Annotated in this window: 43 protein-coding genes and 2 pseudogenes; 29 read left to right on the top strand and 16 right to left on the bottom strand. The window is 35.4% G+C overall.

Features of this window, described 5'->3' with window-relative positions; translation table 11 throughout:
• Positions 1 to 132: 132 nt before the first annotated feature.
• Positions 133 to 1038 (bottom strand): ABC transporter ATP-binding protein, encoded by a 906-nt coding sequence (locus AC3OCB_RS01610; protein WP_498340434.1) that lies wholly within the window; start codon positions 1036 to 1038, stop codon positions 133 to 135.
• A gap of 79 nt (positions 1039 to 1117) precedes the next feature.
• On the opposite strand from AC3OCB_RS01610, the gene AC3OCB_RS01605 reads away from it, so the two are divergent.
• Together AC3OCB_RS01605 and AC3OCB_RS01600 are read left to right on the top strand one after the other, a co-directional pair.
• The gene (locus tag AC3OCB_RS01605; protein ID WP_498340433.1) at positions 1118 to 2176 is read left to right on the top strand and encodes a hypothetical protein; all 1059 of its coding nucleotides are present in this window, start codon (positions 1118 to 1120) and stop codon (positions 2174 to 2176) included.
• 81 nt (positions 2177 to 2257) lie between these two features.
• Positions 2258 to 2422 (top strand): hypothetical protein, encoded by a 165-nt coding sequence (locus tag AC3OCB_RS01600; protein WP_498340432.1) that lies wholly within the window; start codon positions 2258 to 2260, stop codon positions 2420 to 2422.
• A 41-nt stretch (positions 2423 to 2463) separates the two neighbouring features.
• Here the strand turns inward: AC3OCB_RS01600 and AC3OCB_RS01595 are convergent, their stop codons facing one another.
• The 3 genes from AC3OCB_RS01595 to AC3OCB_RS01585 form a co-directional block, all read right to left on the bottom strand.
• Entirely contained in the window at positions 2464 to 3738 is a 1275-nt protein-coding gene (locus AC3OCB_RS01595; protein WP_498340431.1) for an ABC transporter permease subunit, read from the bottom strand.
• A gap of 452 nt (positions 3739 to 4190) precedes the next feature.
• Positions 4191 to 4499, bottom strand: coding sequence for a PIN domain-containing protein (locus tag AC3OCB_RS01590; protein WP_498340430.1), 309 nt, complete (start codon positions 4497 to 4499; stop codon positions 4191 to 4193).
• An 87-nt stretch (positions 4500 to 4586) separates the two neighbouring features.
• Complete coding sequence (locus AC3OCB_RS01585) at positions 4587 to 4748, bottom strand: AbrB/MazE/SpoVT family DNA-binding domain-containing protein (protein WP_498340429.1); 162 nt, start codon at positions 4746 to 4748, stop codon at positions 4587 to 4589.
• Between the two features lie 561 nt (positions 4749 to 5309).
• On the opposite strand from AC3OCB_RS01585, the gene AC3OCB_RS01580 reads away from it, so the two are divergent.
• From AC3OCB_RS01580 to AC3OCB_RS01550, 7 genes and pseudogenes are all read left to right on the top strand, one after another.
• A complete protein-coding gene (locus AC3OCB_RS01580) occupies positions 5310 to 5564 on the top strand; it encodes a hypothetical protein (RefSeq protein ID WP_498340428.1) in 255 nt (84 codons plus the stop codon).
• A 77-nt stretch (positions 5565 to 5641) separates the two neighbouring features.
• Positions 5642 to 6691 (top strand): radical SAM/SPASM domain-containing protein, encoded by a 1050-nt coding sequence (locus tag AC3OCB_RS01575; RefSeq protein WP_498340437.1) that lies wholly within the window; start codon positions 5642 to 5644, stop codon positions 6689 to 6691.
• Positions 6692 to 6853: 162 nt separating this feature from the next.
• Positions 6854 to 7654 (top strand): annotated as a pseudogene (locus AC3OCB_RS01570) (ABC transporter ATP-binding protein); the annotation flags it as partial.
• A complete protein-coding gene (locus AC3OCB_RS01565) occupies positions 7655 to 8461 on the top strand; it encodes a hypothetical protein (protein WP_498340427.1) in 807 nt (268 codons plus the stop codon).
• Positions 8462 to 8463: 2 nt separating this feature from the next.
• Positions 8464 to 8835 (top strand): PH domain-containing protein, encoded by a 372-nt coding sequence (locus AC3OCB_RS01560; RefSeq protein ID WP_498340426.1) that lies wholly within the window; start codon positions 8464 to 8466, stop codon positions 8833 to 8835.
• An 87-nt stretch (positions 8836 to 8922) separates the two neighbouring features.
• On the top strand, positions 8923 to 9273 hold the full coding sequence (locus AC3OCB_RS01555) for a PH domain-containing protein (RefSeq protein ID WP_498340425.1): 351 nt from the start codon (positions 8923 to 8925) through the stop codon (positions 9271 to 9273).
• A 603-nt stretch (positions 9274 to 9876) separates the two neighbouring features.
• Positions 9877 to 10071 carry a hypothetical protein gene (locus AC3OCB_RS01550; RefSeq protein ID WP_498340424.1) on the top strand — a complete coding sequence of 65 codons (195 nt, stop codon included), beginning with the start codon at positions 9877 to 9879 and terminating at the stop codon, positions 10069 to 10071.
• Positions 10072 to 10320: 249 nt separating this feature from the next.
• On the opposite strand, the gene AC3OCB_RS01545 is transcribed toward AC3OCB_RS01550, so the two are convergent.
• The gene (locus AC3OCB_RS01545) at positions 10321 to 11289 is read right to left on the bottom strand and encodes an alkaline phosphatase family protein (RefSeq protein WP_498340423.1); all 969 of its coding nucleotides are present in this window, start codon (positions 11287 to 11289) and stop codon (positions 10321 to 10323) included.
• 145 nt (positions 11290 to 11434) lie between these two features.
• On the opposite strand from AC3OCB_RS01545, the gene AC3OCB_RS01540 reads away from it, so the two are divergent.
• The 4 genes from AC3OCB_RS01540 (at position 11435) to hjc (ending at position 15648) form a co-directional block, all read left to right on the top strand.
• Positions 11435 to 12781 carry an MFS transporter gene (locus tag AC3OCB_RS01540; protein ID WP_498340422.1) on the top strand — a complete coding sequence of 449 codons (1347 nt, stop codon included), beginning with the start codon at positions 11435 to 11437 and terminating at the stop codon, positions 12779 to 12781.
• A gap of 199 nt (positions 12782 to 12980) precedes the next feature.
• Positions 12981 to 13304 carry a hypothetical protein gene (locus AC3OCB_RS01535; protein ID WP_498340421.1) on the top strand — a complete coding sequence of 108 codons (324 nt, stop codon included), beginning with the start codon at positions 12981 to 12983 and terminating at the stop codon, positions 13302 to 13304.
• Positions 13292 to 14671, top strand: coding sequence for an alkaline phosphatase family protein (locus AC3OCB_RS01530; RefSeq protein ID WP_498340420.1), 1380 nt, complete (start codon positions 13292 to 13294; stop codon positions 14669 to 14671). Before AC3OCB_RS01535 ends, AC3OCB_RS01530 begins: the two co-directional genes overlap by 13 nt.
• Positions 14672 to 15234: 563 nt before the next feature.
• Positions 15235 to 15648, top strand: coding sequence for a Holliday junction resolvase Hjc (gene hjc, locus AC3OCB_RS01525; RefSeq protein ID WP_498340418.1), 414 nt, complete (start codon positions 15235 to 15237; stop codon positions 15646 to 15648).
• A gap of 141 nt (positions 15649 to 15789) precedes the next feature.
• On the opposite strand, the pseudogene AC3OCB_RS01520 reads toward hjc, so the two are convergent.
• Positions 15790 to 18478: pseudogene (locus AC3OCB_RS01520) on the bottom strand (glycoside hydrolase family 57 protein).
• 253 nt (positions 18479 to 18731) lie between these two features.
• Between AC3OCB_RS01520 and AC3OCB_RS01515 the strand changes: the two are divergent.
• From AC3OCB_RS01515 to AC3OCB_RS01490, 6 genes are all read left to right on the top strand, one after another.
• Positions 18732 to 20306 (top strand): extracellular solute-binding protein, encoded by a 1575-nt coding sequence (locus AC3OCB_RS01515; protein WP_498340417.1) that lies wholly within the window; start codon positions 18732 to 18734, stop codon positions 20304 to 20306.
• Positions 20307 to 20312: 6 nt separating this feature from the next.
• Positions 20313 to 21191: a carbohydrate ABC transporter permease gene (locus AC3OCB_RS01510; protein ID WP_498340416.1), complete on the top strand. Its 879-nt coding sequence runs from the start codon at positions 20313 to 20315 to the stop codon at positions 21189 to 21191.
• 10 nt (positions 21192 to 21201) lie between these two features.
• Positions 21202 to 22077 carry a sugar ABC transporter permease gene (locus AC3OCB_RS01505; RefSeq protein ID WP_498340415.1) on the top strand — a complete coding sequence of 292 codons (876 nt, stop codon included), beginning with the start codon at positions 21202 to 21204 and terminating at the stop codon, positions 22075 to 22077.
• Positions 22074 to 23177 (top strand): ABC transporter ATP-binding protein, encoded by a 1104-nt coding sequence (locus AC3OCB_RS01500; RefSeq protein ID WP_498340414.1) that lies wholly within the window; start codon positions 22074 to 22076, stop codon positions 23175 to 23177. Before AC3OCB_RS01505 ends, AC3OCB_RS01500 begins: the two co-directional genes overlap by 4 nt.
• A complete protein-coding gene (locus AC3OCB_RS01495; protein ID WP_498340412.1) occupies positions 23174 to 25066 on the top strand; it encodes a glycoside hydrolase family 15 protein in 1893 nt (630 codons plus the stop codon). The genes AC3OCB_RS01500 and AC3OCB_RS01495 overlap by 4 nt, the downstream gene beginning before the upstream one ends.
• A 63-nt stretch (positions 25067 to 25129) precedes the next feature.
• Entirely contained in the window at positions 25130 to 26323 is a 1194-nt protein-coding gene (locus AC3OCB_RS01490) for a DNA double-strand break repair nuclease NurA (protein WP_498340411.1), read from the top strand.
• 105 nt (positions 26324 to 26428) lie between these two features.
• Here the strand turns inward: AC3OCB_RS01490 and AC3OCB_RS01485 are convergent, their stop codons facing one another.
• The gene (locus AC3OCB_RS01485) at positions 26429 to 28336 is read right to left on the bottom strand and encodes a helicase HerA domain-containing protein (protein ID WP_498340410.1); all 1908 of its coding nucleotides are present in this window, start codon (positions 28334 to 28336) and stop codon (positions 26429 to 26431) included.
• 741 nt (positions 28337 to 29077) lie between these two features.
• Here AC3OCB_RS01485 and AC3OCB_RS01480 point away from each other — a divergent pair.
• Positions 29078 to 29203, top strand: a complete 126-nt coding sequence (locus AC3OCB_RS01480; RefSeq protein WP_498340409.1) for a hypothetical protein — start codon at positions 29078 to 29080, stop codon at positions 29201 to 29203.
• Here AC3OCB_RS01480 and AC3OCB_RS01475 read toward each other — a convergent pair.
• The 5 genes from AC3OCB_RS01475 to AC3OCB_RS01455 form a co-directional block, all read right to left on the bottom strand.
• On the bottom strand, positions 29184 to 30905 hold the full coding sequence (locus AC3OCB_RS01475) for a DNA/RNA helicase domain-containing protein (protein ID WP_498340408.1): 1722 nt from the start codon (positions 30903 to 30905) through the stop codon (positions 29184 to 29186). The genes AC3OCB_RS01480 and AC3OCB_RS01475 overlap by 20 nt on opposite strands.
• Before the next feature lie 63 nt (positions 30906 to 30968).
• Positions 30969 to 32402, bottom strand: a complete 1434-nt coding sequence (locus AC3OCB_RS01470; protein WP_498340407.1) for a thermopsin — start codon at positions 32400 to 32402, stop codon at positions 30969 to 30971.
• Between the two features lie 566 nt (positions 32403 to 32968).
• A complete protein-coding gene (locus tag AC3OCB_RS01465) occupies positions 32969 to 33901 on the bottom strand; it encodes a hypothetical protein (protein ID WP_498340406.1) in 933 nt (310 codons plus the stop codon).
• A gap of 162 nt (positions 33902 to 34063) precedes the next feature.
• Positions 34064 to 34525, bottom strand: coding sequence for a hypothetical protein (locus AC3OCB_RS01460; RefSeq protein ID WP_498340405.1), 462 nt, complete (start codon positions 34523 to 34525; stop codon positions 34064 to 34066).
• 405 nt (positions 34526 to 34930) lie between these two features.
• Complete coding sequence (locus AC3OCB_RS01455; RefSeq protein WP_498340436.1) at positions 34931 to 36196, bottom strand: ATP-binding protein; 1266 nt, start codon at positions 36194 to 36196, stop codon at positions 34931 to 34933.
• A 1079-nt stretch (positions 36197 to 37275) separates the two neighbouring features.
• On the opposite strand from AC3OCB_RS01455, the gene AC3OCB_RS01450 reads away from it, so the two are divergent.
• On the top strand, positions 37276 to 37926 hold the full coding sequence (locus AC3OCB_RS01450) for a GNAT family N-acetyltransferase (RefSeq protein ID WP_498340404.1): 651 nt from the start codon (positions 37276 to 37278) through the stop codon (positions 37924 to 37926).
• Between the two features lie 286 nt (positions 37927 to 38212).
• On the opposite strand, the gene AC3OCB_RS01445 is transcribed toward AC3OCB_RS01450, so the two are convergent.
• The gene (locus AC3OCB_RS01445) at positions 38213 to 38953 is read right to left on the bottom strand and encodes a nucleotidyltransferase domain-containing protein (RefSeq protein WP_498340403.1); all 741 of its coding nucleotides are present in this window, start codon (positions 38951 to 38953) and stop codon (positions 38213 to 38215) included.
• A gap of 91 nt (positions 38954 to 39044) precedes the next feature.
• Between AC3OCB_RS01445 and AC3OCB_RS01440 the strand changes: the two genes are divergently transcribed.
• From AC3OCB_RS01440 to AC3OCB_RS01430, 3 genes are all read left to right on the top strand, one after another.
• Positions 39045 to 39344: a hypothetical protein gene (locus tag AC3OCB_RS01440; RefSeq protein ID WP_498340401.1), complete on the top strand. Its 300-nt coding sequence runs from the start codon at positions 39045 to 39047 to the stop codon at positions 39342 to 39344.
• A gap of 84 nt (positions 39345 to 39428) precedes the next feature.
• Positions 39429 to 40601, top strand: a complete 1173-nt coding sequence (locus AC3OCB_RS01435; protein WP_498340400.1) for a hypothetical protein — start codon at positions 39429 to 39431, stop codon at positions 40599 to 40601.
• Positions 40602 to 40792: 191 nt separating this feature from the next.
• Complete coding sequence (locus AC3OCB_RS01430; RefSeq protein WP_498340399.1) at positions 40793 to 41263, top strand: hypothetical protein; 471 nt, start codon at positions 40793 to 40795, stop codon at positions 41261 to 41263.
• A 293-nt stretch (positions 41264 to 41556) separates the two neighbouring features.
• Here the strand turns inward: AC3OCB_RS01430 and AC3OCB_RS01425 are convergent, their stop codons facing one another.
• Complete coding sequence (locus tag AC3OCB_RS01425) at positions 41557 to 42786, bottom strand: RNA-guided endonuclease TnpB family protein (RefSeq protein WP_498340398.1); 1230 nt, start codon at positions 42784 to 42786, stop codon at positions 41557 to 41559.
• Positions 42787 to 42836: 50 nt separating this feature from the next.
• Here AC3OCB_RS01425 and AC3OCB_RS01420 point away from each other — a divergent pair, with 50 nt between their 5' ends.
• On the top strand, positions 42837 to 42980 hold the full coding sequence (locus AC3OCB_RS01420; protein WP_498340397.1) for a hypothetical protein: 144 nt from the start codon (positions 42837 to 42839) through the stop codon (positions 42978 to 42980).
• Positions 42981 to 43067: 87 nt separating this feature from the next.
• The gene (locus tag AC3OCB_RS01415; protein WP_498340435.1) at positions 43068 to 43316 is read left to right on the top strand and encodes a DUF8196 domain-containing protein; all 249 of its coding nucleotides are present in this window, start codon (positions 43068 to 43070) and stop codon (positions 43314 to 43316) included.
• Here AC3OCB_RS01415 and AC3OCB_RS01410 read toward each other — a convergent pair.
• Complete coding sequence (locus AC3OCB_RS01410; protein ID WP_498340396.1) at positions 43296 to 43799, bottom strand: hypothetical protein; 504 nt, start codon at positions 43797 to 43799, stop codon at positions 43296 to 43298. The two genes, AC3OCB_RS01415 and AC3OCB_RS01410, sit on opposite strands and share 21 nt — an antisense overlap.
• A 166-nt stretch (positions 43800 to 43965) precedes the next feature.
• The gene (locus AC3OCB_RS01405) at positions 43966 to 45084 is read right to left on the bottom strand and encodes an IS5 family transposase (RefSeq protein ID WP_498340395.1); all 1119 of its coding nucleotides are present in this window, start codon (positions 45082 to 45084) and stop codon (positions 43966 to 43968) included.
• Positions 45085 to 45357: 273 nt separating this feature from the next.
• Between AC3OCB_RS01405 and AC3OCB_RS01400 the strand changes: the two genes are divergently transcribed.
• From AC3OCB_RS01400 to AC3OCB_RS01390, 3 genes are read left to right on the top strand one after another with little or no spacing between them, the layout of a single operon-like run.
• Positions 45358 to 45522 carry a hypothetical protein gene (locus AC3OCB_RS01400; protein ID WP_498340394.1) on the top strand — a complete coding sequence of 55 codons (165 nt, stop codon included), beginning with the start codon at positions 45358 to 45360 and terminating at the stop codon, positions 45520 to 45522.
• Positions 45510 to 45998, top strand: coding sequence for a hypothetical protein (locus tag AC3OCB_RS01395; protein WP_498340393.1), 489 nt, complete (start codon positions 45510 to 45512; stop codon positions 45996 to 45998). The genes AC3OCB_RS01400 and AC3OCB_RS01395 overlap by 13 nt, the downstream gene beginning before the upstream one ends.
• A 4-nt stretch (positions 45999 to 46002) precedes the next feature.
• Complete coding sequence (locus AC3OCB_RS01390) at positions 46003 to 46770, top strand: hypothetical protein (RefSeq protein WP_498340392.1); 768 nt, start codon at positions 46003 to 46005, stop codon at positions 46768 to 46770.
• Positions 46771 to 46815: the final 45 nt, after the last annotated feature.

The raw sequence follows: 46815 nt of genomic DNA, 5'->3' as shown, positions 1-46815 counted from the left end.
AAGCAAATTGAAGAATTAAAAAGGCAACAAATTCAAGCTAAATAGTTTTCAAATTTTTATCTCATTTATTTTTGCCCTATTCATTTAGTCAGAGAACGAGTAAAACCCGTTCATTAAAAAGAAATGATGTTATCAGCTTTTTCCTTCTGCCTTATTTATAATCTCGAAGAACAAAGCTTCAAGGTTTTTCCTCTCATAACCTATTTCAGTAACCTTGAACTCATGAAGGGAGTTGCTTAACGTTGTTAAGTCAGAGTTAAAGTTTGAGATTATTATTTCACCGTTTGCAATTGACACGTTACCAAACTTTTTAGCAATTTCAATAGCTTGATTATCTAATTTCTCTACTCTGACTTTTACAACATTTGTATTTATCATGTTCTTTAACTCCTCCATTCTTTTTATGTCTACAATTTTACCTTTATGAATGAAAACAACACGATCTGCAATGTTTTCAACTTCAGAGAGAATGTGTGAAGAGAACAAAACAGCTTTTCCCTCATTTTTCAGCTTCAGAGTTAAATCTTTGAACATCTGTATTCCAGCGGGGTCTAAACCATTTAAAACTTCGTCAAACAAGAAGTTTGTTGGATTTGCTGCTAATGACACTGCGAGAGCAAACCTCTTTTTCATACCTTGGGAGAACCTACTCAGTTTTGTGTTTTCCCAGCCTTGAATACCAAGTTGTTGAAATAGGTCTTTCCCTATCTTTCTAGCTTCTGATGACGGTATGCCATAGTACCTTGTGAGGTAAACGAAATAGTCAAGGGCTTTAACGTCCTCAAATTCTGGCAACTCTGGTACCCAACCAACGTTTTTAGAAGCAATTTTCTTTTCCTTAGTTATGCTATGACCGTCAATAATAACATCACCAGAAGTTGGGTTTATCACACCTGCAGAGATCTTTATTGTTGTTGTTTTCCCTGCACCGTTTAAACCTACAAAACCTACAACTTCACCGTTGTTAACGGTGAAAGAAATCCCTTTTAAAGCTTGAAAATTCCCGTAATTTTTAACAAGGTTGCTAATTTCAATCATATGTAGTAATATTAGAGTAGATTTATAAATTTATTCCAATTGGATTAAGTTTTTAGTCTCTGAAAAGACAGATAAAGACATGAAGTCCAACATCCTTTACGATTTTAAGAGAAGCTTCCTAAGAGTTTCTGTTCTATCCTTTTTAGCACTTTTCTTAATTGCTGGTACATTTTTCACTTATAGCTTTTTACATACAATTCCTTTAGCTGAGTTCAATAACGTTAATGTTGTAGTAACTGTTGAAAGAACGGCTTCCGAATACCACTTTCTGGGCTTAGTCTTTGACAATCAAGGAAATCCAATAAGCAACGCCAAAGCGACTGTGGTTTGCTCAAACTCAACCGAGATTTATTACACAAACTCTTCTGGCTATTTCTCCTTTTACGGAAAGCCCATAGAAATAGTCCTTACTCATTACGGTCAACAAAAGTCTATCAAGTTTAGTACAAATTATTCTGCGGCTTCATATTCGCATTATTATATAAATGTTTCAGAGTTTTACAATTCCTATGTACCAAACTCAGCTCTGATTATTGGATATAATGACAATACAGCAAAAATCATTACTTTTAAGCCTAATACGACCCTTCATTTCTATAAAGGGACTACATTTTATTTTTCGCCGGCTATAAACGAATTATTGGACAACATTACTATTGTCCAATCAATGAAGATTAATACAATAAGAATCCCTGCAGGAACTACGTTTGTTTATGCGATATACAAAATGCCTGATGGGTATCAATCGATTGGAGCACCGTTTAACTCAGCACCATTAATAGAGACGGAATTCCTGCAATTTATAGGAACGTTTATGTCTTATTACTTCTCCTTAGCCTTTAGCATCATCTCCATTTACGTTGCTTATCAAATGTTTGGCAAACTCAAGGACAGAGGCTTACCACTGATTTTGGCAAGGCCAATAATACGTAGCGAGCTTTACTTCACTAGATATTTCTCTGGCGTAACAGCAATAATCTTGGCATCACTTATATTTTCATTAGCTACTTCAATAATGTTTACAGCATATACTGGCGTTTTCCCTTCGTATGACATGACAATGCTTTTTGCTTTTGTATTCTCAAATATAATAGTATGGTATTCATTAAGCTACCTATTCTTCTCAAAGTTTTCTTAATCTAAAGGCTTAGGAGTCTCAATAGGCATATTTATTGTCCTAGACTTCTTAGTTCTTATTATTCCATTTATTCCAAGTAAGTTGGTATACTATTTATACCCAGCATCTTTTGCATTCTCTTTGATTAACTATTCGCTTACCTTGAACTATCCAATAAACCCAGTAATAAGTGCTACAGTAGAAACAGTATGGGTTGTAACAACAACAATTTTAGCTTATTTGATATTTGAGAGAATAGATGTATAAGAAAAACTTTTTATATTTTCATATATTCTTCCTTCTTTTTGCTACACATCCATTTTCTTAAATGTCAAGTAACCTAAAATTACAGGCACTGAAATCCATAAAAGCTCAACAACTACGCTTATTGGAATTATAACGCCAGAAGGCATTGAGAAAGTAGCCAAGTAATGCGAGAATATATTGGTAATTGGTGTTGGAGAAACGTAATAGGTTAAGTAATTTGCAATGCTTGGATAAAACAGTGCAGGCAGGGATAAACCAATGTTAAGCAAAAACCATGCGACAATTGAGACTCCTAAGCCTGCAGCTGGAGAAAGCTTTGTGTAAAATAGGAAGCTCAGTGAATACCAAACGATGACATTAAAGAACGAGTAAGCAAGCAATGCTGGTATTATGACTGTGGGTAAGAACTTAAACAGAGTCGTTGCGGTTAATGAAGTTGCTAGTGTGAAAGTTACTATTGAAACGAGTATTGCCAAAACCCCAGAAAAATACCTAGTGAAATAGAGTTCACCACGGGTAATTGGTCTAGCTAAGATTAACGGTAACCCTCTGTCCTTTAGTTTTCCAAACATTTGATAAGCAACATAGATGAAGAGGAAGATAAAGGCTAATGAAATTAAGCCTACATCTCCAACAATGCTTGTACTCAGCAAATACTCAGCTTTAGGCAAAGGAGTGAATTGCTCAAGTTTTGACAATGTTGTGAAGTTAAATAAACTTGTTACTTGGATTTTTTGGTTTACCGTGAGAAATACTGTGCCTTTAGGTATCGGTGCATTAAAGGCTTCAATGGGCGACATTGACTGGGGAGCAGAGAAGTTTCCTATTATTTTTCCGTTTGAATCATAGAAATAGAGGCTGGGGCTAGGAATTATACTAATCACTTTGCCGTAAGTGCCGTTATAACCAGTGACTAAAATCCCTTCGCCAATGAAGTTGTAAAAGTCCGAAATGTTATATGCAACACCTAGAAGGAAAGTTAAGTTTTTCTTTTCACTGTTGTAAGTTACAAGTAAAGAAGGGACTGTCTTGTTTATTACAAAATATCCAGAGGAGTTTGTGTACGTTTTCACCCCATTATACTCAATTTCAGCATTAGGGATCGGATTTCCTTGGTTGTTAAAAACGTATCCTACAGTTTCACCGTTGTAATACAAAGCTATTGCATTTAAGTTATAAGTTGCAGCAGGATAAGGAACTGCAGTTTTATAAGTTGAGTAAGCTAGAAAAACTCCTGCTATAACAAATATTACTAGAATTAAAATGACGGAGAGACGTAAAAAGCTCCTCTTGAAGTCATAAACTATTGGATTCATGATTTACAATTTAAGTAATGAGTTAATAAAACTATTCAGAACAATAGTCAGTGTATGAGAGGCTTATTCTGAGTAATTTCTTCAGCAAAAATTTGAAGATAACATACTACTTTTATAAAAATTAAATGCCATGAAGACCTCTTAAGAAACAACTGTTATAAACAGTTTTAGAAGTATGAATTTAGTCTGTCTGAATTAGCTAAATAAGAGAAAATAAGCACTTTTTTTAACGAAAGTAAGAACAGATAAGTTCAAAAAATCAGAGGCTATATTTGAATTAGTACTAGGTTTTCAGTTTTGTAATAAGTTTATATACTCATTTATCAATTCGGCTAAAGATAAAGTACTCGGAAGTCATAGATCGTTTTAACTCCTTCTTATTAAATGGTATCTTGGTATACATTTGCAATACCAGAATATAATGTGACTGCTTAAGCTTTCTTTATTTCTACTTATGCTATCATATAACAATCAACGAGAGGCAGAGAATCATGTTTCGTTTTCAATTCTCCTGCTCTTAATACGATTCTTTTGTTAAGTGATACAATTCTTATTGGAGAGTTCGCTATGTAATTTATTTCATTTTCTACTTCTTCCCTCTTTTCATGTTTTAAATTAATATAGAAAAATTCAGAGATATTAAGGTACGTAGTATGTACTATAGCTTTTTGCTGGTTTACTTCGTTCATAATATCCACCACATCTTTGACTTCTAAGAAATAAAGAAATAAAAAAGAAGTATCAAACACAAATTTTCTCATATTTATACCTAAGATTTATTTTCAAGTTCTGCCTCTTTTCTTCTTTCCTCCTCTAATGTCTTTAATAGTTTCATTCCTAACTCTGGTTCATCTATACCTGCAGCGTCTGCCAAAGTTCTCACGGGGGTTAGCACAAATTTTTCCGTCAATTATTTCAAGCTTCAGCATCATACCTCTTCTTATTCCTAACTGTTCTCTTACCTCTTTTGGTAGGACAATTCCTCCCTTCTTATTTACTATCACTTTCATAAATAACAATTGGGGGTTAAAGTATAAAACTATTATGCTGGAATTCTGTGTGATTATGCAATAATAAATATTAAATAAAACCTCAATTGGGAGGTTAGAAATTAATTATAGTGAAGCTTAAATAAAGGCTAATAGTTGGTTAGCAAATATCGCATATAAAGCATTATAATAAGAGGAAATGCTGAACGATTCTAAATTCCGAACTTTAGATGCTTGAAGCTTCAAAACTTAGAAGACTTTATAGTACTCTGGTTAACTAATTGAGCTCTACTTAATAATGGAAAGTTTTGTTATTATCTCAAATAAATATAAATTTAACAAGTGCTCTGATTTTAACATAGTTAAATGTTAAAATTATATCCTATTTTTAAAAAAAAAAGTTATATACTTTTAAAATGTCTGATAAAATAGAGGTGATAAAACATAGAAACTATAACCTCTTCAAACCCATTAACTGAAGTCGAATTACCTATAACCATAGACCCTATGAAAATATATGAGATAAACGGAAGAATTATATTCGATGAGAACTTTTTAAGTGAGATAAAAAAAAATCCAAAAATGTTAGCTAAACTTGCTGGAATTCCAGAGGAAGTAATAGAAAACATAGATGTAAAGATACCTTCTCAACCTAGTGTAGAGTTTAAGGAATTAATGCTAAAAATTGCCAAGAAAGCTAGCAAAGAAGGCATCATAGGACAAGAAAAGTTTGAGTATAATACTGACAATGCGGAGAACTACATGAACGCGGTAGTTGCTCTAGCTCTAGCTGTAGCTCTAGCTCTAGTTGTATGGCTAGCCCTTTGGGTAGTCTAATCTTTTTTCTTTTACCTTTTAAAATAAATTTAAAATAAATAAGAAAGAGATTAGTTGGTGGGATATTGATTCCAACTGTGGGCGTAATCGTCATATCTACTACATGTAATTTTTTATGTGATCACTGTAGCGTCAGAAACTCGGCATATGATAGATATAAACTTCCAAGAGAGATAATGATAAAATTTATAGACGAATTATCTAAAATACCGACAGCAAAACTTATTGCCTTTACTGGTGGAGAGCCAACTCTTTTCTTAAATGATCTTCTTTATGGTATAGAATATGCACATAAAAAAGGATTTATAACGAGGCTTGTCACAAATGGATGGTGGGCAAGAACTTATGAGAGTGCATCTAAATACATAAAAATGTTTAAGTCTCACGGTTTAGATGAAATAAATACAAGTTATGATGATTATCATGCAAAGTTTGCAAAAATAGATAATATAGCAAACCTTATAAAAGTAGCATTAGAGGAAGGACTTAGAGTGGCACTAGGGGTAATTACAATTGAGGAGAATTATTATAACGCAGATAGAGTTAAAGAAGAAATAAGTAAAAGGCTTAGTATGACTGTCGAGGAATTAGAGAAAAGAGTATTCTTTATAGAGGATCAACCAGCCCCTGTAGGTGTAGCGTCAACCTTATATAGTAAAGAAAAAGATAGATTCGTAGCAAATCGACCAAAATTAGATGTAGGATGTCCGAATATAGGGAGCATACTTACTCTTTTGCCAAACGGAGACGTAAAAGCTTGTTGCGGACATCCTATATTCCAATCCATGAATGATCCATTCCTGCTTGGAAACATTAATAAAGAAGATTTAGCAACAATGGTAAAATATGCTCAAAGCAGGTTGTTTTATTGGGCTCTTCGCTTCTTGGGGCCTAAAAGACTTTTAGAAAGAATAGGAGTTAAAGGCGAGTATACTCATCTATGCCATGCATGTGAAGTTATAATTAAGAATGAGGAGTACAGCAAGAAGATTGCTAATTATCTGAAGACTCATGCGATAGAAGTATTTATAAATGATATATTATTAAGTGATAATATTGCAAGGTTAGAAGAAGTAGCAATACAAACAGGAGTAATAGATAAGTTAAAGAAAATATATAATATATAAAGTGAAATATTATTTCTTCGAAAACCATATATATTTATCTTTTATCATAGATTATAAATATGGGGAGTTAAATTGAAGATGGAATTGCATAATGTGAATGCTGGCTATTGGGGTAAGACTATATTACATGACATTAACTTGTCATTTCACGAAGGTATTAACATTGTTTTAGGCCCTAACGGTGCAGGTAAAACTACTCTATTTAGAGTTTGCAGTGGTGCACTAAAGCCTTATAAAGGGGAAGTGTTAGTTGATGGGCGAGACATTCATAGTGATGCAGAGACAAGAAAATTAATAGGTTATTTACCTCACAGAGATGGGCTAATAGAAGAGTTAACAGTAAAAGAGAATTTGCTTTTTTACGCTAAAATTTATGGTCTAGATAACATTAATGAAAGAATAGAAGAATTAAATAAAATTGTTAACATAGAGAACTTACTCAGTACTCGTGTAGCTCAATTGAGTCACGGGCAAAGAAGGAGGGTTGCTTTATTGAGAACACTTTTCCACAATCCTAAGGTACTTCTCTTAGATGAGCCTTCGGAGGGTTTATACCCTCTCACAGCTAAGAATTTACGCGAGTTTATAAAGGATCTTGGCCATAAGGGTAATTCCACGGTCATCTATTCTACTCACAATCTTTATGAGGCGTTAGAGTTAGCAGAAAGGATAGCTGTAATTAAAAATGGCGGAGTTGTTCTTCAAGGCACACTAGATGATTTAAAGCGTTTACTAGGTAAAATCAAAGTAGGACTTAGAGTTCGAGGTGATCCTCGCCCTATCCTCAATTCTATGGGATATAACGTAGTCCAGGATGAGAACTTGTGGATTACTGAGGTTGGCTCAGAGGACGAAATAGGAAAAATTGTTGATGAGCTCACAAAGAATAAAATAACTGTTCTGGGGATCAAAGAAATGGGGAATCCTTTGGAAGATATATTAGAAAGGATAGGGGGTGAGTAGATGGTTAAAGGAATTATCGAAGCCTACATATATAGGTTAAGAAAATCTATAAGATCAATAATTATATACTCTGTAGGTTTTGGAGGTGGCATCACTGCGCTTGTTGTACTTCTTGGTGTTCTCTATCCAGAAGCCTATACCCCTCAGACACGTTATGCCCTTGAAATGCTTGCTAGGGAAGTACTTGGTGTTCACACTGTAATTCCTAATAGCGCAATTGGGGCTATAGCGTCTGCAATTTTTTCACCTTACCTTGCCTCACTTATAGCTGCTCTTGTTGCTTCATTTTCTATATCTGGTATGTTTGCAGTAGACCGTAATGAAGGAGTATTTGAAGTGCTCTTTTCAGTTCCAATATCAAGGAGGGAAATTCTTACAGCAGTGTTAATTTATACTTTACTTGCAGCATTTATTGCTGAAGCAGTAATTATGGCAGTAGCTTCAATTATGTCATTGTTGCCATTATACTTATTAGGCTATCTTAGCAGTCTCGGCAGTTATTATATAGAGTTGTCACTTCTTTTAGCCCCAACCCTGCCAATTCCAGCTGCGCTTATTAGTCTATTTCTTAGTGTAGTTGCACCATCACTTGGGAAAGTTAGAACAGGATTGACACCAGGCCAAAACATTTTAAATACTATTTCGATATTGCCGGCACTTATACCTTTCTTGATTCTAAATATAGAGCCTCAAATAGGCCCCGATAAAATTGCAGTTTATACAGCTATAGCTTCAGTTGTCCTAGCTGCAATTCTTTTGTTACTTTTGCCTCATATGTGGAAGGAAGAAAGTCTATTAAGGTCATAACCATGGCACGTGTTTACATAGAAAAAGAAAGTCTGGTAATAGAATTAAGTACGCTTGAGAAAGTGCTTTCGTTAAAAAGTAAGCTGGTAATTCCTCTTAATTGCATAGAGAGCGTTATGCATATTAACGACCTTAATGAGGATGAGATTGAACTTTTACTTCCAAAGATAAGAATGGGTGGTGCGGGATTTGGAAATAGGCTTTATGGCAGATTTCTAAGCAATATTGGTGAAACTTTCTTTGTTACAAAGGATCTATGGAAATCAATAGTAATATATACAAAGGGATGTGTACCATATAAGGCAATAGTTGTAGATGAGCTTGATCCTAAAACGTTAGAGAATATTAAAAAAGCATTAAAAAGTGATGAGTAAAAAGTATGAGTGAGTTTCAGCTATTTCTTCTCAGAGGGTCAAAGGGATAAGTGAAGATTTTTAGTTTCTTATTGCTATTTATATACTATGAAAGTTGAACTAACTGAAGACAAACTTATAATAAAGTTTAGTGCATGGGAAGAGATTGCTGGAATTAAAAGGGAATTGGAAATTCCTATTTCGTCAATAAAAGATATCAAACCTTTTAAAGACGCTGATGTGAAGTTAATTTTGAGATTAGGTGGAACCTCATTGTATAAGATAGATTACGGAAGATTTGAAACTTCAAAAGGATGGGCATTTGTTGCAACTGATCACTTAGACAAGTCTACAGTTCTTTTCCTCAAAGACTTTAACTATGATTTAGTAATATTAGACTTAGACGAGAAAACAGTAAAAGAGCTAAAAAAGAGAATTTTGGATCAAAATGTTTTTTGAACAGTTCCTTTTTGTAACACAATTATAACGGTGAATAGATGAGTATTAGTAATAATATATGTTTTCAGATTAATTAACGTTTCTTGATTTAGAAGATTGCTTATAAAGAAAAGTCTTCAAATAAAACTTTATATAGATTGAAAAAGATTAAGAATTAATCTTTTCTTTACTTATCCATTCATGGGAGCTTTTACTTCTTAATGCTTATTATTTGGGGCGAAATTACACTTTATTTTCGTATCGCATAAACAAAGTCAGAACTTGTCCAGGGCGAGATTCAACAATGCGTTTTCCTAAAAGCTAGTCGACTTTGAGGGGTAGAAGTTACTTCTTGGGATATTAGTTTAATTTTAATCAATTGGCACTTGTAATAAATCAGGCAGGAGCAAAGCAGATTTTCGAGCTATTGATAGACAATTAAGCCTCTCGTTTAGTATGTCAGATTCGGGTATATCAAAAAGCATGACTAGATGATTTCATATAAAGTTTGTTGGGCTAATCCCTCTCCATTAATGCCTAGAATGGTACGTCCCGATCAAAAAAGCTTCTCCTAAGAAGAGTGGATCAAGTTATGTTTATGTACTGGAAAACTAATGATAACTTATGGTTGAACTTGTAGCTGTTAGTGGAGCAATAGGGAAGTTTACTGAGGCATTAATTAAAAAGCTTAAGAGAGGTGAAAACTCTCTTCCGAGGATTTACCTCTTTCTCACTCTTTATTATTTGTCTAAACAAATGGAGATGATAGATAAAAGAATTGATAAAGAGGTTGAAAAGCTAGATACAAAAATTGACTAAAGTAAGGAGTAGATAAAAGATTTAACGATGGGTTTGAAAGTTACAACAAAAGGATTGATAACCTAAAGTCAGATGTTCAAGAAATAAAGAATAAGATTAGGGCAATAAACAAAAGAATAGATAAAATTCTCTAAATTTTAATTGAAAAATGATTTCAGATTAAAAAATCCTAATTCTTTATTTGATAATACTTTGAATTGTCTATATTATCGATATAAACTAACATGAAGAATTTCTCAGCCAATGCAGTTATTGAAAAATGATTAAGGGAATTTCGATCTCCTCTTTACTTATCCCGCCATGCGAACCTTTATGATACTTTTCTTCATCATCCCAGTACATATACAGTCTATTGTCCTCAGGGACTCCTGCATAATCTGGAACGTTCTCACCCCCAGTCAGTTTAATCAGTTTTCCCCTATCGTACGTTAACAAACCGTATTTAGATAGGTGTTCTCTCATATCCTTCTTTGAGATAAACATCAAATTCCTGTGATCACCATAAGGGGGAAGGACGCTAACGTCAAGTATGTCTTTTCCAATATTTACAATACCTTCAACCTCAACATGACCGTGGTCAGCTGTAATTACTGTACTGTATTTATCTGACAAGTCACGTGCAAGGTTTTCAGCCAAAGAGTAAACTTCCCTTGCAACCCTCATCGTGTGTGGTGAGTTTGGACCGAAATGATGGCTTGTTGCATCTACGAAAGGTAGGTAAAGGAAGATGAAGTTCGGCTCCTCTCTTTTAGCAACTTCATAAGTCTGTGTTACAGCATCCCAAGGAGAGAAATATGGGATAATCCTTGAACCAACTGATTTGAAAAGCCTCATTGAGGGTCTTAAAGCTGGGCCTACAATAACGTCTTTCTCGCTTAAGTATGTGTTCATCTTAGGAATCTCAACGTGGTCTTCCAGCAAGTTCAATATTCTTCCATTTTCCCTATCAAAAATCCTCCAGCCCATTATACCATGTACTCCGGGTGGAGCAGCAGTAAATATCGTGGTAAGTACTGTGACTGTGATTGTTGGGAAGACAGAGTGGATTTTCTCAGCCTTTATTCCAACCTTCTCAGCAAGGGAATAGCCAAGACCGTCAATTAGGATGAAGAGGACTTTATCTTTCTCAATTCTCTTTGTAGTTTTACTTTGTAAAGCGTTTTTTACATCTACAGACAAGGAATAAATGCTGTTTTCGAGGTTTGGTTCCACTATCATAGGTTAAGAGATTATACCAAAGATTTAAGCATTTTGTACATAAATTATATAAGTCTATATATTCTATTTATCTATATATATTAATACAAATGGCTAAATGAACTAAATTGAAAATATTTATAAGGGGTTGTTAATATCATAGCATATGAAAAACCCACTTGAAGAGTTTGATAACAAAAAGCTAAATCGGTTTCATATAAAAACAACGCTAATCGCAGGTGCAGGGCAAATAGTTGATGGATATGATTTAACCGCAGGTTCATTAGTCTTTTTTTCAATAGAATCATATTTTGGTTCCTCTCTAACTGCAGTCTCTTTAATGCTTTTTGCTTCAATAATCTCTGGAAATATTGTAGGAGCGGTTTTGTTTGGTTACTTGGCTAGACATGGTAGGAAAAAGTTTTACGGCATTGATGCAATGCTAATGATTTTCGGTGCCCTGCTAACACTTTTTATTACCACTCCTTACGAACTTGTCTTATTGAGGTTTATCTTAGGTATGGGTATCGGTGCTGACTATGTTCTCTCTCCTCTAATAAATGCGGAGTACGCAAATGTAAAGAATAGAGGAACACTTCTTGGCATTTCTGGAGGTGTTATGTGGAACTTAGGAGCTTTAATATCTGCTTTAGTGACGTTATCTTTAGAAAATGTGTTGCCTACTTCGGTTCTTTGGAGGGTTGTCTTAGCATTAGGTAGCATACCCGCCATAGCTGTTGTAGTCTTCAGAAGAATGTTCCCAGAAACACCGCATTATTTGGCATATGTGAAAAAAGACCTTAATGAACTAAAAGAAAAGTACGGTTTGAATGTTTCTTCTCTACCTGACTCAAGGATTATATTGAGAGCTATTCTACCCACGCTAATCTTAGCATCCTTAACTTGGTATTTATATGATATAGTTGCTTACTCTGGGGTCTTTTTTGGTCCTAACGTAATTGCTGAAAAACTCGGACTAAATGGGATAGTATTTATGATTATCATTTTAGGGATATTTTCAACCCCATGGAACTTCCTCGGAGCTGTTCTATCCGATAAAATTGGTAGAAGAGCTACTCAAGCTATAGGATTCATAGGAATGGGCGTAGCTACTTTGGTATTTGCTGTATTGATAGGTAAAGTTGATGCAGTAATCACGTTAATAATATATGGAATTAGCTCGATCTTTAACTCTCTAGGACCCGGAAATATAGTGGGCTATTGGGGTGTTGAGCTGTTTCCAGCAAAAATAAGAGGGATAACAATGTCAATAACAGTATTATTTGGAAGATTGGGAGTTCTAACTACCACTTTCCTATTCCCAATTTTACTTGAAAGCTTAGGCATAACACCTGTTATGGTAATACTAGGGTTTATAGCTATTTTAGCAGCTTTAGTAACTATGAGATTGCCAGAGCCAAGTCAGAAAAGTCTGTCCCAAGTTGAATTTGGTGAACTATCAAAGGCCCCCGTTATAAGGACTGAGGAGGATAAAGGAGAGAAGAAGATTTAAACTGAACTTTTTTACTAAAGCTTACGGTAGCATAAGTCAATTAATCCACTTTTTTATTCACATTTTTGTTATCCTCTTTCTGAAAGAGAATTCTCTTTAACTTTACATTTACATAGTGTTATATAGCTCACTATATTTTTTATACTTTTATAGGAGCTAAATTGAAAATTCTTATAAGCTTCTTTTTTCACTATATCATATGAAAAGAAATAAGTTAGACATAAAAAGATCAAAAAAGGAAATAATATCCGTATTGTTTTTAATTACTTTTCTAGCTTTTTCTTTCTTAACAACCACAACCTATAATGCATCTGTACAAACAAAGACTCCAATAAAGCATATAATAGTTATAATGTTAGAGAACTATGCATTCGACGCAATTTATGGTACATACCCTTTTGGTTATCCACCCATTGTTAACAATATAACTCTCTCGTTGATGAGGCCAGTAAACTATATTTACAATATGTCACTTGTAACTCAGTTGAAAGCTGATGGTGGAAATATTTCATGGATCTCTTAACCTACAAAGGTAAAGTATATCATCCATATTATGCAAACACCACAACGCCAAAGAACCCTGGGGAAGGTTATGATAAGTATCATATAGACTGGAATTATGGCAAAATGGATGGTTTCATCAACGGCTCTGGAGTGCAGTCATTAGTTTATTTATCATATGAACAAGTGCCACTCTTGTGGGACTATGCAGAGGAGTATGTTCTCTTTGACAATTATTTCTCATCAACCCTTTCACTTACAGTACCTAACAGAATAGATTTAATTACTGGTTTCCTTGCTCCAACTAACTCCGATGCTCCTCAATTTGGCATACTCCCATTAAATACCAGCATTCTGTATCAGCTTTCAAAATACAACATTAGCTGGGGGTGGTACGAATATGGTTATTCAAAAGACTATCAGCTCCTCTCTCCAGACCTATACTTAGGTTATAACAATACTGCACCGCTACCGGTAAGCATGTTAAAAGGTGCAAACGCTTGGAACTCCCACTATTACGACTTAACTGATTTCATAAAGCAAGCTAAGAACGGGTCTTTACCAGCGGTATCCTTTGTAATGGCTACTGGGATGATGGGATATGATAATCACATTCCGGGTTATGATATGCATCCACCCTACAACACCACGTTAGCAATGCTCTTCTTAATGGATGCTATAAACAGCGTAATGGAGGGACCAGATTGGAGCTCCTCGGCTATATTTATAACATTTGATGAAGGAGGAGGATTTTATGACCCAGTTCCTCCACCTCTTATGTATGGTAATGGAAGTCAAGTATTTGACCCCGCAATAACTAAGTACTTACCAGGGTATTTCACACTAGGACAAAGGATACCTTTGCTAATAATTTCACCTTATGCTAAAGAGGGATTCATCGACAATTACACAGCATCGACTTACTCCATATTAGCCTTCATAGACTATAACTTCAATATGCCTTATCTTACGCCAATAGTAAAAGAGTTAGGTTATCAGTCAATTCTATACGCCTTTAACTTCTCTCAGCACCCAAGACCTCCATTGATTCTAACCCCGGCAAACTGGACATACCCAGTGCCTCTTCAATACCCAATACATTATGGATATGTGGCAACAATAAACAATAATTACTCCACATATCAAATGCTTTATAAAGCTATGAGGATGAACTCAACTTATACTCCTCCAAAGTACTTCTTAGTAGCTAATGCAAATACTCCTACCACAACGACTACTACAACGAGCATTGCAAAAACAACAACCACTGTGAAAGCAACCAGTAAAACCGGTGATAATATTATGCACTACGTAGGACTAGCATTAACTTGGGTAATCTTAGTTGGCGGAATAGGGTACGTGGTCTGGAATAGGTTCAGGAGAAAGTAAATTTTCTTTTTTATATCTTTCTACACAGACGTAGTCACCTACTATAAATTAAGTTTTGATTGTTCAAGTAGCGTTATTGAGTTAGTGAAATTTTAGTCCTTTTTCCCATTAATTAGATAATCAGTTTTATAACAGTTCGACTTTCAGTTATACCTATATAATTTATCTATCTTTACATTTTCTTAACGAAACGGTTTCGAACTTGTTCTTAGTTAGCTCTAGTCATAAGTAGATAATCATGCAAAACTATAATGATAGAATCTGATTTTACCGTTAGCGTTGGTTATTTCCTTTAAGTAAAAACTTTTTAGGTTGCTTTCAATATTATTCGTTCTCCTTTTTTACGGTAATATAATAACTTTTAAATCATTTTTCATATTGATTGGTAGCTTACAAAGATACCTTGTTGAATATCACATGGAACAGTCACATCATAGAATAATTAACTTAAACCTTTTTATCTTGATCTAGGATATTCTTTTTGTAATTCAAATTGTGAGTTTAACATAGGTCATCTCAAACCCAAAACTCTTAAAAACGTTTTCTCTTAAACCAAATTGTCGATGAATAGAGATATAGGGAAGAACGCGGAAAGAGAGCTAGTTTCAATACTGAGAGAGCAAGGTTTTAATGCTGTAAGGATACCCACATCAAATTCTTCTCCGAATCCATTGCCTGATGTCTTTGCTACAAAAGATAACTTATTGCTAGCAATTGAGTGCAAAAGCACTTGGGAAAACAAAGTTAAAGTGAAAGAAAAGCAAGTTAGAAAGCTGTTTGATTTTCTGTCAATGTTTACAACTATGGAAGGGATTCCTCTAATAGCAGTCAAGTTTAAGAACATCCATGAATGGAGAATATTTATATTGGAAAAAGTGGAAGAAGTCATTGTTACGGCTGAGAATACTAAACCTATCGAGGCTCTTTTCATAAATGAATGGAATGAAGAAAAGGAGAAAAATCCGTTATCAATTTAAGAAATAGCAATTAGCTCAATTTACAGATTCTTTTATCGAGAACTTTACAGTGCATAAAGGTTTATTATATCTACTTTAAATAAAAAAGCATTTTAACTTTTTAAAGGAAAATATTCTAGCTTATATATTTATTTGCTTTATTTATATATGGCCTCTTTTTACTACTATGATTACAGTTGCTAAAAGTATTGCCAGAGCAATTGGAGTCGTTATGAATATTTCCATATTGGATGAGGATGAATTAGCTGTAAACTGAAATTGAGTTATTAGGAATCCAAAGTTGTTTATTGGAATTAATGTAAGGCCAACTTCTGAAGGAGTAACTGGAGAGTAGAGTGATATAGTAAACTGTGTAGTAGTAGAATTGACATTTGATAGTTTAATTTTAATATTATTTTCCCCTTGAGATAGTGTCACTGGTAAAGAGATTTGTTGTTTATCATAGCTTACAACTAACACTAGGTGAACTGTAGTGTTTAACCCGTTGTATATCTTAATTTTTAAGTTATGTCCGTCTAGTTTTGCACTTTCAACTTTGATTAAGTTAAACTGTCCTTTCACGGTAGAAATTATTGTTGATGTATAAAGTAGTGCTTGCTCTTTAAACCATATTGGTCCATTTGCTGGTGGTCCAGTTTGCCAAGTCCAGTCGCTTCCTTCTGCTACATAAAGGTAGTTCCACAAGGTATCAACTAGGTTTGTAGAGTTTGGAGTTTTATTAAATAGAAGCTGGACTAACGGTGAGGCATTTGCACCTATTGCAACGGTATAGGCTACTAAATATTCCCTAGCTAAAGACACATTCTGCCATATCTCAGTCTTTCCAACATAACCATTATTCCAGTAATTTAAGTTAAGATCCCAAGAACTAACTGGCAAGTTAGTTATGATGCTTGTTGGCTTGTGAGTTAGAATTGCTTGGTTTGCGGTCTGTGTAATTAACCATTGTCCTTGATATTCTGATAAAGCTTGATAAATAGCATACAAGTCTTCAGGCCCAGTTGTTGGGTTAAAGATTAATGGATTTTCTCCGTCAAGCGCTACTGTTACTACTCCTCCTGGGTTATTCATGTATATCTGAGCCAATTGCTGTATTAACTCCTGCGCGGTAAGCTGAGGAGGCTGGCTAAAGAACTTAAAACCAAATTCGTTGGACAGCGTAGTATTCCTAAACAAGACTACAATTGTTTGACCTAAGTTGTTCTCTACTATAAATGGTTGATCCGGATTTAGCGTACCATTGACTGAAGTTACGTAAGGGAGAAAAGCTTGTTCATCAAGTATTGTGTAGGATATGTTGCTCTCGTTATATAAACCCACTAAGTCCATATCAAATGCCATTTCTGGAGTCCAAGTACCGTTAGCCCATATTCCAAAGACTTCATGAGTTAAGTTCTCACCCATCCTTATCTGTGCTAGAACATCACCCCAATAACCATCTTGAAGTAGTAAAGGCTGAAGTGGATGATAGAATGGTACTGTTAGCACATCAACTTTACCTTCTTTTGCTAACTCTTTATATAAAGTTAGTGTGAAGTTCACAGCTTTAATGTCATGGGTCACATTAACTCCAAAATTAGAAGTAAAAGTAGCATTAGGTTCGTGCAAAATGGTCTCCCATTGATATAGAAGGACTGGAGTAAAGTCGATCGTTACGCTTACGTTAAATTGCTTTATAAGTAATGCTTGTAATTCGTAAGAACCTACTAAACTTCCGTTCCACATGAAGTCTTGCCCAGTATGCAACCAGACCCAAGGTTGTTCCCAAGTACCGTTGGGAGCTACATAGAGAGGTTGATGCATATTCCAAACAATTACGAGGCTTAATGGCTTCTTTCCCGTGGTGTTTAAAACGTATAAAGCTGGTAATGTTACTTCTCTTTGAAGAGTTCCGTTAGAGTAAATGTTAAGTGTTGGATAGTAAATACCTTGAGGAATGTTTGATGTTGGTATAGTTACGTTAACTTGATTGTAGCCTGAGTATAAAATTGTTGAAAAGTTGAATTGATAATTCAACACTTGTATTGAAAGTGACGAGTTTACCGAATTTGAGTAACCGTTTTTGAGGTAAATCGAAATGATAGCATTTTGTCCTTGAACATAAACAAATCTATTGTATGTCGCATTTATAAACTGTATAGGAGAATATACGTCTTGTATTGCAAAGTTTTGTCCATTATTAGAATACCAATGATTTGTTGTTAAATCATGATAAACCCATTGGATCCATTGCCCTGGAGAGAATGGGCCTAAAAGAATCGAATAGTTCCCCCACAGCGGGTTATAATTCATTAACTGATCAGTTATATTTGTCCATGGTAATCCAGTTTGAGGACCAGTAGTTAGACCATAATGTATATCAAATTCGTCCGGTGCTCTGCCAACAGCAGTAATTAATATTGATCCATTTTGAAGTACTGTAGCGTAAGTTTGTCCAACGTTGGGCGGATTAACTTCTAAGTTCCAGTTCCAGAAGGGATGATTCTCATAATTTATCCATTGCCCTGTTGTATTATCATAAAACACCCATGCTATCCAAGTTCCATTATTAAATGGTCCTATAGTTACACTGAAGTTTTCCCCATTCCATGCCATAGGTGAGTTGAAAACTTGTGACCATGCTTGTTGTGGTCCATTTTCTATTCCATAATGCAAAGTGACGTTATTATTCTCTGGTATACCGGAATATAAAAACTGTTACATATCCGTTGCTTGTAACACTGAAATTAACATTTATTGATTGAGATGATGTCACAGGAGTCGTTAGAGGTAATATTAGACTAAATAGTAGGACAGTTACTATGAAGTACTGAATAAAACGTACTTTCATAACTAATAGAAAAAAATTTATTATTATAAACTTTTCTGTTCAGTACCAAGAATAATTCAGTCACATTGATTATTCTATAATTTCAGTCAAAAATCAGATTTATGCAAATAAGGATTTTGATATTATTTATCATATTAGTAGTAAATACTGAATTATGTATTATTATAAATAGACAGTGATATAAATACTTTTAGTTCAGTATAATCATACATAAGGTTTTTAAATAGCTATATAGAGAATAAAGTATAGGTGAATGGTTTTGGGTAAAAATAGAAAGCTTAAAGGTGTATCCGGTACAGTTATAGCAATAATAGTAGTTATTATAATAATAATAGCTGCTGTTGGAGTGTATGTGGTTATGACATCACATCATCCTACATCCACAACTTCTACAACCAGTTCCACGACAACATCTACAACTACTACATCCACGACAACTGCTCCACCTCCTAATACAAGTAATCCACAGTCTTTAATGCAGTTAGTTGGTTTAACTTCAGCCCCTTCAACTCCAGTTACTATAACTGTATGGAATAGTTATAGTTCATCAGAAAATCAGGCATTTAATCAAACTCTAGCACAATTCGAACAAGAATTCCCGTGGATACATGTACAAGTAACTTATGGCGTTGGTGTTGGTACTTCACAGTTCGAGACGGCAGCAAAAGCTGGTCAAGCCCCTATTGTTTATAGAGACACTAGCGACTCCGGCGGTGCACTATTTGCGGCTGGTCTAGTTCTTAACTTATCACAATACTTACCACCAAGTATAACCTCACTTTACGTACCCACTGCTATCAATGATTGGATATTAAATGGTTCAATTTACGGTTTGCCAGACGATATAAACTATATCGTTATGTTCTATAATAAGCACTTTGTACCTTATGCTCCTAATACTACTGATCAGCTAATACAAATAGCCGAACAAGTTAACACAACATATCATGTATGGGGTATTGCGTATGGTGCAGGTAACGAATATGGTTATAGATTTGCTGCGTGGTTTGCAGGCTTCGGTGGACAAATTTTCACAACTAATGCCAAAGGTCAAATTATACCAGCCTTAAATAGTACTGCAATGATTAATGCTCTGCAATTCTGGTACAACTTAACTTACGTATATCATATTAATTATTTAGCACCAACAACCGGTGCTGGAGGAGTAGAAGGTCAGTTATTCATTACAAATAAGACCGCAATAATATTTGATGGACCTTGGGATCTTGGTGCTTATCTACAAGCATTAGGCCCCAACCTAGGAGCCGCACCATTACCGGTAGTTAGCCAGACTGGTCTAAGAGCTGCACCATTCATAGGATCAACAGGTTGGCTAATTGCTACACCACAGGCAAGTGGAGCTTCTCCAATGCAGATAAAAGCTGCATTAATATTCATCCTTTATGTAACTAACTATCAATCAGACTTAAGATTATGGAATGTTGCACATGATATACCAGCTAATATGCAAGCATACAACGAGGCATTAACCCAGTTGAAAGAAGGCCAATTGCAACCAGCATACTTAAACCAGATAATGGAAGGGATATTAGAACAAGCTCAATATGGCCAGAAATTCCCCAACATTCCACAAATGGCTTACTACTGGAACTCATTCCATCAATATGCTACTGAGTTCTTCGCCCAGAAGATAAGCGCTACTCAAGCAGCCCAAGGAATGGAGCAAGCATTTATTCAAGCACTAATACAAAATGGCTTGCTTTCAGTTATATTACCTCCACCACCAATATTCCTAGTTTTATACACATTATCAATGTTGCTAGTTCCCGCAGTATTAGTTTCTGGAATTAGAATAAGGAAGTGGTAAGACAAAATGAGAAAAGATAAGTTAATTAATTTTTTATACATTCTTCCTATTCTTGCAGTAACTATACTTCTATTCGTCCTACCAGTTATATATTCGGTTTATATTTCATTTACAAACTTAAGTCTTTTACATTTTCTAAAGTACAGTTTTATAGGACTAAAAAACTACATCATTATATTTAAATATGGATATTTCACACAACTGCTAGAAAACACTTTGATATGGACTTTAGGTAGCTTAGTAACAATGATGAGTTTGGGATTTGCTCTAGCATTAATCCTTAATCAGCGAGACCTAAAGGGTAAGACAATATTTTATGCAATCTTAATTCTGCCTTGGGCTTTCCCAGGGTTTATATCAATATTAATATGGCAAGGTTTATGGGTAGATCCTTATGGAATGATGAATAGATTGATTTTACCTATGCTCCATTTGCCTCATATAAACGCTTTAACATCAACTATTGACGCTTGGATCGAGTTAATAGTTACTAACGATTGGCTATCTTTCTCGTATTTTATGACTGTGTTTTATTCTGCGCTTCAAAGCATACCGAGGGAATTATATGATATTGCTGAACTTGATGGGGCAGGAACTTTTACAAAGTTCTTTAGGATTACACTGCCTTTACTGAAAAAGACAATTGCCTTTGTCTTTATATCAAGCTTTGTCTTTACATGGAACAACTTTTACCCAATTTTCGTATTAACTGGTGGAGGACCGGGAATTTCCACGGAAACTTTTATAGTTTATGCATATCAAGAGGCATTTAGTTATAGCAATTTTTCATTAGCAGCAGCATGGTCTGTTATTTCAACTTTATTTACAGCTATTTTAGGCATTATTGTTATAAAATACACACACATTTTAGAGTCTTTTACATGAGGTGAGAAAAATGGCTTTAAAACACAAAATATTCAAAATTTTAAGGTTAGCAATCTCATACGCAGTTTTAATTATAATGGCTTTCGCTTCTATCTTTCCTCTCTATTACGTCTTTATTACCTCTTTCAGCAATGCTCCAAACTTAATATCGTTAGCTGTATCCGACTTGTTACCAAAACACCTATATTTCACAGCCTATAAGGAACTATTTACAGCAAACTTATATGGAGGGACTTTCTTACTTTGGCTAAGGAATAGCCTGATTTTAGCAAGCGCCACTGCAATAATTTCTGTTTTACTAGCTTTAATAACAGGCTATGCATTGTCTAGATTAGATGTGCCTGCAAAGAAGACTTTAGCAATTTTCATTTACATTGTAACTTTCTTCCCATATACAGCCACAGCAGTCCCGCTTTATTTGTTATTTGCAAAACTCCATTTGCTTAACTACATTGGTCTAATTTTAGCTTATACACCCGGAACGTCAATTTTTGCTGCATTTATTGCTAAACTCGCTATCGACTCCATTCCACCGTCTTATGAAGAAATAGCAATGATTGATGGACTATCTAGGTTTCAAGCTTTCTTAAGAATAGTAATGAGGCTTGCTTTGCCAGTTGTTGCCTTAACTGCTATTTTAGGCTTTAGTGGTGCTTATTTGGATTTTGCGTTGGCTTATGCATTTATATTACCTGATGTAAAAGAGTGGACAGCCACAATAGGTTTATATTACATGGCTGGTTTGTTAAATTATGCAAGTGCGCCAGCATATAATTTATTTGCTGCTGGAGCAGTAATAATGGGGGTGCCTTTAATGGCTTTATTCATAGTTTCTCAAAGATTGATGACAAGAGCATATAGCAATTTAGCAGGGGTGAAACAATGACAGTCTATGTTAAACTAGAAGACATATGGAAGACATTCGAAGAGAAGAAAAGAAAGACAGAAGTACTCAAGGGGCTAAACTTAGAGGTGGAAAAAGGGGAATTTGTAGTTATATTAGGTCCTTCTGGTGGAGGAAAAAGCACAATTTTAAGGATAATTGCTGGGCTGTTAAAGCAAGACAAGGGGCATGTATATTTAAGAGGGCAACTAGTAGATGATTTACCATCAAAGGATAGAAATGTTGCAATGGTTCCGCAAAACTATGCACTTTACCCCTTCATGAGTGTATTTGATAATATTGCCTTTCCACTAAAGGTTCAACATAGGCCTAAAGAAGAGATTAGACAAAGGGTAATAGAGGTTGCTAAGATGCTAAGAATTGATAACTTGCTAGAGAGAAAGCCATCTCAGCTAAGTGGAGGGCAAATGCAGAGAGTTGCAATTGCAAGGGCTTTGGTTAAGGGTGCAGATATAATATTAATGGATGAGCCTTTATCAAACCTAGATGCACAAGTTAGGGTTTTAGCTAGAGAAGAGCTAAAAGAGTTGCACCGCAAATTGGGAACAACAACAATTTACGTTACTCACGATCAAGTTGAGGCTTTAAGTTTAGCATCAAAAATAGCAGTGCTTCATGATGGGACAATTCAAGCCTATGGTCCCCCTATGGAAATATATAAAAGGCCAACTAACGCTTGGGTTGGTAGCTTCTTAGGGAATCCCCCTATGAATATAATAAAAGGTGAAGTTGACAGCAATTCAATAATTATAGAAAACTTCAGATTGGGTATACCAAAGGACTACAAGGACGTGGTAAAAAATAAAGAGAAAGTGTTAGTTGGAATAAGGCCAGAAGACATGGAGATAAGTAATAATGGTGTGTTAGAAGGTACAATAGAGATGGTTGAGGATTTGGGGGCTTACAAAATATTACACGTGAAGATTGGAGATAATATAGTTAGGGTATTGGAGAAATCAATTTCTACGAGAGAAAGAGGAGAGAAAGTTAGAATATCTGTGGATGTTGACAATATGGTGCTTTTTGATGCATCAACAGAAAAGAACCTATTACTTCAGCAACAAGGCGTAAAAAAGAATTGAAGAAGTTCTCTTCTTTCATTTTTCTTACTCTACTCTTCATGTCGTTTATTGTTGTTCCAATTTCTTTTTCTTATGTTCCTAAATTCTCTACTTATTCTTCTCCCTCCTATTTACTCTTAAACAACTGGGAAAACCAATCGGTCTGGATCATAACTGGGGTAAAAGTTCCAAACCCTGTACTCAACGGTTTTCCACTTTACAACTCTTCAATTAGAAACCTCTATGTTGCACCTTATGGCATACTTAACTTCACTCTATGCTTTAACGTAAACGTTTCTTCTGCTTTTCTTACGTTGCAGAATGAAGTGATGTTGCTGACTAATCACGGTAACATCTCTTTAATAACGCCACCTAAAACCCCTTACATAATCATGTTAATAAATGCAAACTCAACCTTTTCCATGACCATTTCTACTAACTCAACCTATACGGAAAATGCGACTACATTGAAAATAAATTCAACACCAGTAATCTATGTTTCTACTAACTCAACTATACAAAACGGGAAAATAAATGTCGGAAAGGGCTACTCATATGTTGAAATAAGTGTTAACAGCAAACCTAATATGATGATAAATTCTCTAATCAAACTAAATAATGAACAAGTTGAACGTTGGTTAAACTCATCTAAATCACCTAAAGGTCTACCAACAACCTTGATGAATGAATATTACCTTTCTTTACTTCTTATAAAGGATGACCAAAACCCCTCTCTTGGTATATTTACCGCTTCTCCTTCTCCAATATATTTATACTCTTGGGTTAGGGATTCTTCTTTAACAGCAATGGCTTTACAAGAGGCTGGACATTACAACTCAGCTCTTAAATTCTGGCTTTGGATGAATAAGGCAAAACAGCTTCAACTTGGAGTATGGTACACACGATATAACTTTTACAACGGAGAGCCAGACACAACATTTGGAATCCCCGAACTTGACAGTATAGGACTCTTTGAAATCGGCGTATATGATTACTATAACTTAACCGGGAATATCACATTCCTCAAAGAGGTTCTTCCGACTGTTGAAAAAAGTGTTGAGTTTCAAGTTTCTCAAATAAACCAGTCTAGGTACAGTCTTATTCCTCAAGATCTCAGTGTTTGGGAAGACAGAAATGCTTATCATTTTTGGACTGAAGCATTCAACGACCTTGGTTTGTTGGCAGTCAGCAAAATCTACAAGGCACTTGGCTTCACAAACTATACGTCTCTGATGAAAATTGAGGAAGAGCTAAACCAAAGCATAATGGAAAACTTCTGGAGTGGAAGTTATTTTGCTTCAGCTCTAACTACTTCAGTAGTCTTTGAGAACGGAAAGAGTGAAACAGTTCTCTCTCCAGAACCGCCATCAGTAGACTCAGCTACGCTATTGCCAATGGACTTTGGATATTTGCCTATAAATTCAAATTATTCCTTGAGTAACCTAGAAAGTGTCAATAAAACACTGCATGTTGGAGGAGGTTTAGCTAGGTTTCCCGGCGATCTTTACCATTATTCCCTATCTCTTTATGACGCAACAGCTCCAGATCCTCCTTGGATAATAACCACAATGTTTGAGGCTCTCTACCTTGAAGAAGTTGGAAACTACAGCAAAGCTTTAAGCCTAATGGAGTGGGCTTATGATCACTCCCAGCACGGTCTATTACCAGAAGCTATAAATCCTAAGCCAGAGTACTCATTACCTACAACTTCTCCATTAACTTGGTCATCAGCCATGTTTGTTGTAGTTGCGTTAAATTACAAACCAACGACGAGCAGTAGTGTTACAAGTACAACTTTGCCTTCAACTGTTAGTCAAAGTGCCTCTTTGACTATGCTTGTTATCGTTAGTATCGTTATAATAATTATAGTAGCTGTAGTGCTAATAATTACAAGAAAAAGAGGAAAATAGAAACAAAGGGGTTGCGTCTTTTTATCTATCAAAGTTTATTATTTCTTATGACTAAAGATAAGTATGGAATGGGAGGAACACTTAAAGAACACGATAGACCTAATCGCTGAAGCTAAGAGAAAGTATCAGCTTCCAGTAGATAATGAAGGAAATCCGGAGCACGTATTAGACGAAAGTGATAAGATAATGAGCGTAAAAGCTTTAGGAGACGTCACTCCTCACGTTTTTCCCATAAACTATTTTCATGCAAACAGAAAAATTGCATCATTAGACTCTTCCTCCCGTTACCTCCGCGATTTATCTGTAAACACTTGTATTGTAGGTCTTTCCGTCTACAGTAACGTCAAAGGTTTTATCTTTGGTCCAATAAATGTGAAAACACCTTATATGGGGATAAGCAGTTACACCCAATTTTTGAAAGATATTGAGAAGAACTTACCCTCCCCCTTAATCAGAGTTAAAAACAAGATCGATTACTATTACGTTAATGAGCCTGGTAATGAGTATAAACTAGATGATATTGCAGACGAAATAAGGACTGAATCCGAGACCGCTGGTTTGCAAGAGGCTGTAAAAGATCACGAGTATGTAATAGCTGACGGCCCAATTTATCCAACTCCCCTTGAGCTGACTGAAATAATATCACTAGATACTGAAGCGAGGAAAATGCACAGGGTAGCTTACGGAACGCTGGTTAACGAAAGGATACAGATTCTTAACGAGAAAGTTGTGGGAGTTGTGAAGAGGCTTGAAAACTCCAAGAAACTCTATTCGGTAGAAGAGATAAAGAAGATAGTAGGGAATACAAATTTTAAGGACGTCACAATTCTAGAAATGTTAGAGGAAAAGTATTGTAAATCAGACTTTCCGCATATATGTGTTATAGGTCCTTTTAAAATAGAGTACAACTTGAAGGTAGACCACGATGGAAAAATCATTCTGGGCAATACTCCACCTAAATACTCATACTACGTGATCATAAGAAGAAACAAAATGGTTTATCCAACTTTTCTTAGGTTAGAAAGTATAAGTGAAAAAATGATGAGAGAACCAGAAGATAATGAATATCTTCATGTCGTTTTGTCTAGCATAAGTGAGAAGACGCTATTACCAACTTACATTGAACTTGTAGATAGGATGAGTAAAAAAGTAACTAAAGCTATGTTCGTATACGCTTTTGAGTTAGCTTCAGGGAAATTAAACATTGTACATGATGATAAACTAACTTACATAAGGGACAGCACTGAGGGAACATGAGTAGAGAGATAGTTGTCAAGTGATCCGGGTTTAGATGTATCTAAGAAAGAAAAGGAGAAAAAGAAGTTAATCACGTTAATCGCACTAAGAAAAAAGCTGTTTGTTTTACGTCCCTTCATCTTCTCCATCTAACAAAGTCACTATAGGTACTTCCTTAAACCTCAATGAGTTAACTATGGCCATACCAGGCTGAGCGTATTTGAGAAAGTCCTTGAACTTCTCCATCCCTAAACTGTTCAGCACATGTTCATCATTTCTCATCACTACTTTAGTGTTTGTTAGCTGTACCACAAGTGGATTTAAGTCATCTGGCACATGAGTGGCTAAGATTACTCCAATATTTCTCACTCTTCCTAACCTCATAATTCTATTTATCAACCCTTCAACTACGTCTTTCGCAACGTCCTCCCTATTTGTTTGAGGGAAGTATTCATGAGCCTCATCCATAATTATAAGGGTCAAATCCCCTCCTTTATGTGTCTGCTGATACTGTGAATCTTTCCACCAAAAGAAGTCATCAAGGATCTTATAAGCTACTGTAGCTACAGCTTCAACTGAAGCTGATTTATTCATAACCCATGTAAGGTCAACTATAGCATCATCATAATCTGAGAAAACCTCACCTGGTAAGAAGTCATAAGTACCTGGTACTGAAAATATGCCATATCTCTCATAAGCCTTTAAGACCCTAACTATTACGTCCTTGGTTGTGTGATAAATCTCCAAGTCCTTTATAGCTGACCTAAATGCTGTTCCGGTGTTTATATACATAGTCCTTCTGTTGTTTTTACTATCGATAACTACAATTGGTTCTGTGTTGTTGGTTGAGGGGAAAATCTTTCGAGAAGTACTAGAAATTTTACTTAAGTTTAAGTTTAAGGTGTTGGCTAAATCATCAAGGTTGACATATAAACTGTCAATTAACTTCCCTGGGGTAAGATGATCTCTCATAATGTTGTTGAAGACATAATTCGTTATATCCTCCTTTTTCTTTTGATCACCACCAATAAACTCAGCAGCTTCATCAAGAGCCTTCTCTATTTTCTCAAACGTCTTTTCAATTATTGATCCCCAGTACATTGAAGCTCTTGATGTAAAATACGGAGTTATCTTATCGAATTCCTCTATGTTAGAGTAAAAGTTAATTGAGTAAGGGACCACGAACACCTTGCTATTACCACATAAAACTTCAGCACCTCTTTTAACCACGTCAACACTATTACATCCATACCAATTCGCAAACTCTTCAGCGTGGTCTTTAACAGAAATCTTGTGAGTGTCTTTCTCATAAATAACTGGCATAACAACTGCGAATTTCTCCTTCTTTTTCATTAGGTGATAGACAAAATCTCCTTGTCTGTCGAAAACCAGTGTCTTCTTCCTTGTGGGGTTGGTGATTATATTCTTTAAAAGAGTAGTCTTTCCAGAGCCAGTAGTACCAATAACTAAGATATGGTGAGTTAAGGCTTCTTCGTCTAATTTAACCACTGCGTCAATTGTGTCACCACCAGAGTAGATTTTACCAATCGAAACACCAGATGAAGGGATACTTAGTAGGTTTTTAATCAAAGTGGGATTTGGGATGAACACGGGAGATTGAGGGTCTACTGGAGAAACGGCCGGTCTTATCTTCTTTAAGCTCCACTTTTCGTCCTCAAGGGAATATTCAGCCTCAGCTATAGGTTTAATCTCTACATATGCAGGAGTCATAATAGTTGATGGGTCTTCTTGGTAGCTAACTTCTTGGATACCCATCCTTGCTAGAACATCTGACCTAGAAATAGAATAGACTTGACCTAAAATAATAACTGGGCGGATAATGCTCCTTATTGCTAAGTATTGTCCACGCTTAATGTCTGCATCTACGTAACTGTTGAAATCAACATCGATACCAATGTATTCACTATCATTTATAATTATGTCACGATAACGTGTAACTCTTCCAACAAGTTTTCCGTTTTCGGAAGCGTGCGACTTTGCTTTATTAAGTAAATTTGATAGGTTTTCTCCCATAGGTATTAGTTTAAGTTAAAGAATTTAAATATAACTCCAAGGAGAATAGAAAAATGAAATAGTAATTTTTCGTTATCTGTGAAAAATCTTGTATCAGCATTTACTGTATTCACCGTATTTAACATATTTTTTATATTAAGGTAATACGAATTTTTCACATATGTGGAAAAATAGGTAAGTATATTTCACGTTTGCGTAAAAGTATTAAGAGTTTTTCAAGGAAGAAATGACGTTGAGTGAGACGTTTCTTAGATCGATGTTGAAATTTTATTATTTAATTAGATGGGAATATAGACTGAATTCTTTTTATAACGACGATTGAATTAAGTGAAGTTAGTTTATAAGTCATGGGTTTTAGTAGTGACTGCGTTGAAAAATGTTCAAGCATATTGCCAATAGTTACTTTATGTCAATACACGAGAACTTAAAGAGGCGATCAACAGATTAACTAGCATTTAACATTAAATAAATTGGAAAGAAGTATAAAATCTCAATGGTAAATCGATAAAGAATGATGATAAATACTCCCTCTTAGTTCTAAGAAGTGTACTTTATTACGTCTTAGTAAAAAATGCGTTCAAATGTCTTAAGGAAGAAGGAGGAATGCAAATTGACAGTTTGTAAGGTCTCTAAAGTCGTTCAGCTTTTTAGACGGGAACGTAAGTCAGAATTTGATAAGAGATCGTAACAGTTTCTTTATTCCTCTGTGCACTCTCCCATTTATTAGGATATCCTTCACACATGATTAAAGCCGTATATAAAAACATTGTGTTGTATTTCAAAGACAAGGAAGCTTTGACATTCTTTATGAGGAAATATAACATTTCAGAGGACGAAATAAAAATCGTCAAAGAAGACCCTTTATAAACTCCTTTGTTTTTTCGTCTTCCACGAAAAGGTAAACTCCTTTTATTCCTCTAGTTAGCATAACATAGTATCTGTTCTTTAAGAGTCTAAGTCCTAGCTCTTTATTACGTTTAGCTATGTACTTTAACCCGTACTTAGTTCCACCTACATAGTCAGTAATAACGGATGGGTTTATCTCCCATTTTCCTCTCCAAATCATGTCTCTACCCCAAACCAAACCAACATACTCAGCCTCAAACCCTTGAGCACCATAGACAGAAGAACATTTGGAAAGATCTCTTTTCTTCTCTTTTGCCCAATAAGCTGGATAGTCTTTCTTCTCATCCATTAGCCACTCCACTCTGTCTTTTCCTATAATATTGCGTAGATTAACACCCTTGTACAAGTCAATTTCTGGTCCAATCCTTACGTTTTTCTTTGGGTCTTTTCCTTCTTTATCTCCTTCAGTTTCTGTAAAAGCACAGATAAGGGCTCTGTCACTCTTTTCCTTAAGTGCGCTTAACAAGTCCTCAACTCTTTCAAAGACTTTAAGTTCGATGCCAAGGTCTTCCGCTCTCTTGGGTTCTCTCCACAATAAACTCCTAACCCACTCTAAGTAATTCTCGTTCTCTCTATAAGCTGAGTGGAGAGTGTACTCCAAGGGATCTTCAGCATACTTCAAAAAGTTCTCCCTTGTACCAGATTCTTCACCTATAAGGATCTGAGAGTCGTCGTAGAAAAGAACTCTCACTTTACCTCTCCTCATTGCGATCTCAATATTGCTCTCCTTCATTCTCTGAGCTTCATCAAATATCACTAGGTTGACGTCCTGGTCAAATTTAGGTTCGGCGACTCCAGTACCGAAACCTGTAGAATAGAACATGATTGCTCCACTGACTTCGCGGAGTACATATCTTAATGTGTTCAGCAGTCGGTTGTTTTTGTAAGCTAATACTGTTCTGTACTTTCTCTTTAAACCTTCGAAAAGGAGTGTTAAGGCAACTAAAGTTTTCCCAGAACCGCTCTCTCCTCTAACTAGGAAAGTCTTCCCTTCACCATTTTCTAACGCGGAAAGCACGTTGTCTACAAGCTTAACTTGTTCTTCACCGAGACCATAACCTCTTGACAGCAAAACTTGAGATGCGTTGTTTAACATCTCTTTTCCATTCTTCTTTAGCAACTCAACTAAGGAGTCGCTGATATACAGTTTTCCGTTAATAACTTGTCTAATTCTCTCCTCCTTTGAGGGGGTAAACTTCTCAACCACCTCTTTTAGCTCTTCACGGTCAGTTATTACTTTACAAGGCAATGAGGGAAGCTCAACAGCGTTATAAGCAACGACAACCCCATCAAAATTGATTCTGGAGGAGTGAAAATAGTTTAGCTTATTTACGTAGTTTTGAAGCTGATAACAAGGGTTTATTTCCTTTTTCCCATCAGCCTTAACAAGGTAATCATTTATCACCTCAACCCTTCTCCACCCTTTCATCTCAACAACTAAGCCCTTTGTGTCATTTACAAAGACAAAGTCTGCTCTCTCTCCAAAGATTGGCAGTTCAGCGATGATAGGTAAGTTTATTCCAGCGTGAACAAGAAAGTCCAAACTCGATTTCCAAGCATTAATTTGCTCTTTCTCTGGTTCTTTGCCATAAGTGACTTCAAACTCCCTCACTAAGTCATCAGCAGTAATCTTTTCCGGAAAAGAGACAAGTGGTAATACCATATTATTAAATAAGAGAGACTGTTTATAAGCTTATGACGTCTCTATCGAGGAAAAGATTACTCATCATCTCTTTCTTCTTATCAAAAGTAACATAACAAGTAAGATGAAAATCAACACAGCTACTGCAACAAGAAGATAATTTAGAGAGATAGTCAACTGTCCTTGTTGTTGAGTTGATTCGCTAATTAACATAGATGTCGAAGAAATAAGGGTCTTTGAGTGTTCTTGTGTCGTTGTAGATTGATTTTCAGTTGTTGTCTCTGTAGACTGGAATGTAGTAGTCGAACTAGTGATATTTTGAGTAGATTGAGTTGAAGTGTTAGTCGAACTAGTAGAAGTGCTTGTCTGACTCTGTGTTGATTCACCGTTGATTGTAATTGATACAGATGATCCAGCTAGGTTTACCGTGGTTTTACCTACAATCTCACCCGATGAGTTGTAAAGCAGAACAGTGTAATTTGAGGGTTCTAAGGTTAGATTAACAAGGTTATTAACGAAAGAGACGTTGAGATATTCCCCTTTTTGAATAGCTGAAGGTATACTAGAGTTAAATAACAACACGAACCCACTCTTCACATTTGTATGTATGGTGAGTGTAGAAACGTTCTTCTCAGTCCATAGCCAACCTGCATTCCCAGAACCAGAAGTTATAACAGCTATAGGTTCACCGTCAAAGAAAGTGAATTCGTCAACTACGTTGCCAACTCTTTCTCCAGTGATTGCCCCAAAATTATATGCACTAACTCCTTCTTGCCAATTATGCCCATTCCAATAAAAGAGTTGCATTGTCACGTTTGCTTCATTGACCATAGCAGTAGAAGAGTAAGCATAACCTCCCATAATAAGGCAAGTAGCGTAATAATGACCAGTTGGTGGATATTCACTTCCATTAACAAGGAAGTAAACATTTGAAATGTTTTCAACTTCCACAATTACATTATCATAATTTATCCATCCGCCATGACCATCGTTGTAAAAGAAGTGTAAGACAGTTTGGTTCTGTGTTGAAACGTTTACCATGAGGTAAATAGTAGTTGGTAAAGTTAAGTTAACCTCGTCCCTGGGACAGTAAGAATAAAAATACTGTCCATTCTCATAGCTAACAACCCCACTACCTTCAACGAATAATTGTGCAGGAGGAAGAGAGAAGTTCCAAATTGCGTCTTCAAACCACATTTCATGAGTTTCGGTGTTGTAAAAGGCGACGTTTTGTATCCAAAGAGCGTAAGTTTTCCCTTCTTCCTCATAGTGCAAAACAGTGTTTAGTTGAAAGGATACAGTGTAAGGCTGTGGCTTGAAGCTGTCTGTAGCCGATAAATTGTAGATCGTAATTATACCTAACCAAGCCGTAGTGTTTAGAGAGTATGTAGAATTATCTGAGTTTATCCCATAATAGCCAATGCCCATAGGAGCTGGCTCACTAGGAATGATAATTGAAATTACTATAGCAGGAAGTTGGAAAAGAAGCAATATGAAGAGTAAGGGATAAACTTTCATGTAAGAAAAAATAGTTAAGCAATATTTAAACATATTCATGATGATATAATAGTTAGTGATTTCTTTTTCTTACGTCAAGTACGTGTTATATGATCTTCTTTTAACCAGATAAATGCTATTCGCTGAATTTTACTTTTAGATAGATGTTTAACTTATAACTTTAAATAGTGATAAATAAACTCTTTCTGTAGGGCTTAAACTATTATATTAAAGATTGTGATAATGATAAAATTTCATGCTCTTGTTTCCCTTTGCTTTGAGAGAAAGTTTTGACACTCTACGTTTTTATAAAATTTAAACAAAACTATAGCAAAGTTTCTGTTGCTAGGTATTACAAATTCATTTCTTATACCTTGGTTTATGTGTAAATACTTATCTAAGGTTCATCTATCGATTTGCTCAAATTGTTGCTGTCTAATATTTCTTTTCATCTAAATTGTACGCTCATGAATTAGTAAATCTTAAATATTTCTTGTTCTACAATAAATAGTAAATTATGAAAATAAATATTTTATATTTGATAACGCTAAGTTTGTTGTTTAAGTTTTTCCTTTCTCTAACACAGTTTAAAATGGGAAATGAGGAGAAAGATAGAATAGTCCCACCTTGGAGAGATTATTAAGTAGTATATAAAACAAAATAGTGACGAGGGGAATTACTAGGTTATCATCAACCTTTCTTACTTTATACTCCGTGAAAGGAATAATTATAGCAAATAGAGGGTTTGTCATTGTAACAAGGACAGATACAACCCCTCCAATAATTCCTCCTAGAAAGCCTTTTACACTCTTTCCCTTAGATTTGACTCCAAATATAGCAGATAAGCCATCTACCCATGCCAAATAAAATGCTACAAAATACGGATTTATTCCTAGCAAAAGTCCTATCAGAGAGGAAACTAAAATTCCTATAACAAGCGTGAACGCTTCTCTTCCACTCCCATCTTTACTATATTCCTTCAAGAAGAAGCTGACTAACTCATTTCCTCTAATCATGTAGAGGAAAGCTCCTATAACCAGCAATAAGATCATGAAGAAAATCCCGTATAGAGGTTTTATGAAAGTAATATATCCTATTAAGCTTCCCAAACCTATATGTACTATCTTTCTATGCATTTCCCTCTTACTAAGTCTTTCAAATACTAAAATTCCAATGGAAGTGAAAACGTACGCTAATAGCACTTGTATTAAATCGTTAACACCACTTATTATTCTCAAATACCCAACGAATAAGGCGTAAATTAACCAAAGAGCTTTGAGGTAAGGGTTTTCATGTACGAAAAAAGGTATAATTGATAGAGATTCGGTTTCACTTGGAAATTCGTCAAGATAGCTCTGAACACCGATTCTAATAGTAAGTGTTATGGCAAGAGTTAGAAAAGTATATGAAAAGTATTTCTTTATTACTCTTTCCTCTCTTTTAATTAACCTTAACGCAAAGTCCACTAGGATGAGGGATAAAAGCAAACCAGAAAGGACATCAAAGGTATTTGACAACATTCTGACATAAGATCATTTTAGAGTTAAAAACTTCGTCTACATCTAATAAATTTCAGAGATTACAACAATAGTTTTTTGTTTTTTATCAAACACAGGCACTTACGCTTATGAAACATGTCTTTGATTGTTCGCAGTAGTAGTTTTCTATCTATTTCACAATTTTTAACTCCTCATATCAGTTGCATTAATAGCTACAGCTGTAGTGTTAACAGAAAATGGTATGCCAAAAGCTGTATAACCGACAAAGGTTACAGTGTATTGATTACCTAGTTGAAAACTTGCTGAAGTTGGTAACTCTATAATGTTTTCAGAGGTCTCGTTCGGCTTCAATGTAACATTGACACTCACAAACGTTTGATTGTTAATATTTATGTGATTTATGAAAACTTGAAAATTATTGTTGTTTATCAGAATGTATTGAAGGTAAGCTTTGCCAGAAGATGAATTAACCAATATTAACGCTTGTGCGTTTACATTCATACGTGTTGTTATAATGTTGATGATGCTCTGGACAAATAAATATAACATAAAGCCGAAAGACCCTAAAGCTACCACAAAAATAATTAGTGTTCCTAAAATAGGTGAAAGACCCTTTGTTTTTCTTTTACTTTGTAGCCTTTTCACCTCACTTCATTAATCTTAACTGTAAATGAGGTGGACAGAGATCGGTGAAGATAAAAATAATCTTGAGATGTTACTGTGTATATTTCAGTGTGTAGTTACGTGTCATCATTAGAATAATTAGAATCTAGGAAATAATTATAATATACATCTTAAAGAAAGTCTAGTAGCACTTTTATTATACTAGACTCATAAGCGGTCTTGAGCATAAAAAATTAGTTAAGGGGAGGATTAAAGAAGAATAAATGGTAACCTCTTTAAAAGAAATTAAAATTAGAAGTTATAGATAAGTTCGAAAGGAATTAAACATTAAGAGACTCTTCAGTTGAAATGAATCCTTTGCACAATACCTTTAGCTCTTAACGATGTACAACTAGCTTTCTATGTTAATTTCTTTTTGATGATTTATCAAATCTCATAGAATATCTTGTCTGAAGAGATCAAATAAAGGAAAATAGAAACCGGCAATGTTACTTGTCCTTCACTTTTGTTAAATTCATCTATTGTGAGCAAGTAGTCTACTTTTCCACTTTTTATCTTCTTCTTTTTCTCCCACTTCACTTCCACTGAGCTCCCTTTAACAAAGAAGTCAATCTCTTTTCCGCTCTTGAAGTGGAGATAAGAAACCTCATTATACTCCCTTGCAAGATGCTCTCCAACTATACCCTCAATTATATGCGGTACTTCCTCATTTTCCATGTCTTTGCCCGTGCTGTAAATTTTCATAACCCTAAAAATGAAAGGGTCAATGAAGTAAACTTTCTTCAAGCTTCTGTAGCTTGGTTTACCTCCTTCTTCTCCCTTTCTGAAAATTCTAACTAGATACAACTTCTCCATTATATCTAAATAGTCACTGACCGTAGAATGGGAGACAGCGAGTTCTTTAGCTATTGAGTTATCTGAGATTCTGCTCCCATAACTTTCAATGATCTTCCTTGTTAGAAATTTGAAGATGCTCTCTTTTCTCTCGCTCTTTAGGAACTCTGATAAGATAGCGTCCTTGTAAGCCTCGTAGAGTGACAAAGGATTATCAACAAAGGAAGTTGCAAAGAATCCACCCCTCTTGACGTACTCAAGTAATGCCTTGTTCAACTCAGCAATGTATGGTGATAGACGCAAAGCTACCTCATACATCTTCTCTTTATCTGTTACGTCAACTCTCGGTACATCAAGTCTCTTTACGAAAGTGTTAAAGTAAACTCTGAAATTGACGGGGTAAAATACAAATTTCTTAATTGGTCTCCCAGGTAACATTTCTTTTCTCAAATTTATTGATGAAGAGCCAGTGACATACACCAAAGAGTTGTTGAGGTAACCAGCGTTAAATAGGTGGAGTAAAGCAACGTTCCAATCACTTATCGAGGTTACCTCATCAAGAAATATGTAAGCTTTTTCCTTGTTCACTATCGTTCTGTACTCGTTAATCAAAGAGATTAGCTCATCCTTTCTGGAAAGGGCATCGCATGAAAAGAAAAGGATTGAATTAGAGTTTACATTCTCGTCTTCTAACAAAGATTTAATTGTTGTCTTTAAGAATGTAGTCTTTCCTACCTGCCTAGGGCCTAAAATCAAAGCGTTTTCCCCTATATGTGGTATCACAACCTTAGCTTTCTTTACATGTTGATCTTCAAATATCTTGTTTTTATCTGTCCACCAGGGGTTTTGAAAGCTCATCTGAGAGATGTATGACACATTATAATTTTACTGGCAAGTTTAATATAAATTTTGCTAGTATACTGTCAAGTTTTCCGGAAAACTTGATAAAAAAGAATCAAAATTCACGTTTTAACCAAAGTTCCATTATGCGGTGTTACTGAAGCTAATGAGGCAAAAACTTAATTAATAATTATTTAGGTATTATAGAAGAAGCAAAGGTTTTTAAATCAGAATACAACAATTAATCGGGGCGGGGGAGATGTTGAGGGGCTTGAGAATTGAACTGTGATAGGAAACACATCCTCTGAATCCTCCGCCCCTACAATTTATATTTTCTCAATCCTTGTTAATAAGCATTTCTCTCTAAGTTATGACATGTTTACATGAAAATGTTATGTTATTCATTTAAATGAAGTTATTAACTGAACACTTTAATGAAAAAATCCAAAAATTTGCTAAAATATGCGAAAATTTTAATATTATGTTTACGTTTTGCTACCATCAGAGTTGGCAATATGAAATTCAAATTTAGCAACTGATAGACGCAACTAAGGAGGTAGACTTAGAAAAATATCGAAAGCCATTTTTCAGTAATTTATCAAAACGAGAACTACGAGTTTGTTATCTCAAGCAAACCACTATTTATAAATGTCAAAAAGATGGACGTGGAAAAAGGAATAGTGAAAGCGATAGAACTAGAGCTATACTATCAAAATTGGAAGTTAATAGTATAAACAGTTGATCAAGAAGAAAGTGTTGATTCCCATTACTCGATAAAGGACAATAGAAAAGCTAAGAGGAAAAGATGAAATATTTAGAGGAATCAAAAAGTGATGGTAAACGAATATTTATCAAGGGAATGCACAAAGATATATAAAAATGAGGGATGTCCGTAACTCACGGGGCAAACTTGTTAAAGATATTAGGGATAATTAATCGAGTTAGTTTTAAAACTTGATGCTATATCAAACAACCTAGGAGGGCATGGTAATGACGTGTTTATGCCTTATTAATAGGGTAGAATGCTTGGTAGAGTGGCTTCAAGGGCTTAGCGTGCTTGGGATTTTTTTTGGGTAAAGAGAGTCAAGGAGATAAAGGTGAAGTTCAATGACCCTCCAGTCCTTATACTAGACTGGGAGCGTTCTAAGAGTAAAGCCCTTTTCACCCTATGCTATGAGTTTAGCAGTGATTGTTTAAACCAGAGCTTGAGTGGAGATGTTGACTTACTCCTAGCTACTGGCACTGAGTTGCCTCAAGGTCTTTACGACAGATGGAGTAAGGTTTTCGTCTACGATGTCAATAATGCTTTCCTAGAGCCCAATCAAGAGGTAATTGTTGAGGTCTACGAGCCTGACAAAGTAAACAATAATGTTTTTTCAGCTGTTGAAGTCGTACAGAGAAGTAGCTGGGGTTTCTACAAGCCACCACCGAGGGAAGATTACGTGCTCATTGCTAAGCTACCGATTGGCGAACTCGTTGGATCAGCCTGCTATAACCCTAAAAGCAGCAACATAGACTATGGTGTGCACGTCTCAAGACCCTATTGGAGACAAAGGATAGGTACTAGACTCCTAGTGGAAATAGCTAAGCTTACTAAGACTTTAGGACATGAGTGGTTTAGTGTGGTAAGAGTAATCCGAGGAATAAGGCCTGCAGAAAGCGATAGAAGAGCAATAGACTTCTATCGTGCGAACAAGCCCAGAGAAGAGCTAAATGTGTATAGATTAACTATTAAACCGAGTGGTTAACTAACGTCTCTCATACCGCGTCATTTTAGGTAATTAAGACTTTATAAGAATGTTAAGTTCAATAGCATATTTAAGACGGTCTATTAATTGACTAATATGTCGTGTCCTGCTCAGAGAGGGTGATAGTCCTCATCAAGTTCAGGTTAGCTGAGCTCTCAGCATCATCAAAATTTTATGCTTTTCCATTTTTATTAGTTACCATAATTTTTGATGAGTCTATATCGAGATCAGAACGTTATATGTTGTAATATATTGGAAGTTATATAGGCAAAGAAAATGATAATACTTATTCATACTGCTCAGAAACTACCTTTTTTAATACAAATACCTTAACCTTTTCGACAACCTCAATCACTTTTTGAGCCTCTTCTTTATCTACGTCAAAAAGGATAGAGTTCTTAAATGAGTCGTCATACATTTTTAATTTCTCAAAAACGTCAATAGACCCTTCAAATATCTCCTTGAACTCTTTGTCAATTTTCATGCATAACGTCGCTAGCTCAACTATGTCGTTTGAGAAGTCAAACTGCTGATTAAAAATTAGGAATGCCTTTAGGAGGTCTCTGACAGCCCATGAGCAAAAAGGGCAAATTTGGTCTCCAGACTTAAAGTGATCTACCACTCTCAATTCTTCCAAGGATCTTTTCAATAGGTATTTGACGTCTTCCCTAATTTTGTTGTACCACAGAAGTTTCCCTTCCTTTTCTGCGTAGTAATATACATAAGCTGGAGTTTTGTGCTCTTCAAATGTTCTCTTATCAACTGTAATTAACTCTATATCCTGCTCTATGTAGTTGTGGAGTTCTAAAGATATCCTTGTTGTAAAGTCCAGTTCCTTTTCTCTATTCAACTTCTCCTCTGTCACGATTAAAATGTCCCAATCTGAGTCCTCTCTACAATCACCTCTAGCCCTAGAGCCAAAAAGGATTATTCTATCTATCTTAATGTTAAGCTGTTTTGCAACGTTCAATATAGTTTCTTTTAGCAGCTTAATTTTTCCTTCCACATGATGTATTTCTTCTTTCATTTATAATAACTGTTGACGTTGTCTCGGCACGTTTCCATCCTTCTCTCAATTTTTATTTACTCTCTCTATATATTTTTCCTTAGTAATTATGATGGAGAGAAATGAAGTTAAGAAAATATTTGATGAGTTGAAGAATGACTTAGAAAACGACGTTGTTGTAGTTAGGCATGAAATAATCACAATCTTAAATGAAAAGAAGAAAATATTTGTCGATATTAGGAAAGGTGGTGTATATATAAAAGCTGGTGACAAAGAGCTTTCAATTAAAAACAGAAAGTTTTACAAAATGGTTAAGCATTTTGTTCTAGTTACTAAGAGTGGTGAAGACAAGAAAGCAATAATTGACATTGTTGAGTTCTTCATTTTGCATGCTTTAGGGTCAGGCAAATAGCTTAAGAAAGTTACTAAGCATAAAATCAAGCAATTAACCTAAACCTTTAAACTTTTAATTCTCTATATTTTAAACCAAGAATCAATGAGTGACACCTTTAGCGTATTTGCAAACGCCGTTAGGACTATTGTAGAATATATATGTGAGCATCAGGAAATTCTAGATTTTGAACCAGAAATAGAAGCTAAGGTTTGGCAACTCGTTCCAGTGATTAAACCGCAGTTTGATGAATCAAAGCTTTTGGAGGACCTTAAAGAACATGAAGTTGTTAAGAGATCTCTAGAGTTTATGCTTCGTGAAGATTTTCCTAAAAGGCTAGGAATTAACTGTGATATGAATTGTGAAACTTATTTATTTCTAGTTTTAATACGTCTAGCATATGAGTATATTAAAGAATTTGGCTGTGGGTTCAATGAGCAGAAATTTAAGGATCTATTTAACGAGCTGTCTTCCTACATATATAATGAGGAAATTGTGACAATAACAGTGCTTGAAAACTTTGAGCTTGAAGGAGCAGAAGAAGTAACAATAGATAAATACAGAATACGTAAGCTAAGTGAGTGGGAGATAAAGCAGATAATAAAGTTAGGTTATGCTAACAGCTTAGGTCTAATAGTTAAGTCTGATTTAGGAGTAATACAGAATATGTGGTGCATCGAAACTCAACTTGACATGGATGAGTTCTTAGCGATAATGAGATTATTTAAGAGAGGTTATGTCTCAAACAGCATTGTGCTAAGATACCCTAAAGCAGGGAAGAGGTTTTACTATATTTTAACTAGGAGTTCTTACCACGTTTCTTTACAGACTGCTAAGTATGTCCTTAAGCTAGATGAAGTTGATCGTCTGCGCCATTTATGGGACATCTATAAGCGTGTGAAAGACAAGTTGCCACAAGAGTTGGGGATAGCCTTAAAGTGGTTCAATAAGTCGCGTGAGGAAAATGAAGTTAAGAATAAGGTTCTTGAATTGGCGATAGCATTTGAGACTATGTTTAAGGATCACCATTACGATAGGTTGACTAGAAGCCTGAGACCAAGTGACATTAGTAAGATAAGAAAACCCTTAGAAAAACTTAGAACTGAAAGAAACTTTATTGTGCATCAAGGGCGTAGCAACCTTAGGCATGAGGAGCTTGAAGCTGTTTATTTAAACGCCGAAGAAATCTTCAGAGAGTTTTATACTTGGTTTCTTGAACAGATAGACGAGGGTAGGGACTATTATGAGATTATAGATAAAGCAAAACAATACAAGTGAGCTAAACATGCATTCTTTACCAGTATTTTTGTCTATCTTTAGCATGTTGTATTTCCTAAACTTTGCAGTATAGCTTCGATCAAGACCAACGATGCTTAAGCTTTCTATCTCAACGTAAAGCAGATAGTTGAAACGCTAGCTTTGAAAGTTTAAATATTAGGTTATAGCAGTTTTAATCTAGGGATCAAAAAATGGGAGATATTGATGAAATCGTACTTGAGATTGATAGTTCTAGCTTTTCTGCATCCCTAGACTTTATAAATAATCGTCTTGCTGGGTATTTCATTAAGTATAATAAAGACGGAGAGAACTTTACCATAAATGGGGATAACTTTGGTATTGGTATTGATCGATATTATTACATAGATGAAAATGACAAAGAACAAACTAAAGAAATTATTGACTTTGAAACACCAGAAGACAAAGATCTTCTTGCTAAATTTAATGAAACAATAATGAAAAGATATGAGGAGAAGATAGCAAAAAGACAAATTAGTGAAAGTGAAGCAAAACAATTATTCCTTGAATTATTGGAGTATCTTAATTCATTAACGAAAGGAGGACTTCTTGGATTAACTGAAAAAGTGAAGAGCGCGGTAAAAAGTGAAAATGTAAAGGTTAAATTTCATAAACGTGAGGTAGTCATGAGTGTTAAGGATTAGACCTATAAACAGTAACAGTGGAATGATACATAAAGCGTTTTTAATATCTGATAATGAAAATAAATTGTAAAAAGCAATTTGGATAAAGAACTGGACTTGCTTGAAAAGAAAGTGAGAAAAAAGGTCAGAAAGCTAAATGATTTAGCACAGCCATATTTGAATGAGGCCACGGTCAGATTCTTAGAAGATAAATTAGAGAGAGAATATGGAATAAAGGGTTCGGGTCAGGAGCTTACTTCCGCATATTTCTCGTTACTTCTAAATACGAGATGGCATCTTCAGCACAGCCCCCCTCATCCCCTCATTCTTCTTCCCCTGCTCCGTCTGGCTTCATCCTTCACTGCAGGGGCGTTCAGGAGAGACCCAAGGCTCCCCCACATCCTCTTGTAGATGTTCAAGGCCGCGTTTTTGTCTCTGTCAGCAATAAATCCGCATCTTGGGCAAACACCAAATCTACTATGGAACACTAACTCAGTTCTACATCTATAACACAACTTTGACGTACCTCTTGGGTCTATGAAGTAAAACGGGACGTTGTATTCTATTGCCTTAGTTATTATAGCGTTTTGAAGTGTTCGGTAATCTAAGTGCAACGTCTTCCACCTGTTCTGTTTGCTCATGCTCCTCAATTCCTCTATTAAACCAGTTAGTTCTTCTAACGTGATAGCATCTTTCTTTTTCAATGCAAATAAAACGAGTCTTTTGGCAAACTTTCTAGACCCGTCTATAACTATATTTTTAGCTTTTCTGTAGAGACTTTTCACTCTGTTTAGTATTCTCTTGTTATACCTCCACCTCTTTGGATACTTTCTCTGAATCTCTTCAGCTTTTGCCCTTAATGAGAGGGCTTTGATAAATGGAGTGTCTTCCCTTCTTACTTTTTTACCGTCGTAAAACACTAACTTTCTTAAGTTTACATCAAGCCCTATAACACCTAGCGGAGTATAAGGTTTGTATTCGACTTCAAAAACAATGCTAACGTAGAATTTTTCGTTGTGGTATGATACATACACCTCTTTCCACTTGTATTTCTTATTTGACATCTGTTTCTGAAACTTCTTAATGTATTCCTTTCTGTGCTTTAACCTGAGAGTAAACCACTTACTTTTACTCTTAAAAATTACTCTAACTTCACCCCTTTTCAGATCAACTCTAGCATCTTGATTGTCAAATTCAGCAGTTAGCCTTTTCAGTACTGGCTCATGTTTAGCTCCGCTATCTCTTGCAGAATCAACTAGACTAGCAGCCTTATTGTACATTATTCTTGTCACATGAGCTCTGTAGCCTAGCTGTTTTGTCAATCTGTCGTAGAACATTGTGTGTAGTTGGCCAACTCCAGGCACCTCTTTTAAACTCCACAGCTCGTCCACAAGTTTCTGCATATTATAGCGATACTCCACTAATTCCCACAGCAACTCCTCTCTATTTGAAACTTCAGCCTCAGCTTTTAACGCTAGTCTATACTTCTCACCCATCCCCTCCTCTGAGGGAATAAACGGGTTCATCGATTGTATGGCTTCCACAATCTTTTATTATAGTACAAATTTATAAACTTTTGCACTACAATTATATCATGGTATCAATATATGTTTTTGATGGAAAAGTGATTAAGACAATGAACAGATACATTGTATATCCGCCAAAAGAGTATCAAGAAAAGTTGAAGAAGCTTCACGGAAAGAAAGTGAAAGTTATAGTCATTGAGGAAAGTGATTAGAAATAAGTAAAAATAACTAGAGTTAATCAAAAAATGGAATAAAGGCTACGATTATACCAATCATTTTGGAAAAAAGGTGCAGAATTTATAGTTGCTGATCTAGGTGACAAACTGGTTCTAGGAAAAGTTAGAAGAAGAGTTACCTTAAAGACTTTATTTTCATTAGAGAAGTCAATTGAGAAACTGCTGAAAATAAAGCCCGAGTATCAGAAAAAGAAGATAATTCCTATGATATATGCGAAGAGAGTCACTGAGGAGCTTATTGAGGAGTTCAAAAGAAAAGGGATTTATCTAACTTTAGGTGAAGAGGGTGATTTAACTCCTTTGAAGCTCTAAAATTTTAATGCGATCTATTTTATTTATCCATTTTCTCACTAATTTAAGAACCGACCTAACAATATAGTTTGATCCGTCGTCAATGATTAGGTAGACAATAAGATCTTCCAGCATCTTTTTAAATTCATCGACAGATAGCTTATTTTGCTTCAGCTTCTCTAAAAGCTCCTTGTCTCTTCTACACTCTTCAGTATCTTCTATGCATGAAATTAAGCGCAGATAAATTTCCTCCCAGTCCTTCACCCTGTCCAGCAGTCCTTCCTTTTCGTAAGATGCTGAAAGCTTCTCTGTTTCGACTTCGTCACTTAAATTCATTTCGTGCTGTACTTTTAGTGAAAAGGTGTCTCTGTGCACATATATCTTCTCGTTCTCACTCTCTACCTTAATTTCAAGCTCAATAAGAAATGAAGAAGCAATCACCAACTTCCCGCTTATTACTTTTCCTTCAAACAATATCTCTTTGTTTATTTCTTCAATATTCATCTATGTTATTATAACAACCAAGTTTATTTGTTTTTATTATTAACTAAATATGGGGGTTGGGAATCTGTTTCGATTTTTTGATGATTTAATATGAAATATGATGCTTTAGAGCAATTCTACTTAAGCTTAAATATCTTGTTAAAATATAAATTGTTCTCAATTAGGACTATCTTAGATACTTTAACGCTATTAAGTAAGCTGAGGCTGTATGTCTATCTAATCCGGACTGTCTCATTATTTCATCATGCTCTTTCGAATGTGTAGTCCCTCTAGGAGAAACATAAACAACGTTTATCGAGTATAACGGTTCTTTATAAGTTATTCTCTCTATCAAGCTCTGTAGAAAACCTATAATAACAAAAATAAATTTAGAATTACTTATGAGTATTACCCTTCTTATGTTATACGCTATTATCTTTAACGCAATTTCCTTTTCAGTTAACTCTGGAATCCTTGACCTAACTATTGACACACTTTTCCTCTTTATTACTGAATGTACAGTCTCAACTATTGACCTCCTTTTGTACTCTTCTGACAAGTGCCTCTTCATCCTCTTCCTATACTCCCCTTTTGTACGATGTATCGGAACGTCTTTACTCCTTACGGGTATTATAGCTAAAAGGTTATATCTCTTGGTAATAACGTGGTTTTCCTCTGAGTCATACCCCTTATCACCAATGATGATTTTAAACTTGCTAACTAATTCCTTGTCCATGTTTTCCAACACCTTCTTAAACTCTTTTGAGTCGTGGATCTCCCCAAAATGGACGTCAAATGCAACAATCATTTGCGATTTTTCATCAACAATTATTGTTGTTTTTACGTACTTCCTCCTAACTCTCTTCCCAAAATCGTTAAGCCTCTTGTCATAATAGAACGAGTGATAATTGACGGAAAACCCAGTGCTGTCAATTATGATTATATTTCCTAACAGTCCCTCAAAAGACTTCACAACCTTGTTGAAGACAGAAGTGATGAGTTTCATGCTAACCCTCTTGCAAAACTTCTGGATTGTTGTAAAGTGGGGTATATCAGAGAGGGACAAGAGGGAGACAAACACGGGGTTAGAAGATATTACTTCTATGACGTCTCTATAGCTTACGTTTACCCAGACCTTGTAAAGCAGTATGACAAAGAGCTGATACTGCTTGTACTTCCTCTTTGAGAACTTGGAGGAATAAGGAGGGAGAAGTCTTTTTGATGTAATTACAGCCTGTTTTATCAACTTATATTCTAGTGATTTTTTCGTGAATCTAGGTAATCTTTTCATAATACGATAAGTCATAATACGGTAATACCTTCAATAAATAAATGCTTTTCAAGGGATTTCTACAGAGCTTATAATTTTAATAGCGACGTGAAAAAGCTTCTAAACTTCGCACCTACCTATACACTGAACATTTACTGTATTGAGAGAGAAGCATAAAGTCTTTAACGCTTGTTATTTGAGAACTTCTAGTTTTAACGCTTTGCTGTATAGTCATGACTTTACTTCGTTAGACATAAAACTTTCGCTTGTTAGTCCCATATTTAAAGGACTACATACCAAAGTGATAAAATGAATTTCAAGGCAAATGTTCACGAGGAAGTCAGTAAAGATGAGATAACTGTAAAGACGTTTGGTGATTCAGAGATTTCTACAAATAACGAGCATAACCCGTTACAAGGGAGAAAAAATGAGAACGAATTTAGCACGTGGAGGATTAGGACATGGAGCAAATAGATTATACTAAAAGGTTTATAGACTTCCTTGAGAACTTCAAAGATAACAACGGAAAGTACAAGTATAGGAAACTAGCTGAAAAGACAGGCATAATGGGAGAGACCCACTTCAACGTGGATGTTAAGGACTTGGAAAAATATGATAAGGAGTTAGCGAAGGTGTATAAGGAGAAAAGCCCGGACGTCATCTCTCAGTTAGACAACATTATAGAGTGGTTCATCAAGACAAGGACTTTACTCGCCAGAGGATGGTTGGAAGGGGCAACGCTAAAGAACGAGAAAGGGAGGGAGGTAGTTATAATGACTTCTGATTTTGCCAGGGAGATCGTTAGACAGATGAGTGTGTCATTGACTTTAGAGGAGTTGGCTGAAATTCTGGGACTGGAATATCGAAAGGTAAAGCAGGGTAGTGTAACACACGAGTTTCTCGTCGTTGAATTTGTGGACTTCATAAGGTTCCTTGTCTTAAAGAGGTGATGATATGACACAAGTAGATTATGTCCAGAGGTTCATTGACTTTATCGAGAACTTTAGAGACGAAAGGGGTGAGCTGAAATACATTAAGATGTTAAAGCAGATGAGAAAGAAGGCTGACAAAACGTTAACTGTGTACTTTTCAGACTTCTACAAGTATGATTGGGTATTAGCAGTCAAACTGTTAAACAAACCAGAGGACATATTGCCTAAGGTTGTTGATGAACTTGAGAAACTAATCAACGTGATAGACTCAGCATTTAACGTGAGCACAGAGGAGATCGGCATAACATTTAAAGTAGATGCTGACATTTTGCCAGGGCTTGAGACAGAAGAGGTTTTAAAAGACTATGAAGGAATTGTACTCTTAGCTGGAGAAGTTGAAAGAGGGATAGTCATAGGATGTTTTAAGCACGAGAAGTGTAACTCCACGTTCTTTTATGAACTAAGTGGAAGAGATGATAGGCCTACCACTTGTCCCTTGTGTGGAAAAGGAGGAAAATTCAAGCTGATACCCTCAATGTCATCGCTCGGTCATTTTCAGTACGCCTTTGTAAGCAACTTGCCAAATGCCATAAAACCGAATGAAAAACCGATAATATTGCAAGTAATACTTAAGGATGATTTAACCGGGTTGGTTAAACCCGGTGATCATGTTGTTCTAACCGGGTTGTGGAGAAAGAGCTTAATAAAGATGCCTAAACGTAGGTTTGTGCACATGTTGGAAGCCGTTGACCTGGAGATTAAAGAAAAGGCACCAGTACAAATTGTGTAATTGAAAATGAACGGTTAATTGACAGAGCAAGACAAACGATTTGTG

The organism is Sulfurisphaera sp., from assembly GCF_059755235.1.
This window is presented reverse-complemented; position numbering and strand designations above follow the sequence as displayed.

What these genes read in the sequence shown, in the direction of transcription:
- AC3OCB_RS01610 (WP_498340434.1), bottom strand. Translation starts at nt 1,038, where the DNA reads ATGATTGAAATTAGCAACCTTGTTAAAAATTACGGGAATTTTCAAGCT.
- AC3OCB_RS01605 (WP_498340433.1), top strand. Translation starts at nt 1,118, where the DNA reads ATGAAGTCCAACATCCTTTACGATTTTAAGAGAAGCTTCCTAAGAGTT.
- AC3OCB_RS01595 (WP_498340431.1), bottom strand. Translation starts at nt 3,738, where the DNA reads ATGAATCCAATAGTTTATGACTTCAAGAGGAGCTTTTTACGTCTCTCC.
- AC3OCB_RS01590 (WP_498340430.1), bottom strand. Translation starts at nt 4,499, where the DNA reads ATGAGAAAATTTGTGTTTGATACTTCTTTTTTATTTCTTTATTTCTTA.
- AC3OCB_RS01585 (WP_498340429.1), bottom strand. Translation starts at nt 4,748, where the DNA reads ATGAAAGTGATAGTAAATAAGAAGGGAGGAATTGTCCTACCAAAAGAG.
- AC3OCB_RS01580 (WP_498340428.1), top strand. Translation starts at nt 5,310, where the DNA reads ATGTTAGCTAAACTTGCTGGAATTCCAGAGGAAGTAATAGAAAACATA.
- AC3OCB_RS01565 (WP_498340427.1), top strand. Translation starts at nt 7,655, where the DNA reads ATGGTTAAAGGAATTATCGAAGCCTACATATATAGGTTAAGAAAATCT.
- AC3OCB_RS01560 (WP_498340426.1), top strand. Translation starts at nt 8,464, where the DNA reads ATGGCACGTGTTTACATAGAAAAAGAAAGTCTGGTAATAGAATTAAGT.
- AC3OCB_RS01555 (WP_498340425.1), top strand. Translation starts at nt 8,923, where the DNA reads ATGAAAGTTGAACTAACTGAAGACAAACTTATAATAAAGTTTAGTGCA.
- AC3OCB_RS01550 (WP_498340424.1), top strand. Translation starts at nt 9,877, where the DNA reads ATGGTTGAACTTGTAGCTGTTAGTGGAGCAATAGGGAAGTTTACTGAG.
- AC3OCB_RS01545 (WP_498340423.1), bottom strand. Translation starts at nt 11,289, where the DNA reads ATGATAGTGGAACCAAACCTCGAAAACAGCATTTATTCCTTGTCTGTA.
- AC3OCB_RS01540 (WP_498340422.1), top strand. Translation starts at nt 11,435, where the DNA reads ATGAAAAACCCACTTGAAGAGTTTGATAACAAAAAGCTAAATCGGTTT.
- AC3OCB_RS01535 (WP_498340421.1), top strand. Translation starts at nt 12,981, where the DNA reads ATGAAAAGAAATAAGTTAGACATAAAAAGATCAAAAAAGGAAATAATA.
- AC3OCB_RS01530 (WP_498340420.1), top strand. Translation starts at nt 13,292, where the DNA reads ATGGATCTCTTAACCTACAAAGGTAAAGTATATCATCCATATTATGCA.
- hjc (WP_498340418.1), top strand. Translation starts at nt 15,235, where the DNA reads ATGAATAGAGATATAGGGAAGAACGCGGAAAGAGAGCTAGTTTCAATA.
- AC3OCB_RS01515 (WP_498340417.1), top strand. Translation starts at nt 18,732, where the DNA reads ATGGTTTTGGGTAAAAATAGAAAGCTTAAAGGTGTATCCGGTACAGTT.
- AC3OCB_RS01510 (WP_498340416.1), top strand. Translation starts at nt 20,313, where the DNA reads ATGAGAAAAGATAAGTTAATTAATTTTTTATACATTCTTCCTATTCTT.
- AC3OCB_RS01505 (WP_498340415.1), top strand. Translation starts at nt 21,202, where the DNA reads ATGGCTTTAAAACACAAAATATTCAAAATTTTAAGGTTAGCAATCTCA.
- AC3OCB_RS01500 (WP_498340414.1), top strand. Translation starts at nt 22,074, where the DNA reads ATGACAGTCTATGTTAAACTAGAAGACATATGGAAGACATTCGAAGAG.
- AC3OCB_RS01490 (WP_498340411.1), top strand. Translation starts at nt 25,130, where the DNA reads ATGGAATGGGAGGAACACTTAAAGAACACGATAGACCTAATCGCTGAA.
- AC3OCB_RS01485 (WP_498340410.1), bottom strand. Translation starts at nt 28,336, where the DNA reads ATGGGAGAAAACCTATCAAATTTACTTAATAAAGCAAAGTCGCACGCT.
- AC3OCB_RS01480 (WP_498340409.1), top strand. Translation starts at nt 29,078, where the DNA reads ATGATTAAAGCCGTATATAAAAACATTGTGTTGTATTTCAAAGACAAG.
- AC3OCB_RS01475 (WP_498340408.1), bottom strand. Translation starts at nt 30,905, where the DNA reads ATGGTATTACCACTTGTCTCTTTTCCGGAAAAGATTACTGCTGATGAC.
- AC3OCB_RS01470 (WP_498340407.1), bottom strand. Translation starts at nt 32,402, where the DNA reads ATGAAAGTTTATCCCTTACTCTTCATATTGCTTCTTTTCCAACTTCCT.
- AC3OCB_RS01465 (WP_498340406.1), bottom strand. Translation starts at nt 33,901, where the DNA reads ATGTTGTCAAATACCTTTGATGTCCTTTCTGGTTTGCTTTTATCCCTC.
- AC3OCB_RS01455 (WP_498340436.1), bottom strand. Translation starts at nt 36,196, where the DNA reads ATGAGCTTTCAAAACCCCTGGTGGACAGATAAAAACAAGATATTTGAA.
- AC3OCB_RS01445 (WP_498340403.1), bottom strand. Translation starts at nt 38,953, where the DNA reads ATGAAAGAAGAAATACATCATGTGGAAGGAAAAATTAAGCTGCTAAAA.
- AC3OCB_RS01440 (WP_498340401.1), top strand. Translation starts at nt 39,045, where the DNA reads ATGGAGAGAAATGAAGTTAAGAAAATATTTGATGAGTTGAAGAATGAC.
- AC3OCB_RS01435 (WP_498340400.1), top strand. Translation starts at nt 39,429, where the DNA reads ATGAGTGACACCTTTAGCGTATTTGCAAACGCCGTTAGGACTATTGTA.
- AC3OCB_RS01430 (WP_498340399.1), top strand. Translation starts at nt 40,793, where the DNA reads ATGGGAGATATTGATGAAATCGTACTTGAGATTGATAGTTCTAGCTTT.
- AC3OCB_RS01420 (WP_498340397.1), top strand. Translation starts at nt 42,837, where the DNA reads ATGGTATCAATATATGTTTTTGATGGAAAAGTGATTAAGACAATGAAC.
- AC3OCB_RS01410 (WP_498340396.1), bottom strand. Translation starts at nt 43,799, where the DNA reads ATGAATATTGAAGAAATAAACAAAGAGATATTGTTTGAAGGAAAAGTA.
- AC3OCB_RS01405 (WP_498340395.1), bottom strand. Translation starts at nt 45,084, where the DNA reads ATGACTTATCGTATTATGAAAAGATTACCTAGATTCACGAAAAAATCA.
- AC3OCB_RS01400 (WP_498340394.1), top strand. Translation starts at nt 45,358, where the DNA reads ATGAATTTCAAGGCAAATGTTCACGAGGAAGTCAGTAAAGATGAGATA.
- AC3OCB_RS01395 (WP_498340393.1), top strand. Translation starts at nt 45,510, where the DNA reads ATGGAGCAAATAGATTATACTAAAAGGTTTATAGACTTCCTTGAGAAC.
- AC3OCB_RS01390 (WP_498340392.1), top strand. Translation starts at nt 46,003, where the DNA reads ATGACACAAGTAGATTATGTCCAGAGGTTCATTGACTTTATCGAGAAC.